Source organism: Zarconia sp. (assembly GCF_057467645.1).
The window spans coordinates 1-48,886 of record NZ_JBRJXU010000101.1 but is presented as its reverse complement, the minus strand read 5'-3'; the positions used below and the strand labels follow the sequence as shown (position 1 = coordinate 48,886).

Genomic DNA, 48,886 nt, shown 5'->3' with positions numbered 1-48,886 from the left:
TTAACGTCAGTTTTGGATAAGACTGTTTCCGGTGAGGGCGGGGAATGGGGAATGGGGAATGGGGAATCGGGATGAAGTACTTTGCTCCCCTGCAACCAGATGTAGCCAGTGCGATCGCTTCGCTCATCAAGAGGCTTGCCAACCGCCCGAATCTCACCCAGAGTCGGCATCCCGTCCACGTCACTTAAGCCAAACTGACGTTAGATTAGTGTTTCGGGTGAGGGTGGGGTGTAGGGATTCAAATCAGATGTTCGAGGGCAAATTCTTCCCGAGTTTTTCGAGTGCGAGCTCTAAAGCAAACCCATTTGAGCTCAACTACGCTAGGACACCCTGACCCCGCGTCTGGTGTTCGCCAAAACTGACGTTAATGAAAAGAGTGCGATCTGCGATATGAAAAAAAATATTTTCATCAGTACCGGTGAAGTCTCCGGCGATCTGCAAGGGGCATTATTGATTGAAGCATTGCAATCGGGTGCCCGAGACGCGGGAATTTCCTTGACGATTTCTGCTGTGGGGGGCGATCGCATGGCCGCGGCTGGGGCGAACTTACTCGGAAACACCAGTGCCATCGGTTCGGTGGGATTGCTCGAATCCCTGCCCTTTGTCTTACCCGCTTGGCAACTGCAGCGGCGCATCCGCAAGTTCGTGCGAGAAAACCCGCCAGATTTGGTCGTCCTCATCGATTATATGGGCCCCAACCTCAGCTTGGGAGCCTATCTGAAAGCGCAATTTCCCCAGGTACCCGTGGTTTACTACATTGCACCTCAAGCTTGGGTATGGTCTCTGAGCGATCGCAATACCCAAGACATCGTCCGCATTAGCGATCGCCTCCTCGCTATTTTTCCCGAAGAAGCTCGTTTTTTCGAGAAACGGGGGGCAACAGTAACCTGGGTGGGACATCCTCTCGTGGATTTACTCCAAAATGCCCCCAGCCGCCAACAGGCCCGAGAGCGGTTGGGTATTGACCCGGATAGCATTGCGATTGCCCTTCTCCCAGCTTCCCGCCACCAGGAACTCAAATATTTGATGCCCGCGATGTTCGAGGGGGCACGACAGTTACAAGGGCAGATTCCTCAAGTGCAGTTTTGGATTCCCCTATCGCTGGAAACCTATCGCGAATCCATTGAAAGTGCAATCGCAACCTATGGTTTGCGGGCCACTCTGACAACGGATCGCCCTCGGGAGGTTCTCGCCGCAGCGGATTTAGCGATCGCCAAGTCGGGGACGGTGAACCTGGAATTGGCACTACTCGATATTCCTCAAGTGGTTCTGTATCGCGTTCATCCAGTGACGGCTTGGATCGCGCGAAATTTGCTCAACTTCGAGATTCCCTTCATGTCTCCCCCCAATTTGCTGCTGATGAAGTCGATCGTCCCAGAATTCTTACAGGAAGAAGCATCCGCCGAAAATATCGTCGCCGAATCTTTAGAACTGCTCTTCAATGCCGATCGTCGATCGCTAATGCACGCCGATTACCAACAGATGCGACAAGCCGTTGGCGAAGTGGGTGCGTGCGATCGGGCGGCTAGGGAGATCCTGCAATTATCGATCGCAGATGGGGAAACGCCATGAGGGGGAGAGGAAGCCGGGACGGCAGGAACAACGTACGCCCAGTATTTCTGGCATCCTCATTAACGTCTTTCATTGTCAATTTTTCGTCATCCCTTAACTCCACCCCAGAGTTTCTGAAATCAGAGTCGCCAACTCTAGGGGATCGAAAGGCTTGGAAATGACTCCTTTTGCTCCGCGAGTCAAAGCTGTCGACTCTGAGGTTCGAGCTCTGGCAGTGAGTAGTAGCACGGGAATCGATTGAGTCGTTTCATCTGCTTGCAATATGGCTAGGGTTTCCGTTCCGTCTAAATCGGGCATCATGACATCCAAGAGAATAGCATCAGGTTGGTGAGATCGCGCTAATTCCAATCCCTCCGATCCCGATGCAGCGGTTAAGACTGTCCACTCGGCCATCATTTCTAATGTCATTTTGGTGACTTCCCGAAGGCGGTATTCATCGTCAATCAGTAAAATGATTTTCGTGGTCATTATCGATCGTTTACCAGAACAGTTTTCGTGGACTAGAAATGACAATATATCTATGAATTTTCACCCAAAAAAATTCAAGCTGAGCTTCAATTTACCTGAAAACTGACACAAAGTCTGAAGATGTAACAAGCATACACAGATGGAGACAGAGATCGCCCGTCTACCTGAAACTCCCGCAGACTCGTTCGCCCTCAACTCCCCCTCGTTTAGATTCTGGAATTGTTTACACTGGGATATCCTGGTGACTCAGAAGGATATAGTATCGAGGATCTGAGAATCGCTCAACTTTTACAAGAGTTCAGTTGGTTGATTTATCAAATCTCTGAGGCTATTTTGATGTTCTCCCTAAAAAGAATTAGATGAAATTTATGATTTTATTGACTTCACCTTCAATCTTGAATCAATGATTCTATCTCGAATCAAAAGTACGTGCTTTACTGTCATTTTCTCAAACCTAATCAGATGATGTGAAAAACTTGTGAATTTCAAGAGACATATATGGAATTAATATTCTTACCTTTTTAACCCTCGACTGAGAGCTTCAAAAGCGTCATAGGCATCAATTTGTATAGAATATTTCATATTCGTATATTGTCTTCACACAAAATACTCATTTCCTCGATCGATGCTAGCGGAAAATTCTCGATACTCGTCAATAAATTGTGACTTTAACTTGGACTGTAGTTTAGAAGCCACTTTGAGAAACAGGGCGATAACCGACGATGAGGCAAGGGTTTTGGGTTGTCGATTTAACTTCCTAGATTTAAACTCTAAAGTCTTTTCAGCATAAGGGGTTTACGGTTTTGGCTGTCAAATTTTTCTAAGCTCCAATGTTGAGATTAAAAAGCTATAATGCTATTCATTCAAAGCAAAGCGATGTCAGGATTTCGGAAATAGATAGCCCTGAGTAACCCATCGAAAGATGAGGCAGCTCGTCGAGCCGTCTACCCCGACAGAATCCGCTTATTTTGATGAGTGGAGTTCCAGAGTAAAGTAGAACGTACTCCCTTCTCCGAGCTTGCTTTCGACCCCAATCTCTCCGTCATGGCCTTCAATAATACTGCGACAGATTGCCAAGCCCAAACCCGTTCCTTCATGGGTACGAGAGTCAGAAGCATCGACTTGCGAAAAAGGTTCAAAAATTGTTTCTAACTTGTCCGCCGGAATCCCTCGACCGCGATCGCTCACGCTAACGTACAGTTGAGTATTTTGTTGAGAAACCCTCAGCCAAACCGTTTCTCCTTTCGCGGAAAATTTAATCGCATTGGCCAATAAATTCGTTAAAACTTGCACGATACTATCGGGATCGATGTGAGCGATCGCTACAATTGAATCGATCGATAGAGTTACCCCAGCATCTCGAGCAATGGGTTCAATGATGCCCACGGCTTGCTCGATCGGTCGTTCGATCGGACAGGCTTGAAGATTCAATGTCTGAGCGTCAAACTTCAAACACTGGAGATCGAGGATATCGTTGACCAGACGCACCAAACGCTCGGTATCGAGTTTGGCAAATTCCAGCAGTTGTTGTTGTTTGCCTGAATCGCCAATCTCGCCTAGTTTTCCCGTCGCTAGCAATCCCAGAGACGCCCGTAAAGAGGTCAGGGGGGTTCGCAGTTCGTGGCTGGCAATGGCAATAAACTCATCCTTCATCTGCTCGGTTTGTTTGCGCTCGGTAATATCGAGATAAGCGATCGCCACGCCGTAACCCTCTAGGGGAATTGGGGCGGCTGTCACGCTCAGCCAAGCGATCTCCCCATTACCCTTAGCAATTCCCTCTTCGCGATCTTCAATAATCCTGTTTTCCGTTAAAGCCGTGACGCTTGCCAGTTCCGAGGGCAACATTGGCGTTCGATCGGGTCGCAGCAATTTCCAGGGAGGACGATTGCAAGTGTATGGAGTTCGATCGCCGATGGATACCCCTAAAATGCGTTCTAAAGCGACGTTGGCCTCGATAAAGTTCCCCGTCTCATCGGTCATCCCCACACCGATGGGTAACGTCTCGAAGAGGGTTTGATATTTCTGTTGGCTGGTGCGGAGTTCCCGTTCCATGTACTTGCGAGCGCTAATATCTTCAAAAATCGCCACATCATATCGAGGATTGCTCTCTCGGGTGATGAGAATGGAAACGGTGAGGTGGACCCAAACCCGATGTCCTTCTTGATGAATCAGCCGTAACTCAATCGAAAAGGTATCAATTTCCCCTCGAAACAAGGCCTCGCTGCGATCGAGATAGACCTGACGATCTTGGGGGTCGACGATCTCGAGTCGGGTTTTCGTTCGCAGGTCGTCGGTGCTGTAGCCGACAATATCGCAGGTTTTTTGATTGATTTGGATAAACCGACCCTCCGCAGAACCGATATTAATCCCCACCGCAGCTTGCTCGAAAATCGTCCGGAAGCGCTCCTCAAAAAAACGCAGGGAGACTTCAATTTGCTGGCGTTCTCGGATTTCGTATTCGAGTTGTCGGTTTGTTTGCTTCAGTTGAGCCGTCCGTTCGTCTACTCTGGATTTGAGTTCGAGTTTGAGTTCGTGCAGGGTAAGTTCGGCATGTTTGCGATCGGTAATATCTTCCGCAATCCCCACCAAGCGCCACACTTGACCCGACTCATCGCGAATGGGAAAACCGCGATCGTGAATCCAGCGCCGTTCTCCGTCCGGTCGAACGATACGATACTCGACATCGGTATTTTCCCCTCGTCGCTGTTGGGCAAATGCTTCGAGGATTGTCGGTCGATCTTCGGGGTCGATGGTGTCCGTTAAACTGAACATATCCTTGAAAAGGTCTAGACTCGAACGACCCCACACTTGTTCGTAAGCCGGACTGAGGTAAAGGAGTCGATCTTCGATCGGATCGCACATCCAGAACACATCGCGGATTTGTTCTGCAAGCTGACGAAATTTGGCTTCGCTTTCGTATAAAGCCTTTGCGGTTTGCTGACACTCTTCGATCTGAGCTTGCAATCGTTCGTTGGTTTGTTCGAGTTCGAGATTGCGACGTTGCAGAGCTTGAATGCGTTCTGCTTCGAGTTGATGCACCTGTTTCTGTAATGCTTCGATGGTCTGATACAGTTGGGTCGGATTGAGCCGTTCGAGTACGCTCGTTTGGGTGAGAATCCCCTGTAATTCTCCTCGATCGCCAATCACCACCAAACGCCTCACCCCCAGCTGTTGCATTTTTTGCCGAGCCGTCCAAAGACTGTCTCGATGGTGAATGACAGCCAGGGGAGTACTCATCACTTCTGCGGCTTGCAGGCGATCGATTTCGAGTCCGAGCAATTGATACCGAACCCAATCCCGTTCGGTGACGATACCGATGGGTTTGGCCAAGGCGATCTCTTCGCCTTCTGGGTAAGTGTCTTCAGTAATGACAATACAACTGACTTGATGTTGGCTCATCTGCCGCGCCAACTCCAGTACCGGTGTGGTGGAGGATGCATTAACGATGCGATCGCTCATCGCCTCAGATACGGCATACATTTTGAGCAAATTTGCCGGGTGGAGTGCATCGTGTAGTTTTTCTTGAGAAACGACCCCGAGCAGTTCTCCTCGATCGTCGAGAATCGGCAGGTGGCGAATGCGATGCTCTCGAAATATCGATAACACGGTAAATATATCTCGATATTCCGTATCTTTGAGGACGATCGGTTCTCGGGTCATCCCTTCGGCAACAGTCATCTCCGCCAGATTTGCCCCGTCTGCGGTGAGTCGGGCAACATCTCGTTCGGTAAAGATTCCCAGAAGTTTCGTCCCTTCTGCGATCGGGGTATAGCTTCTGGGAGCATCGAAGGCGATCTCCCCCTCCCCGAGGCTTGGAGACACTCGACTCATTTGAGACAACACATCGAGTAGGGGAGTATCCGGGGGGACCGTAACGGGGGTGCGATCGAGAAGATCGTCGAGAGTGGGTAAGTATGCAGCAAGAAATGACACGATTTCGGATGAAACGCCTACAAATGCCGATCGTAGCTTAACTTAACTCCTAATTCTTCGTCTTAGGAGAGTATTGCGACGTGGCGAAAATATTTAAACCCCTAATCTATGTCTATCTCAATTTGTATAGCTAAGCGCATAGCAGTTAGGACGAATCAATCGGGACGCACTCAGTCGCTCGAAAACTTACGAACCCAACCCAAATGGGTCATACAAAAGTGGCCGCCAATTTAGTGTCAATAGCCCTGTGCCCTTAACTATATTTGTAATCTTTATTCTAAATCCCCTCGAGAGATCGTGAAATCTCTCGAGGAGGAGGAGCGATCGAGACAGTCATCTCTTTGCTTGTGCCAGGTAGACAATTGTGGCGATCGTATGAGTCTCGACCGATCGATTAAAATCCGCCATCGAGTGCCACTTTTCCAGAATCGATCGGCCTCAAACGAGTAGGATTCGAGAATTTCGAAAGGCGTACTATCCTACGGAAACAATGCCTTCAGAAAAAGCTTTGTATACCTCTTTAAGCACTTTTCCCGATTGATTGTCCAGCATCGAGTTACGATAGGCACACAGCAAAGAACAGCCTTCCTCGCAACCTTTATAGGTTTGAGACTGTTCCCGTAAATCCGCGAGGGTATATTCGGTAATCGGTTTATTCAAGCGATCGCGCTGGGAAGAACAGTATTGTACTAAACCGAATTCATCGATATAGAGAATGCGAGACCCCGCCCGACATTTCCATTTCGGCGATTCCCCTTTTAAGAGTTGTTGCCCGTATTCGCGATCGAGGCTGGTAAACGGCGCACCGCGATCGAAATGCTCGTTCCAAAGTTGAAGGTAATCGTCGCCGGTAACTTGAAGTTTGCCATTCCCATCGTGAAAGAGATCGATCGAAACGTGAAAGCCAAAATTGCGAATGCGATCGACGGTTTCTTTAAACGTCGCTTTCGTTGATTCGCACAGCACGACATTCGCATGAACGTCGAATTTGGCATGTTCTTTTAATAATTCCAGCTTGGATAATAGTTTGTTTAACGATTTTTGAATGTAGCGCGTGGAATCGGTTTCTAAAGTATCGATACTAATTTGTAAGTTACTCAGACCCGCATCGTTCAGCTGTTCGATGAGAGATTGGGTTAATAAAAAACCATTAGTGGTAATGGAAACTTGATTTTTTTGCGCGCAGTACTCGACAATTTTAATGATGTCGGGATGCATGAGCGGTTCGCCGCCGAGCAGGGTAATATTGAGCGCGTTTAAACGATGAATGGCATCAATGCGTTCTTCTAATACATCCAGAGGAATGGGTGGAGAATAATTGTCGTATTCCGTGCAGTAGCCGCAACTGAGGTTACAACGTCGCGTAATAATGAATTGGGCTTCTAAAGGTGTTTTTAAAAAAAACAAATTAGCCACTGCCTGAAGGGGACGTTTGACGCGCATAGATACATCCTCACGTACAGTTAGGAAAGGTTAGATCCTATCTTAATTGCGCGTTAACGTCTACTTAGAGACCATTTATAAAGTGAATGTTAAGCCCCAAAGCGCGGTGTATGACCGCAGATTTACGCTCGAATTAGGGGATAGACTCACACAATCACTGTCATTGCCTACCCGATCGGAGCTTAAGGTTTACTTTATAAATGACCTCTTAAATGAGCGATCGCCTAACCTCAACGGGTCTGAAACTCCAACTGTCCGTCGCGAATGGTTAAATCGTACTGTCCCAACAAATCTTGACCCAATAATCCGATATCGAGTTGTGAGGCAATGCCCACCGTGACATTTTGAATGCTCGCCCCTCCCACATCGATCGAATCAACGATTCCTAGAGGAAATTCCACATCTTTGCCGCTGGCGGTATCGATTTGCGCCGTTCCCACCGTCTCAACGCCGAGGGCTTTCGCCACACCCTCAGTAATGACCGTACCGCTGGCTCCCGTATCCACGAGCATCTCAAAAACTTGAGAATTGTTAAAGGTCACATCCACCACGGGGATACCGCCAAGGCGATATTTGATTGGAACCAGAAGCCCTCCAGACTCCAAATTCACCGAGGGGGTACCTGGGGGTGGCGGAAGTGCCCCTTCCCCATTGACCCCGGGGAGGACAAAATTTTGGTCGGGACAGAGTGAATCGAGTTCGATGAATCTATTTTTTTCATCGAGGAGAAAACAACCCTCGAATTCCTGAGCCAATGCCACTGTCGGGAACACCGATGTACTCAAGGATGTACTCAAAATTGAAAGAGTGAGTGCTAAATATTTCTTCATTAACTTTGCCTCGCAGCCGTCTGAATCTTTTGGCGATCGATACTAGGATTGCACGGGCTGAAGATACGCATATCTTTTCGAGATCGAGCGCCCTAAGTCTGGCTCGCCGCTTCAACTTTAACTTTATTTTAAGGGTATCGAGATTGAGAGCGATCGATATTCATGCAAGACGTTCCCCAGGATGGCTCTGGTTCCCGACTTGTAAAGTTCGATGTCGTTGGAGATCGAACCCGTTAACCCAACCACAACTAAGATAAAGTCCAGACCCAAAGATTAGATCGCGTCAGTTTTGCTGAAGCCGCCTTGTCGGGATGCCGACTCTCGATAATGTTCGGGCGGTCGACAAGCCTTGCGAAAGCGAGGGGACAACACTGGGTACAACACGTGGCTGGGGAGGAAAGTACTCCATTCCCGATTCCCCGTTCCGAATTCCGAATTCTCCCTTCCCCACCCTCATCGGACACAGTCTTATCCAAAACTGACGTTAAATAGAAAAAGATGGAGCGCTCGAACCTCTCGGATGAATCCTTTTTTCCTGGGATTCGTCGCTATAAGAGTATCTCTATCGGGTCAACGCACATCAAGCTCGTTGTCTCTCATTTTCTCTATAGTCCAAACGATGAGCGACCTATTTACTTCTACCTCACTGCATCGGCGATTCGTATTGTGGCGACCTGTTTTAGGGTTAGCCGCCGTTCAGGGAGCAATCACCATCTGTTGGGTCATCTATCGACTGTATCTCAAGGATTTGCTGGTTGAATTTAACTTTCCCGAGGAATTCGCCGCCACCGTTCTCGTCATCGATATCCTGTTGGGAATGGTTTGCGAACCGATTATGGGCAGTATTTCCGATCGCACCAAACAATGGATCGGCACCCAATTTCCCATCATCTCGATCGGTGCCATCCTCTCGTCGGTTCTGTTTATCGCCATTCCTGCCATCGTCATTTTCGGCAACTTCACCGGAGTCATGCGCTGGATACTACCGGGAGTCACCATCACCTGGGCCTTTGCCATGACCATCTTTCGAGCGCCCGCCATCGCCTTACTGGGACAGTACGCCTCGGTTTCAGAACTCCCCAAAGCCGCCAGTGCCCTGACGTTGGTTGGGGGTTTGGCGATTGCCGTTGCTCCGACCGCTAGTGGGTGGTTGCTCGGCCTGGGACCGGCTCTCACCTTTGGATTGGGTGCGATCGTCCTCCTAGCGGCTGTAGGGGTACTCAGAGCTGTTCATCCCCCCCAATCCCAAAGTCCGATCGCCCCAAGTCCCCTCGTCTCATCATCGATGGGAATGGCGATCGTCAGTGGAATTTTTATATTTGCCACTAGTATCGGTATCGGATTCGGATTCCGCTTCCTCTTTTCTACCCTTGCCGGTGCGATCGCATTGCAGTTTTCCGAAGCCAGTATCTCGCCGATGCTCTTGGCCTTTAGCGTCGCCGCAGCCGTTGCCGCACTGCCTCTGGGGAGAATTTCCAGTCGCTGGGAAACCCATCGCGGACTCTTAGTGGGACTTTTGATAACGATCGTTCTCCTGGTGGGGGTGGGGTTTGTACCGCGCCTGATAGTTCTCGCTCTCTTGGGGTTGGTTTTTGGGTTCAGTTTTATGACGAACGGTGGGGTTCCCTTCGTTCTGGGTTCGGTTCCCCCGCAACGCGCCGGATTAGCCGTGGGTTTGTATTTTGGTGGATTTGGAGCTGCGTTCAATCTCTTTGGCAATATTTTTGGTTCCCTGGAGGATACGGCACTGGGAATCATCGGTTTGATGGGGGCGCTTTCTTTTCTCGCGGCGGCAGTTTGCGTGATTCTCAGCAGTCGATTGTTGCCGAAGTATAGTTAACGTCAGTTTGGGATCGGACAGTTTCAGGTGAGGGTGGGGAAGGGAGAATTCGGAATTCGGAATTCGGAATTCGGAATGGAGTACTTTCCTCCCGAGCAACCAGATGTAGCCAGTGTTGTCGCTTCGCTTTCAATCGGCTTGCCGAGCACCCGAACGTCACCCCGAGTCGGTATCCCGGTGAGGTGGCTTCAGCAAAACGGGCGTTGTATTCAGGAAGTATTTTTGACTCAACTTGCATTGTGAATTCGATCGAGTATGGTCTTGTGCGATCCAAACTCGATCGAGGCAAAATCGTGCCCTAAATATTGACAGTATACTCTTCGATAATTTCGATAATTTTTAGCTGTGCGTTAGTCGGTTCGTCGATCGGATATGTCATTAAATAACAGTTATTTTACCTAGATTTTGTTTGCGTACTCCATTTCAAAAAGTATATTTACGGGATTAGATTCACAATTTATCGACATTTACATCTCTGATTTTTAGATAAAAATACCGATGTCAGTCTCAAGAGTTTGTCGTTATGCTATCTTTGTAATTTTTTAATCATATTATTGAAACTTACTCTCGCTGCTATATGAGACACCAAGATATCAAGCAAACTCTAATCGATCTTCCGGATGATGCACCTGAAGCACTGGTTGATAGTCTTTGTAGCCCTACTTTTTTAGAGTTGTTAGGATTTAGTATCCAGGAACGAGTGCCTCAATACTTCACAGGTGATGGAGCACAAAAAGTTGACTATGCACTTCGTCACAATACTGATAGAGATATATTTATCCAAACTCAAGCGAATCCCGAGATTTTAGTCGAATTAAAAGGGAAAGATATTAACCTGAGTGAAGGCTCAGCACAGTATAAATCAACAGTTAAACAAATCAAAAAATATTTACTATCTCCAAACTGCAAAAGTGTCCGATGGGGAATTATTACAAACTCATCTCATATTCAGCTCTTCCGAAAATATGGAAAAGTGATACACCCGGCAACTCCATGCTTAGAGATAACCCTCGATAACGTTCATGAAATTATTCGAGAAATTAAGACTAAAATTGAGCCTCCACTACAAGCCTTAACTGTGGCTGTTTACAACAATAAAGGTGGCGTTGGCAAAACAACAACCACTCTCAACTTAGCTGCAACTTTAACCTACCTAGGTAAGAAAGTACTGGTGGTAGATTTTGATGCCAACCAGCAAGACTTAACTAACTCGCTGAAAATCAAACCGGCTGCTCGAACTTTATATGCTTGCTTGAGCGATAAAACTGTAGATATTCGGGATGTTATTCAACCCTATACAGTTCATAACAAGACCAAAAATAAAGAGCGAACATTTGATATTGTTCCTGCCGATGATGAATTAGCTATAAAAGGAGAAGACCAGCTCAGACAATTATTTGACATCAAACGATTGAGAAAAGTCTTAGAATCCCTTCAATCTGAGTATGACTATATTTTAATTGACTCTCCTCCCAATTGGCGCTTGTTCAGTCAAAGTGCAATTTACGCGGCTGATGTGGTTCTCATTCCCACAAAGCATAATAATGTTTTTTCCTTAGATAATGCGGCATTAGCAATTTGCGATTTTATTCCCCAAATTCAGAAAGAGAGAAAAGATGGGGGTCCGATCGCCCTACCAATCTTCTTTAATGGAGAAAAAATAACGGAAGCGCAACGTAATACAGTCAACTCAACCTTAATAGATATTATTAAGCAAACGAAAAAAGAGTATGGTTTCAATTTGGAACCCTATTTTTACCCTCGCTGTACTAAATCTAAAAAGAATCATTATATTTTTGAACTCCCCAGCTATGCCAATATTGCCAATGCTGCTTTTTCTAGAACCCCAGCAGCCTACAAAGATAAAACTGCACATGGCTACTACAAAGATTTAGTGAACGAGTATTTTCTACAATGAGCAATCTCAATAATATCGGCAACCTCATGCATCTATATATGGATGAAATTGAGCCGGGATATCCCACAGATGCCTCTGATTTTTTGATTCAAGCAACGGCTAACACTCTCAACGCGACAGATGGACGAAATTGGATTCCTGTGATTGTGCGAGAAATTGGTGAAGATCGATATCAAGCGATCGGGAATGCCTTTGTTTACGCTGTTGCAGAAGAAGCTGGACTCGAAAGAGTTTGGTGTATTATTGCCGATGATGACGATAAAACTGCAGAATCAGCGAAAATTTTAGCGCGAGAATCTCTGCCGAAAATTAATCTTTCCTCTGCTACCCGAGATGAGATTAAAAATGCGCTGCAATATCTCATCGAAAAACCCGGTAGTCCCCTCAAAAGTGTCAAACTTTCTGTTGCTACAAACAAACTTGAAGCAGCACCGCGTCAGTACTGGAAAACCTTCGATCCCATTTCTAAGCTCAAATGTGGGATTACGAAAGGGAAAAAACTCAAGTCGTTAGAAGAAGTCTTTTACCTGACACCGCAACCGATGCCGGAGAAAGTGCAGGAATCCGACGATCTAGATCTAGAATTTTTGACGGTTACCGAACTCAAGAAAATTGCGAAGGAACGAGGATGCACCGGCTATTCTAAGAAAAAGAAAGCCGAACTAATTGAATTACTCAGTCAGTAAATTCAATTAGTTGAAGAGTATCGCGCTAATTTGAAGTCACGTTGGCTTGGCTGAAGGTATTACTAAACTTCACCCATTCTGCCACCCCCAAATCTTCCGCACGCGCTTGGGGATTAATACTCAGCGCATCCAAAATTTCTGAAATTCGATCGCGATCGAAACTTCCTTTGAGATTGTTCCGTAACATCTTCCGCTTGCTGGAAAATCCTTCGCGCACCAAACGATCGAGCATCTTGGGATTATCGGCGGGAATTTCGATTTCTCGAGGAAACAAGCGTACCACCGCCGATTCCACTTTGGGCGGGGGATAAAACGCTTTGGCTGGAACTGGACACACCAACTCGCAGGTGGCTAGATATTGTACCCGGACTGATAGGGCGCCGAAGGTTCTCGAACCGGGTTTAGCACACAGGCGATCGGCCACTTCTTTTTGCAACAGTAACACGATCGACTCGTAGGGTGTGGGGTTGGGCGCGGCGATCGTGCCGAGCAGCTTTTCTAAAATCGGACCGGTGATATTGTAGGGAATATTGGCCACCACTTTATTCGGTTGGTGAAAGATTTCCGGCGCGTTGCCAAGAATCTCCGGTAAATTTAGCTCCAAAAAATCCCCTTCCAGCAGGAGAAAATTCTCAGTTTCCCCCAACTTTTTCACCAGCTTGCGACACAAATCCCGATCGAGTTCTACCGAGACTAAAGAATTTACCCAAGGCAACAATTTGCGCGTCAGCACCCCCGTTCCCGGTCCAATTTCCAAAACCCGATCGCGATCGGATAATTGGGCAGCTGCAACAATGCGATCGAGAATTTTGTCGCTGCGCAGCCAATGTTGGGCAAATCGTTTTCGAGGACGAGGCATGGTTTATCGCTATAGCCAGTTGTATTGTGGACGGTGTTGGTGGGCAACGGGAGCTTCGGCGGCTTTGGGGGCAACGGGAGCTTCAGGAAGAGTCAATAGTACATAGTGGGAGCATCTTGCTCCCATTCCCCATTCCCCGTTCCCCATTCCCCATTCCCCGTTCCCCATTCCCCGTTCCCCATTTCCCATTCCCCATTCTCCCCCTCAAAGATTCATCGATCGCGAGTCCGTACGAGAATGACGGTACACTTGCAACCTTGGACGATCTCCCGAGCGATGTTACCGCGAACGACCCGCGAGAGCAAGCTTTGACGACTGGCACCGAGGAGAATCGTATCGCTGCGACGGGTGCGGGCAATGTCGAGAACGGTATCGGCAACGGAAAACCCGAGGACGGATGCGGTGGTAATCGGACAACCGAGTCGATCGAACAAAAACTGTTTGGCTTCGTGCAAGGGAGTGCGATCGGGTTGGGGTTTTGTGGGGTCTAAGACTTGAACCAGATGAATGCTCGGCGTTTTCCCCAAGCCAATCAACGCGGGGAGCAATTGCAGGGCTTCGCGAACGTTCGGGCCGCCCCCGACGGGAATCAACCAGCGCTCGAAGTGGGGAAGTCGATCGAGCGGTTTATCGGTTTGCCCCCATCGAATCGAGACCAGATCGCAACTCGCCTGCCGAATCAGGGTATCCACCACATCGCCAAAAATACGATCGGGGGTGAAACTGCCACCTTTCCAGCCCATTAACAGCAAATTGATATGGCGCTCCCGAATGGTTTCGAGGGTGGCTTCGGAAACGTCGTGAGCGACGCGAATTTGGGTGTGTACCGAAAGGTGACCCTGCTTGCCAACCCGCTCCCCGCAACGGAGCAAACGCCGCCCCAGGGTCGTGCGGACGGCGGTTTCCGAGGGAATTTGGTGGCGGGGAATCGAAATGATGTTGAGGCATTCCATTTCAAAGCGTCGCTCGCGGGCAATGGCAGCAGCCATCTGAAGTAGCATCGGTGCAGTGTGGGGGTTTGCCAAGGGAACGAGCAACCGTCCGCGACCGATTTCCGGGGCGCGGGTTTGATAGGCAATGTAGGAGGGGGTGCCGCGAACTCGTTCTTCTTGCCGACCCCCCAGTACGTCGGCTTCCACGCGAATAATATCGCTGCGGGTAATAATTCCCACCAAACGCCGCCCCTCCGTCACCGGTAATCGACTAATCTTATAGCGGTTGAGCTGGTACAGCACGTCGCTGAGGGTATTCGTCGGTTGAACGGTGACCGGTTGCGGGGTCATAATGTCCCGTAACAACGTCTCTTCAGACACTCGACGCTGATTCAAATCCGGCAGGTCGCTTTGGGAAATCGTCCCCACCAGCAAACCGTTTTCCACCACGGGAAAGCCGCGATGGTGAGAGCGCGAGAAGGCTTGACGCACCCGATCGAGGGTGAGGTGACTTTCGAAGGTTTCCACTTGGCGCTGCATGACATCGGCCGCACTTAGATGGGTTAACGTGGCGTTGCCGGAGTAGTCGCGTTTGAGATCGATGCCTTTTGCCGCTAGCAGCGCGTCGTAAAGAGACCCGCGCACCACCTTTCCGGAGATGATAAATGCCGTCACCGAGGTAATCATCAGGGGCAAAACGAGATTGAAGTCGGTGGTAATTTCAAAGACAATGGCGATCGCCGTAATTGGGACTTTCGCCACGCCGCTAAAAAATGCTCCCATTCCCGCCAAGGCATAGGTGGCCGGTTCGCCGATGCCGAACAGCGCTTGAGAGGATAACCCCACCAGAGACCCCAACGCGGAACCGAGAACCAGAGACGGGGCGAACAATCCCCCCGGCGCGCCGGAACCGTAGGCGATCGTCGTGAGGGCGAACTTCGTGACAAAGGCGATGGCGACGATGCCGATATTCGCTTCCCCGGTACTGAGAAATTCCCGCAGTCCGGTATTATCGCGAAAGGCAATGGGAAATAGGGCGATCGCCGCGCCGGATACTAACCCCGCCAATCCCATGCGCAGGGGCAAACTGAGTTGGATAAACCGACGGTTGAAATTGAGGCCGGCAACGATGCTGCGGCTGAATAGCCCGGAAAATAAGCCGGCGATCGCCCCAACGAGCAATAGAAAAGGAATATCCAGGGCTGAGAAATTGGCCCGCGATGCCACCAGTTCCAGGTTTAAATCCCAGTCACCCCCCCCCAGCAGCCGGGAAATCACTGCCCCGACGAAGGAAGCGAGAATGGCAGAACCTAGGGTGAAGCTGGAGACATCTTGCAAGAGTTCTTCAATCACAAACAACACCCCGGTAATGGGGGCGTTGAACCCAGCGGCTAATCCCGCAGCCGCCCCGGCAGCAATCATCTGACGGCGATAGTCGGGAGAGGTGGGAACCCACTGACTCATCCACGCCGCGAGGGATGCGCCGATTTGTACCGTCGGACCCTGTCGCCCCAGGGTTAACCCCGAACCCACGGCAAAAATCGTACTTACCATTTTGACGGCGGCTACCCGCAGGTTCATCGCTGTCGGCACCCCAGCCAGCATCGCTTTGACTTGAGCCAGTCCCGTTCCGGACGCTTCTGGGGCGAAGTATTCGACAAGACCTCCCGCCAGACATCCCCCCACCAATCCGATGGCAGGGAGTGCCAGGATAGCGGGAAATTCCTGAGATTGGGAGACGCGCCAAGCCCCCACATTTCCGACGCCTTGCTTGAGGGAGACTGCAGCCAATGCAGAAATCAGACCGATGGCGCAGGCTTCGAGAAACGCAAAGCGTTTGGGGGGTAGGAGAGATTCGATAAATCGGCGCGACAGCCACGGCGGACGGAAATATGACACGCGCAGTACCGATCGTATGAGGTTGAAATCGAAAGTCTTGGAATCGAACAGTTAGGATCTGACTTTATTCTCATCTTAGGACGATCGCGTCGCAATCTCTCCAAGGTTTTTAAAGGGAGTTGTCAAAGTTGGGTTCGATCTGCGAACATTAGCCATCGCAAGGGAACCGTCCTAGATCGTCTCAAAGTTGTCGGAGTCTAAATTGTTGAGATTTGGATCGATCTTCAAGATTTCTACCTCGTCACCGGTCTCATCTGTGGGATTATAGTAGACCAAACCCGTATTCGACTCATAAACGATCGCCGCATCTTGGACGCCGAGTTCGTCTATTTGGTTGATGGTTCCGAATTCTGCCCTCAAGGTATCATCGAGTGCTGGGAAAAGATCGGCATCTAACTGAATTCGATCTTCAGTCGGATTGAAGTCTGTGATGGTATCGACACCTAAAAACGGGTTATCTTTTGAGATCGCTGAAAGAGTATCTCCTGGTGAAATCGTCAAAAATTCTAACCGAAATGTATCTTCACCCAAACCTCCAGTTAGAAGGTCGTTTCCTTTATCTCCCGAGATCAGATCGTTCCCGTGACCGCCGTTTATAGTATCGTTTCCTTGACCGCCATAGAGTATATCTTCTCCCTGTCCGCCGTCGATTAGATCGCGACCTTGACCTCCAAAAGCCAAGTCGTTACCGTTCTCACCGTGAATACAATCATCTCCAGGACCGCCAAGTATTAGATCGTGACCTTGACCGCCATGGAGTATGTCGTTACCTTCACTACCTACAATTAAGTCGTTACCTTGATTACCAAAGATAATATCGTTTCCTCGATCTCCGAGTAGAAAATCTGAATTATTTCCTCCAAAGATTAAATCGTCACCTTGACCGGCGTAAATTGTATCTCGTCCGTCACCACCATCGGTCAAGTCGTTACCTTGATTACCAAAAATGAGATCGTTTCCTCGATCTCCCGAGATATAATCATTACCAGAATTTCCCCGCAACGAATCTTCATTTTTGCCACCATAGAGACGATCGTCTCCTTGGTGACCTGCAAGTGAATCGTTACCTTGTTTTCCAAAGATTAAGTTATTGCTTGCATCTCCAACTAGAATATCGTTTGCATTAGTTCCTTGAACACGTGAGTCCGCGTCACTTTCTGTTGAAGAAAAATGCTCCGAGATAGCATTTAAGAATGTCTCATATTTAATATCGCCTTCACTTGAATTGATGCCGGATTGCCCATCTGAATTATTTGCGGTTACGATATCAAATGGCAAATCGATTGCCTCATTGTGATTGTTGCGCTCTAAAATTACCGACATTTACCCCTCTAACAGGCATAATAAATAACAAAAAATTAGAATGGAGTTGAAATTAAATTTTTCAAGGTTTGACCTTGATTATTCATCGAAGAAAATAAATTGAAAGAATCTCGCGATTGTCTTTTTGTTTGTTTGTCTCTCCTGATTTGAACATTTTGGGAGAGATATAGCTGATTTTTTTGATTGATGCTTCCTTCAAACGCTCAGTCTCTTCGAAAAAAAAATTCTTCGTCGATCTCAATTATCAACATTGCCATTCCAGTGTAACTAACGAAAATATGTACGTGACCTGAGTGAAATTACGGATTTTCAATAAAGATTAGATAAAATTAGCTTGACTAAAAGTTTCTGGCGAATATAATCTCTACTTTGAAAAGTCTTCATAGATAGATTTTCTCGATCGTAGGATGGCTAAGGTTTTTTGCTCGGGGATATCACCTTGCCAAAAGAGATCGGACAGGTTCGAGGTTCTGTTAACATTTGATACTGGAAGTCTTTACCCGCAGTGTTTGCGAAGCATGTCGCTCGTACCGATAAAATTCAGCGATCGCATGGGGTTGAAAGCCAAATGTCAACACAGCCTAGTGCAGCGCGGCAGAAATAACTGACCAGCTCTCAACAACTGAAAGCTATGAACAATAAGCATTTTTAATGCGCGCATTTTTAATTCTGCGTAGCAGTACTAGTTCTACAAAATTCCTAGCATTCATGTCCGTATCTAAATTCGACGATCGCGACAAAGCTCTGAGTCGCGATCGAGATTGTCGGCGTACAGTTTACAATGAACCCTAACTCGATCCCCCATCTCAACGATCCCGTCATGTCTTTTTCTGGCGACCCCGGCTTGGCAAAATTGATGCAAAGCATGACCCAAAGCTTGACCCAAGACGCTTTAGTCGAGCGAGAAACCGATCGCCTGCGAACAACCCTTGAGGTCGATCGAGTGGTGCTGTACTATTTTTATCGGCAGTGGCAGGGGCAAGTCACCTTTGAATCTTTGAGCCACCATCGGTTTTCCATCCTCGGCACGACGGGTGCAGATGAGTGTTTTAACGATGAATATGCTGCCATGTATCGAGAGGGGAGAGTTCGGGCAATCGAAGATATTGACGTCGAACCCATTCACGGGTGCCATCGTGATTTCCTCTGCAGCATTGGGGTGCGCGCAAACCTAGTCGTTCCCATTCTCGCAGGAGAGAGTTTGTGGGGATTGCTGGTTGCCCATCACTGTCAGTCTCCTCGTTTGTGGTTGGCTTCTGAGATCGAAATGATGAAAACTAGCGCTCGTATCCTGGCACAGACCGTCTCAATTCGGTAATGTGAGGACAGCGATCGGCAACCCGTTCGAGAGAAGATGAAAACGACTTCATCTAATAGGGCGATCGGGAACCCCAGTACGCGACCTCGCAAGAGATCGATTCTGTCGCTACACCCGACATTAGAATGAACCATTTGCAAGATCGGCATATCTTATGACACAAGATCCACAGGCTTTGCTGCAACAACTCAATACGCTCCAGACACAAATCTTAGAGCTGGCAGCCGCCTCCAATTTATCTCCCATGCCCGCGATCGGGGAGAAGACAACCCTTGCAGACTTGAAATCCGTACTCCAACAGCTGGCATCGTCGAGTCCTGGAGTCGATCGCGACAATGCACTCGCCACCCTCGATCGATTTCTCAGTCTCACCCACCAAGATTTAGCGGACTTTCCCCCCTTAGAAAAATATAAAGACCAAGTTCGAGAATTTCGGCAAAAAATTGCCAGTGTTTCAGAAACTCAAGCGCAAGCCGACGTGCAAAGCTTGGCTGAGGGTCGCCATCCCATCGCCCTCCTCTTGAGACTGCTCGAACAACCCGATCGACTCGACGATCGAGAATGGGCGAAAATGACGGAAGTCGTCGCCAAATCCTTCGGTCAGACGATTGCCGTCGCCGTATCGAGAGGTAAACTCGTTCTCGGCAAAACCCCCGCAGTTGCAAGTACCCCCAGTCCGACGAGTCCGACGAGTCCGACGAGTCCGCCACCGAGTTCTAAAGCGGCCAGTTCTAAATCCGATGTCTTTATTTGGGGGGAAACCCAAAAAGCAGATCCAACCACCACAGCGGCAACGGCGAAATCTCCTGCCAAATCTCCCATCGTGTTCGGGGCAAAAAGTTTGGGTCTCCAAGAAAGCGCACCTCCGGCTAAAGCCACTCCCCCGGCACCGACGATTCCCCTCAAAGTTCTCGTTCACATTCAAGGCATCGGCGATCGAGAATTTGGGGCGCGGGAGTTTGCCGGAACGCGGGGTCAATCTAAGGGAATCGAAGGCTTCGGTGTCGAATTCATTCAACCGATTCCGGACGTGCAACTCGAATATATGGCACATTTAGCCGATGTGGGCGATACTCCCTGGGTTGCTAGCGGGAAATTCATCGGGACGCGGGGCGAGAATCGCCGGATGGAAGGCTTTGCTATTCGCCTCACGGGGTCGGCAGCCGATCGATATCAAGTTTGCTACGCCGCCCACATTCAAAATGTCGGCGATTCTCCAACCCTCAGCAACGGTCAGTACTGCGGCACCCGCCAAAAATCCCTCAAAATTGAAGCTCTGAAGGTTTGGATCGAGCCGAAGAGTTAAGGTCTCGGGAGCTTCAGGGGCATCGGAGGCTTGGGGAGCATCGGAGGCAACGCTAGCTCCCTTGTCCCCCTTGTCCCCTTGTCCCCTTGTCCCCTTGTCCCCTTGTCTCCCTTGTCCCCTTGTCCCTAAGCTTCGAGGGCTGTTAACAAGCACAACAACAACGCTTCCGTCCACTCGACGATCGCGCCGTAGGTATCTCCGGTATGACCGCCGAGTTTGTAGTTGAGCCACGCGCCGGTGAGGATGGCAATCGCGCTGCCCCCCAAAACCATTCCCACGGCAATTAACCAGCGATCGGGAGCGATCGGAATTTGCGTACCGCCGAGTATCAATAACAACACCAATCCCGGTATTAACTCTAAGGGCGATCGAGCTTCAGCTTTGTGGATTGCGCCTTTTCCCGTAGATTTCAGGTAGGGATAGCGGACGATCGCCACGAGTTGTCCCCAGCGCCCCCACCCAGCCACCGCCATCAGCGCCAGCCATCGGTACTGTTCGAGATCGGCCAAGGCTGCAGTTTTCAGCAAAATTACTGAGATGGCTGCCATTGCCCCAAAGGCACCCGTCACGCTATCGCTCATCACTTGTAACCGCCGTTGGGGGTCAGGCACTGCTAGCCCATCAGCCGTATCCATGACACCATCTAAATGAAGTCCCCCGGTAATGCCAATGCCGGCAACAACGACCAGGGCACTTCGCGTCAGAGCGGGCATTCCCAGCCACTGCAAGCCTAGATCGAGTAGCCCCATAAGACCGCCAACCAACAGGCCGATGAGGGGTGCAACCCGCGCGATTCCCCGAAATTCTAACGTCCAAGAGATGGGAACGGGCAAGCAAGTATAAAAGGCGATCGCCGCTGCGACAACCTGTCCTTGTTGCTGCCAAAACTGAAAACTCAGAGGAGATACCGATGGACGATCGCTCATAATATCTTTCTCCCAACTTCTATGTTCGGCCATTTGACCGATACCTCAAGGGACTGACCTGTGCCAAAATTGAATTGTACCGACTACATCTATCCATCGTCTTTTTTTCAGTAAAGATTCGCACTCACAAGTAAGCTTGCTCCCTACAGCACTTTCAGGTTTTGGTAAGATCCTATCTAAACACTTTGGAGATCTTTCAACCGGCGCTTAGGATTAAAGATGTAACACCAGAGGCTTGATTCCATGATTGAAGGTTCTTCAGATACTCGATCCCCGGCTCCGTGTATTATCGATACGGGAATTATCGTTAATAAACGCGATATGCAGAAGGTTTTAGCCGATCTCGATCGCGTTCGCTATCTCCACATTCAAGGTGGAAAACCCCTCAGTCGCGGTGAAGGGTACGTCGTCGAAGTATTTGCCGACCCCCATCATGCCACGATCGTCACTAATCATTCCCTGTACTTGAACGTTAACAGTTTTGACTGCTTGGAACTCAAGCAAGGGGTTAAATCCCAGACCTACTTCGATTTAGTTCAAGAAGGACGTATCCTGCGTTTGGTTCCCCTCACCAGCCCCCTCAAAGACGAATCCGCCGACCCGAATATGAATTCGGCAACCTTAGAAGCGGCTTTGGCACAAGTGATTGCAGCGAAGCTCGACGCTCAGTTGGATGAAGGTGGCGATATGGTTGAAGATTGGGGATTGGGAAATAGCGATTGGTAATTGAAGGGATTTCGACTCCCCTGCTCGCGTTTGTCCGGATTTTTGTCTGCCTGTGGTATCGATTGAAGTTTCTATGTGAGTCATCTCTCTTACCCAGAGACAAGTTAATTTCGAGTCGATTCTACCCTCTCCATTGCAACGAACTCAAAATTCGCATACCCGAAAGCACGGTCAATGAGACTGTTATTTTTTCGACGATATCGATGTGAGATTTAACTGGCTTCTCGCTCCAGAAATAAAGTCACAGGCCCATCATTTTCGATCGAGACCTCCATCATTGCTCCAAACTTGCCGGTTTCGACACGCAACCCACTCTGACGTAACTCGCTGACGAACTGTTCGTACAATTGTCGGGCCGGTTCGGGACTCGCAGAACGATCGAAGGACGGACGACGACCCTTACGACAGTCTCCGTACAGCGTAAATTGACTGACGACTAATAATTCACCCCCAAGATCGAGTACGGATTTGTCCCAACGACTAGCGTCTGTGGTGGGGTCGGGAAAGAGTCGCAAGTCCAAGCACTTTCGAGCCATCCAGCTCAGTTCGGCTGGGGTATCGGTACTGGCAATCCCCACCAGTAGGTTCAACCCTCGATCGATTTGACCGACGATTTCGCCGGCAACCGTGACTTGAGAGGATTTGACTCGCTGAAGAATAACGCGCATAAACGATTTTAGATTTTGGATTTTGGATTTTAGATGGAATTCTTCCATTCAACCCTAAAACCCTGACTCATCTGTAATTTTTTCTAACGTTTCTTTATTCTCCATGCTCTAAGTGTAGATTCGATCGCAGTCGCCACTGTAGGCGCGGACATTGGGGGATTATGATGATTTATTTATAGCGCGAGCAAGATGCTCGCACTAGTGCAGCACGGTAGAAATAAGTACCTAGCCTTTAACCCGCGAACGCTATGCGTACTGGGCATTTTGCATTTTTGACTTTGCACTTTTAATTCCGCGTAGCGGCACTAGTGCAATGCGGCACAAATAACAAGCTCGTTCTCAACCGGTGAAAGCTATGTACAGTAAGCATTTGTAATTTTTAATTTTGCGTGCATCGCGAGCGGTGTCGGTTTGAGTCCCGTTCAACTTTTCAAGACGCATTTTTAATTCTGCGTAGCAGCACTCGGTGTTAATTGAGACTGAGGAACGTGAAGTGGTTACCATTGTTGAGATCTAAACCCGTGACGCCTCGAACGATGCCGATGAGTTCGGTGCCGCCGAACAAAATTTGGGTATTTCCAGCTCGTTCTTGTAACGTATAATTAGCCGGCGAACCGTGAAGTTGAATTCTGTCTGAGTCTGCCTCCACGTGAAAATCGCGAATGAGAGCGAAGTCATCATTCCCCGCTGCGGTGTAGTAAGGCTGGGTAAAATCTCCGAGAACATAGGTGTCGCTATCGCCGCCACCCGTGAGAATATCTCGTTCTCCCGCCCCTCGATTGATGCCATCCGAACCACTAAGCGTATCATCAAACGAGCCACCGAATAAAGTATCGTCACCTTCGTTGCCAATTAGATAGTCAAATCCTCCATGCCCGTTCAGGAAATCGTTATCGGTCTCAACAATTTCGCGACTTCCATTCCCGGTGAGCGTATCGTCTCCGTTCCCGCCGAGGAGCCGATCGCCCTCCGTTCCCCCTGTTAAACTATCGTCTCCATTCCCACCCACAACGGTATCGGCTCCAGCACCGCCAAAAAGATTGTCGCGTCCGTTACGTCCTCGCAGATTATCGTCCGTTTCCGCACCCGTCAGGCGAATATCCCAAATGCCGTTATTAATCACCGAACTGGAGAGAATTGAGGTTCGACGGCCGCCGCGAATGCCTTCGTTGGCGTTCCCGAAAATGCGGCTGCGGGAAATGGCAACGGTTCCCAAACCGAGGTTATCGATTGCACCCCCCCCGAAACTGGCCGTATTGTCGCGAATCGTTGCGTTGGCGATCGCAATCTCTCCAAGGCTGTTGTAAATACCGCCGCCACTGAATCCAGCTTGGTTATTGGCAAAGGTACTCGCCTCAATCGTCGCATCACCGCTATTGTAGATGCCACCACCATTTTGCTGGCTATTATTGTTCGCAATTGAAGAGTTATTCTCGAGCGTGAGTTGGCTATCGCGGTCATTCCAAATGCCACCGCCATCTCGATCGGCTGTATTGCCATCGATAGTAACGTTGCTGAGGTTAACGCTGGTTATATAAGAAGCATCACCGCTATTGTAGATGCCACCACCATTCCCCGTTGCTGTATTACCGCTAATGGTACTGTCGGTGACGCTGAGGGTACTAGCCGTTTCGATTTCATCGTCGCTCAAATTGGCAATCCCGCCACCGTGGCTTCCAGAGGTATTATCCCTGACAGTACTACTTGCGATCGTCACATCACCGTAGCTGGAAATCCCGCCGCCTTGTGAGTTAGCTGTATTGTTGGCAATCTGGGAGTTGTTATTAACAGCCAGTGTCGAGTCATAAGCGTTAAAAATTCCACCACCTTGAGATCTCTTCGATAGATTGCCGCTAATGGTGCTGCTGCTGACGGTGAGACGATCTCGGTTGTAGATGCCACCACCGGTAGAACCAGCAGTATTGTCCCGAACCGTACTATCGACAATAGTTGCGTCACCGTTATTGAAAAGACCCGCACCATTAAAATCAGCGGTATTATCAACAATTTGGGTGTTATTTTCGATCGTTAGGGTGGATGCAGAACCGCTCCAAATGCCGCCACCGCGTTCGGCATCGTTGTTACCGATCGTTGTATTGCTAATGCTTGCCGTTCCCTCCGAATTCAGGACTGCTCCACCATTGCGATCGGCTCGGTTACCGGTTAAGGTGCTATCCTCGATCGTGAGATCTCCTTGGTTGAAAATTCCCCCTCCATCAGAGAGATCGTCGCAAGAGCTATTCCGATTATTGCTAATCGTACTGCCGCTTACCATCAAAGTTCCGTCGCTGAAAATCCCCCCACCATGTCCTTCGCCGGAAATGTTGCCATCTAGGGTGCTGTTATTGAAGGTTGCCGTTCCTCCCAAATTCGCAACCGCTCCGCCACTGTTACCCGCTCGGTTGTTATTAAGATTGCTATTGTTAATAATGAGATTTCCCGTACTGGCAACCGCTCCACCATTGTTCCTGGCAAAGCTATTTTCAACGGTACTGTTTTCGAGGGTTAAGTTTTCCGTATTGAAAATCGCGCCTCCATCGAAGGCATGACCATCGACCATTCGCAGTTGTCGAATCGTGACATCGACATCGGCGATGCCATCCCCATCGTCAACGATAAAAATTCCCGAATCATCGTTGCCGCTCAGAGTCAGTCGGTTGCCAAATCCAACAATTGTCAGGTCGTCTTCGATCGCAATTTCTCCTAAGGTTAAATTCAGAGTTTGTCCGTCGAGGGCACCGTTGAAGCGAATGGTATCTCGTCCGGGATTATTGTTGGCAACTTCGATCGCATCCCGTAGGGAAACGTCACCATCAAAAATATTGCCGTCTCTTTCGTCGGTGAGGGTATTGACAACATAAGTAGCCATTGTTGGTAATTCCTATTTTTGAAGTAAACGTAAGTCTGCGGCTGGCGAACTGCGATCGAACGCGATCGATTTTTACTTAGGTGACGTTCGGGCGGTCGGCAAGCCTCCTGAAAGCGAGGCAACAATACTGGGTAAATCTCCTGGCTGGGGAGAACAGGACTCTGTTCCCCATTCCCCATTCCCCACCCTCACCTGAAACAGTCTTATCCAAAACTGACGTTAATCGATAGTTGAATCGGGTAGAAGATCGATCCATTCCCGGACGAGATCGACCATCGTTAACCCTTGAAGTTTGGCAGCGCGATCGAGCTTTCGTCGGCGTGCATCGCTCAGTTGAATTTTTAGAGTGAAATTGGGTTCCGAACTTAACTCGGGAACGAGCAAGCTATATAAAAAATGGCTTCGATCGAGGCCAGGCATTTTTGTCGACATACCAAGTCATCTCCCCATGTAAAAACACGAAAAAACCTTCAAGTTACAGCTAAATTCAATTCAATCGTGTAACTTAAAGGCTTCTCGCAAAATTCGAGGCAAAATTCTGCAACGCCGAGAATATTTTTACAAAGGTTTACATTATGCCTGCGAACGCAAGACTCAAAATTCCCCATTCTGCGTTTCGGACGATTCATCTTCTACGGGGAGAACCGATCCGACGATCGTGACTTCTGCCAAATTTCCCGCATCGATCGCATCTAACAAATTGCGCCAGGCTTGCTGAAGTTGGGGGTCTTGCGGTGATGCTTGCAAACGCTCTGCGGCTAGGTAAAAGGCATCGTACCAAATATCGGGGAGAGCCGCCTGGATACTGCGATCGCGTTCTGGGGTTCGTGCCACTCGCTGCACCCAACCGTGTACTTCCAAATTCGGTTCGGGGATGGTGCTGTCTCGACAGTAGAGTTGGAAATACCAGTGGTAGTACTGTTCTTGAGCCAGAGCGTATTCTGGCGTGGCGGGGAGAGTGATGCTGACGATACCGGGTTGTTCGGGTAGTGCGAATCGAGTTTTGTAGAGGCGCTCTTGCTCTCCAGGCCACAGGAGAACTGAAAATTCGCCATATTTGACCTCATCGGCACTGAAAGGCACGTAGAAGAAAAACGTTGGATGTTCGGACACCGTCAAGACCGGATTTTCCATGGGAATCAGGGCTTTGAGGGTATCGTCAGTACTGTTGCACGAAGAGGCAAAGGGGTTGAGCGCGCCACCGGGTTCCGTTTGATTCGGCGGTGGGGTGGATGGGGGGTTGGGCGGACTTTCGCGGCGTTCTTGTTGGAAGTGCGATGTTGAATTGGGGGAGATGCGATCGAGGTTCGAGGCCGGTGCGGGTAGCCCGAATCCGAGCGTCCCCAGGGCGATCGCGCCAACAAAAAGTCGTTGCCAGATAACTGATTTGAAATTGGGATCGTTCATGAATTGTTTGTCAAACTCGAAAATAAGCCATGCGATCGACGGCTTCTAATATGGCAGAAGTCGATGCATTAGATCGTCGTGATGAAGAGACTGCTGGTGAAAACTCAGTTTTCGTGTGGACGCTATCGGAGTTTGAAGTGCATTTTCTCAGATGTCGAATAGACTTCTCCAGAAATCAAAACTCAAATCAATTTCAATAGTTCAGTCATGAATTGATTCTCCCTTTCCCCCTTAACCCTTCCCCCTTAACCCTTTTTCTCCAGATGTCTAATGGCAATACGCAGATAATCCAGAAGTGGATTCATCGAATTCGATCGGTCTGCCGCTTGCATCCGATGAGCGATCGAGTTTCTGCATTCTCCACAAACTAGGTACGTCTCGATGAGGGGAAGTTATGCATATACAGCCACCGCTATATGAACTAGGATACTCGTGAGGGTGTGCTTCGGAGGCTTCGGGAGCGAAGGGGGCAGGGGGGGAAAGACCTCGGGTGAATTACACAATGGTTCGATGTTGTCTTCAGTAGAGTGGCGACTGCCGTAGCACGACGGAAACGGATGAGGGTAGGGAGGCACAGATGCAAAACTCGGGGGCGATGCTTACTTCCGTCGTCGATCGCCCAAATAGATCGCCAGTAACAAGGTATCTTCAAGATTAGCCGTTATGTAAGGATTTATGAGATGCTCGTACAGCAATCATTATCCCCTCAGTAACGATATGGACTGGCTGCTAGACCCCTTGAATTACGAGTTTATGCGGCAAGCGTTAACGGCAGGTGTGCTGATGGGCATTTTGTGTCCGATTGTTGGCACTTATCTGCTTGTGCAGCGGATGGCGCTGTTGGGTGATGTGGTGGCCCATGCGGTGCTGCCAGGGCTAGCGATCGCCAACTTCCTTAATATTCCTTTGCTCGCCGGAGCCTTTGTCTCTGGTATGTTGGGAACCTTTGTCACGGGCTGGATTCGCTCGCACTCTAAAGTCAAGGTCGATGCGGCCATGGCCATCACCTTCTCCAGCTTTTTCTCACTCGGCATCGCCCTGCTCACTAGCCTGCGCAGCCGCTTAGATCTTGAAGAGCTGCTTTTTGGCGATATCCTCAGCATTGCCCCAGCAGATGTGTGGGAAATTGGGTTTGTAACGCTTGCGGTGTCGATCGGCGTGAAGGTGTTCTATAAGGAGCTGTTGTTTTTTACGTTTGACCCGTTAGGTGCAGAAGCAGTTGGTCTGCCGGTAGCTGCGATGAATGTTGGGTTAATGGCTGCAATTACGCTGACGATTGTCGCCAGCATCAAGGCTGTGGGCGTAATTTTGGTAGTGGCGCTGATGGTTAGCCCGGCGGCGGCGGCCTATTTGCTCACCAAAGAACTGCACTGGATGATGGTGGTAGGCGCAGGGTTAGGTGTGTTTTCTTCCCTGGCGGGGATGTACATTAGCTACTATCTCAATACGCCGTCTGGGCCGGCGATCGCGCTAACGCTTTTTGCCTGCTTTCTATTGGCGTTGCTGTTTAGTCCGAGTCAAGGGATTTTGACCCGCAGCCGAGGGGGATTCAAAGCTTGATGGCGAGGGTCTAATTTCAGGGACTTAATTCAGGGGCTTAATCGTATTATCCAGAATTTCGATCGGTCAACAGCTAGCAGGTAAACGGAATGGAGTTCCGATCGTGCACAGCTGCTTGGATATTTGCACCGTAGGCTTGTTGAATATTTTCCATCGTCATAACGGCTTGCGGCGTATCGTTGGCTAGCACGCGGCGATTGAGCAACAGCAGACGATGATAGCGATTGAGCGTCTCACCCCACTCATGAGAGCAAACCAGCAGCGTTTTACCCTGCTCGCTGAGGTCGGCGAAAATGCTCAGCATGATGGCTTCTGTTTTTTTATCGATGCCGCTAAAAGGCTCGTCTAGCAAAAACAAATGGGCCTGCTGGGCTAAGGCGCGAGCTAGAAAAATTCGCTGCTGCTGACCGCCCGAGAGCTGACCGATCGGACGGTTTTTGAGGGGTAACATTTCCACTCGATCGAGCGCTGCACTCACTAATTTTTTTGCTTTGGCATTGGGAGAGCGCCCCCAGCCCAGGGCTTTTGTCTGCGCCATCATCACCACATTCCAGGCCGTGATGGGATAGTCCCAATCAATTTGCGATCGCTGCGGCACATAGGCGACCTGCCGTCGCTGCTGCTTGAGCGAAGCCCCGTTCAATAAAATCTGCCCCCGATAGGGCGTTAGACCCAGAATCGCTTTGAATAGGGTGCTTTTTCCCGCGCCGTTAGGACCAATGAGCCCGACCCATTCGCCTGGGTGCAACGTCAGCGAAACTGCCGTGAGTGCTTCGATGTCTCGATAGTTAACCGATAGGTTCTCGACCGTTAGCATACTAAAAAGTAATAATCATTATCGATTTGCAAGTGTATATCGACCGCTTTTAGGGTTCAAGCTCCGGCAAAGACTCGCTGAGCAGGAGAACACTGCCTTCACCTTCCCTAAGCTTCACGACGATCAGGTAGCGAGGCATTTCGCCTTGTAAAAGTCGGTACGCCAATCCGGCAGAAAAGTTTTTTTGGGGCTGGGGAGCAAAACCTGTATTGCTGCTAAGTTCGGGCATGACCACGTCTCGAAAAACCTGTTCTGGTGTTTGCTCTGGAAAGTGAGAAAAGGAGGAAACGTCAAGCTTGCGCTGCTTGTTTTCATCGAAGAATCGATCGATCTGCCCTGGTTCTCCGAAGTGATCGAAGATTTCGAATAGAGTGAATCCAAATCCATCATCCTGGTCCTTAAGATTGCCAACCAAGTTCTTCCAGTCCGCTGCGATTCTGACCTCATCGGGAGGCGTGACTGGTGTGGGAGTTGAAGGGACTGGTGACGGCTTGGGCGCAGGAGCGGGATCTGGATCGGGAGTTGCCTTGGGCGCAGGCTTATCGATGGGGCGATCGCTCGTCTCAATGATGGGGTCATCTAGTGTCAAGTCTGCATCGGGGTCTGCCTCGGGCACAGGCTCGTCGATGGGGCGATCGCTCGTCTCGGTTATGGGGTCATCTAGTGTCCAGTCTGCATAGGGGGTTGCCTCGGGCACAGGCTCGTCGATGGGGCGATCGCTCGTCTCGGCGATCGGGTCATCTAGTGTCCAGTCTGCCGGTGTGGGCTGAGACTCGGATGCCCGCAGCGTTGGCAGCTGGCTTGCGTCAACTAGAGAAATTGAGCTTATGGGGATTGGGATTGGGGTTGAGGATACTGCCGAAGGGCGAGGCTTTTCTTGCAATGGGAAGAGGGCTAACACACTGTGGAGCAGTATGGAGAGGAAAAGTGCTACACCGCGATCGCTCTTTTTGTCCATGGCTGTGCAGGCTAAACAATCCTAAAATCTAGTTGTTGACAGGCGAAACGACTAGATTTATAATACCGAGCGATATGATAATGATAATCGTTACTAGTATTATGTCATTGTTACCGCCTGTCAAACAATAGCCCATGAAACGTTCTTTTCACCTATTCACTGCGCTTGCTGTCCTTGGCGGAGCATCCACTCTCTTTCTCAACGATCGGGCCGCCCACAGCCAAGCCAATCCTCAAGTGGTAGCCAGCTATAGCGTACTGTGCGATCTCACCGAGCAAATCGCTCAAGACACCCTAGACGTAACCTGCCTGATAGAAGCGGGTGAAGATCCCCACATCTACAACGCCACCCCTGCCGACAGGCGTGCCATTGAATCCGCCGATTTGGTTCTGTACGGGGGCTACGGGTTCGAGCCAGACATTATTCAAATGGTTGAGGCGACAGATGGCGATGCTCCTCAAATTGCCGTTTCCGAAGTTGCCATTCCCGAGCCGCTTTTAGGGGCAGCTCACGACCACGGTAGCCATGACGAACATGACGAACACGGTCATGATGAGCATGGCCATGACGAACACGGCCATGACGAACACGGCCATGATGAGCACGGCCATGATGAGCACGGCCACGATGAACACGGCCATGACGAACATGATAAACATGGTGAAGAAGATAGTGAACCCGATCCCCATGTCTGGCACGATGCAGAAAATGGCATTGCGATGGTACGTACGATCCAAACGCAGCTCAGTGAAGTTTTTCCTGACAATGCCGACCTTTACCAAGCCAATGCACAGAGCTTAATCGCTCGGCTTACTCAGCTCGATACTTGGATCGAGCAACAGGTAGACACGGTTCCCGAATCGCAGCGAGTACTCGTGAGTACCCACGATGCACTGGGCTACTACGCCGAGGCTTATGGCATTCGCATTGAGGCTGCTTTAGCGAGTTTTAGTACTGAAGCTCGTCCGTCAGCGGCCGACTTAAGAGAACTGATCGATGTTGTTGAAGGCAGCAACATACCGGCTATCTTTATCGAGTCAACTAGCAACCCTGGACTGATTGAAGCGGTTTCTAGAGAAACAGATATCGGGATTTCAGAAGAGCCTCTTTACGCCGACAGCTTAGGAGAAGCTGGTCCCGCATCGACCTATACAGGCATGCTGATGACCAATACCTGCACAATTGTCAGCGGTCTGGGTGGCAGATGCAACGAAGCTGCTGCACAGGCATTTCTCGAGTGACATACTCCCGGTGCTAACATAAGGGCGCGTAAGGCGCGCCCCATGTAGAGCGCGGGGCGAAGCGTCGCGGAGGGTGCTGGCAGGGTAGCTCAGATGTCTAATAGATATCTCCAGAAATAAAATCAATTTCGATGCCGAATTCATACATTTTTTATCCCTTTCCCCCTTAACCCTTCCCCCTTAACCCTTTTTCTCCAGATGTCTAATGGCAATACGCAGATAACTCAGAAATGGATTTATCGAATTCGATCGGTCTGCCGCTTGCATCCGATAAGCGATCGAGTTTCTGCATTCTCCACAAACTAGGTACGTCTCGATGAGGGGAAGTTATGCATATCGCATGACGGAAATAGATGAGGGTAGGAGAGGTGGGATGCAAAACTCGGGAGCTATGCTTAACCTCGTCGTTGCTGGATTTGGGCGATCGGTAATAACAACGTCTCTTCAATTTCCTGTCGTACCTCTCGACTAAGGTAGCAATCGTTATTCAAACAATTGGCGAGCAGTTTGTTCGCTTCGTGATACTGCTCTAAGAATTCTTTTTGTTCCGCGCTGAATTGCCAGTCGTGTCCGATATTGCGATACTGAATCATTGCTGCTCTCAACTGCTCTCTCCATGCTTCACTATTGGCCTGCCACCAAGATTTAAATTCTTCTGGATCTCCTTTCGGATCGGGACGGTGTGCCATTAGATCTTGCAGAACCTGTGTCAGCTCTGGATATAGGGTTCGGGAGAGGTCGAGGTTGAGCTTGAGGGAGAGGTCGAGGTTGAGCTTGAGGGAGAGGTTGAGCTTGAGGGAGAGGTAGACGTAAAGGTAGAAGTCGAGGTTGAGGTTGAGAGAGAGGTCGAGACCAAGAGAGAGGGATCGGGAGAGTTTGAGGTTGAGGGAGAGGTCGAGGGTTTGGGAGAGGTCGAGACCAAGAGAGAGGGAGAGGTAAAAAGCTCGAATGGCAACCAGTTTATAAGGAGCATCAACCGATCGCGCTTTCTCATCCAACCACATCAAAAACTGCTGTAACTTTTCATCTCCCGCCAACAACCCATCGATCCGTTCCTTCATTAACTGCAACAACACATCGGCACTATCCAACATCCCCACCGCCAGCAAAAATACCTCTCGCCAGCTTTTATCGGTAACGTGACTGACTAACTCCAGCAAGCTCGGATCGTCCATCGCGTCTGGATTGCAACGGGTGACGATTTTCTGGGCGGTGAAATATTCGTGAAACGTCAGGTGAGAGAACGAATAAATCTTTCTTGCTCGTTCCACAAATAAACCGTGCTGGGCTTCAATAGATTTCAAAACCGCCGCACTGTCGCATTCCAACGCTTCCGGGTCGGTGCTGGCACCCGGTAAGTTTTCGATGTACTGGCTGATGTAGCATTCCACCTGCCGTTGTTTGAAGAAATAGTTCCCCGCTTTAAAAGTTGTATGAGCAACGTTCCCGAGTAAATCTTGCTTGCGTTTGAGGGAAAGCTTTTGGTACACTTCATCCCGTTCGATGTTGCGCGTGGCATCCCATTTTTTCAGCAACACATCCACTCCCGTCTGGTACAACTCAGCGCGATTGCCCGGAAAGCTGCCGGAGTCTTCAAACACCAGACACAACAGCGTCAGCAATAAGGGACTCGTCGCCAGTTCGCGGATGGGTTCGTCTTCTTCCAGCTTTTGGGTAAACCGTTCGGCTTTGATGGGATCGTTTTTGCACTCAAACCACTTGCTGGAAAAATCGGCAATTTGCGTGTCGTCGAAGTCGGCAATTTCTACCTCGCTAAAAGACTCGAATCGATATTCCTGGGCGGCAATCCGGCAGGTAATGATGTATGGATTTTGGGGAAATTGCTGGGAAATCTCCTCGATTTGCCGCAAAACCCGACGGCTATCATCATCTCGAACTTCATCCAATCCATCTAACAACAACAATGCCCGACCCCCGCGCACCATCTCTGCAAGGGGAACTCCTTTTTTAAAATAGGCATTGAGATAGGTCAGTAAATCCGGTTTTCCCGGTTTGTCGGCAAAATCCTTCAGCGTTACGAATATCGGAACCCGCGCGGCTTGGAATTTTCCACCCATGCACAGCATTGCCAAATGCTTGAGAAACGTGGTTTTTCCCGAACCTGGTTTTCCCAGCACTATCAATTTCGTGTACTTGTCAACGGCTTCCAATCCCGGAACCCGCTCTTCTCGCACGTTTCCCAGACAAACCCGATCGAACTGTTCGCGATCGACTTTTCCGTTTAAATCTGCCAGTTCTCGCCCGATGCGCCCGGTAATTCTCTCCAGAATATTAACGCGGGTATAAATCTGACCTAATCCGATGGGTTGGTTCATATCCAAGACTCGCATTGTGCCGCACTTTTCCTGGATATAGGGTTGAATGGCGTTTCGCACTTTCTGTACTCGCGCGTCGATATCAGGTTCGGCATCCTCTGCGACTATTGAATTTTGAGGCTGCCAACATCGATATCGCTGCTCAAGATACTCTCTCAAGCGGATTTCTTTCCGTCCGCGAACCGTTTTCAAGTGAAATTTCGAGTAAATCTCCGTCAAACGTTTTTTTAGCGCCCCTTCGGAAATATTCAGAGCCTCATCAATTTTGGCTCGACTCATATCATCCCCAAATAGATGCAGAAATACATCGATCTGCTCCTGACTTAATTCTTTCTCGCCTGCAATCTTTTTTAAAAAGGGTTTGGGGAATGACATGAACTCAGCTTGCAAAGGTCTCAAGGTCAGTTTAGCTAAGTTTTTAGTCGATTGCAGTTTACCCAAAAATTAGAAGGTAGACAGTGGGGGAACAGGTATAAGATTTGCACTTTCGATCGCATAACTACTTACCCTACGATTCTGAATCTCGGAGGGCGAAGCATTTGGATTGTAGACTTTTGGTTTTACTCATGACATATCGCTCAAATGCTTTGCCCCTACAGGTGGGAAATCATCAAAAAAATGCCGAATTCTGGCAAAGTCTGGGTAAGTCCGTTAAAGTCCGGCTAAGTCCGAGAGATAAGTACCAAAAGGAATTGCGATAGTGAATTCAGTCAATCAACTGAGGCAAAAAAATGAATCCCAACAAAGTCACTCCCGCATTCCACCAAGTCTTTTTCACTGTTGTCTGCTTCACTCTTCTTTCCGGTGGCGGTTCTTTCTGGCTAGCGGGAAAAGATAACCTTTCCCCCGAGCAAACCCGCATTTTTGAAACTTGCAATACCACCTGGAATATGGGGATTGGGGCGATATTTGGATTGCTTGGAGTTCGGGCGATAAATCCCTTAAACTCACAAGAAGAGGAGGAGTAATCTTGAGGTAATAGAGCGTAGGGGTCAAGCGCGTCGCCATGTGCGAAGAGATATACGACTGTTGACTCCTACAAGCTTGCTCTCGATGGCATTTCTTGAATCGATGAGGTGCAGACGATCTCCCTAAATCCCCCTGAATAAGGGGGACTTAAGGTTCAAAATTAGTCTTCACAGACTTGAGAATGTCTACAAATCAAAGAGGAATTTAATCAATCTAAACTGTGATTTATTTCGCTCCGACCGGCATACCCAAAATCTCTTCAATCTTCGGCATTTCTTCCAACGGAATTACCCGTCCTTCATCTTCAAATCCATCAATTTCATTGAAGTTGAGATAGCGGTACAAATCCGAAGCAAAGGGGTCGATTTTCTCTTTGACAATCTCCAGGTATTCTTCCACCGTGGGAATGCGTCCTAAGAGGGCACAAACCGCCGCCAACTCCGCAGAACCTAGATAGACGCGCGCCCCCTTACCCATGCGGTTGTTGAAGTTGCGGGTGGAGGTAGAAAACACCGTTGCCCCATCTTCTACGCGGGCTTGGTTGCCCATGCACAGAGAACATCCGGGCATTTCCGTACGCGCCCCGGCGGCGGCAAAAATACCGTAGACCCCTTCCTCGCGCAATTGCTTTTCGTCCATCCGGGTGGGGGGGCAAATCCAGAGGCGACCTTTGACCGTTCCCGCCCCTTCCAAAATCTTGGCGGCAGCGCGATAATGACCGATATTAGTCATGCAAGAACCGATGAACACTTCATCGATTTGGTCGCCCACACATTCGGACATTAACTTAACATTATCCGGGTCGTTGGGAGCGGCGACAATTGGCTCTTTTATTTCGCTTAAATTCACCTCAACGGTATCGGCATATTCGGCATTTTCATCCCCTTGCATTAACTCGGGATTTGCCAACCATTGCTCCATTTTCGCCACCCGACGCATAATCGTCCGAGCATCGCTATAACCCCGCGCGACCATATTTTTGAGTAGGGCAACATTCGATCGCAAATACTCGGCAACGGTATCTTCGCTGAGTTTAATCGTCGAACCGGAACAAGACCGTTCCGCCGTCGCATCGGTCAATTCAAACGCCTGTTCCAGCTTCAAATCCGGCAGACCTTCCATCTCCATAATCCGCCCGGAGAAGACATTTTTCTTATTCTGTTTCTCCACCGTCAGCAATCCTTTTTGGATGGCAACGTAGGGAATGGCATTCACAATATCGCGCAGGGTAATTCCCGGTTGCAACTCGCCGGTAAACTTAACCAAGACCGACTCGGGCATATCCAAGGGCATCACCCCCAAAGCTGCCGCAAACGCCACCAACCCGGAACCGGCCGGGAAGGAAATCCCTAAGGGGAAGCGAGTGTGGGAGTCGCCGCCGGTTCCCACGGTATCGGGCATCAGCATCCGGTTCAGCCAGGAGTGGATGATGCCATCTCCCGGACGCAGGGCAACCCCAGCCCGTTGGGCGAAGAAGTCGGGGAGGTTTTGATGGGTTTTGATGTCTACGGGTTTGGGGTAGGCGGCGGTGTGGCAGAAACTCTGAATCACCAAATCGGCGCTAAACCCGAGGCAGGCCAGTTCCTTGAGTTCGTCGCGGGTCATCGGACCGGTGGTATCTTGGGAACCGACGGTGGTCATCACCGGTTCGCAGGAGGTTCCGGGACGCACGCCGGGAAGTCCGCAGGCTTTGCCCACCATTTTCTGGGCGAGAGTGAAGCCTTTGCCCGTATCGGCCGGCATTTGGGGGCGGGTAAAGATGGGGCTGATTCCGAGTCCGAGGGCTTCGCGGGTTTTGTCCGTGAGGCTGCGCCCGATGAGGAGGGGAATCCGGCCGCCAGCGCGCACTTCATCAACGATGGTATCGGGTTTGAGGCTGAAGGTGGAAATGACATCCCCGGCAGCGTTGGTGACTTCGCCTTTGTAGGGATGGATGGTGATGACATCGCCAGTTTCCATCTTCGTCACGTCGCATTCGATGGGCAGGGCACCGGAGTCTTCGGCGGTGTTGAAGAAAATCGGGGCGATCGCACCTCCTAAAATATACCCCCCAGCGCGTTTGTTGGGAATGAAGGGAATATCATCGCCAATGTGCCACAGCAGGGAGTTAATCGCCGATTTGCGCGAAGAACCGGTTCCCACCACGTCGCCGATGTAGGCTACGGGATGTCCTTTTTCTTTGAGTTGGGCGATGGTATCCAAGCCTTCAGGCATCCGCGACTCCAGCATTGCTAAGCCGTGGAGGGGAATATCCGGGCGAGTGGTGGCGTGGGGGGCCGGAGAGAGGTCGTCGGTGTTGGTTTCGCCGGGAACTTTGAAGACAGTGACGGTGATGGTTTCGGGAAGTTCGGGACGACTGGTGAACCAATCTGCATTCGCCCAGGCATCGATGACTTGTTTGGCGTGGGGATTGCCCTCGGCGAGTTCGAGGACGTCGTGGAAGGCATCGAAAACGAGGAGTGTTTTACTCAATGCCGTCGCCGCAGTCGCAGCAATCTTGCTATCTTCAGATTTGAGCAGTTCGACTAAAGACTGGACGTTGTAGCCACCGACCATGGTTCCGAGGAGGAAAACGGCTTCTTCAGAGGAAATGAGGGGGCATGGGATATCTCCTTTGGCGACACCGGTGAGAAATCCGGCTTTGACGTAGGCCGCTTCATCGACACCGGGCGGAACCCGATCGCGCAGCAATTCTAGCAAAAATTCTTTATCCGCATCGGGGGGATTTTTGAGCAACTCGCACAAGTCGGAGGTTTGGGCGGCATCGAGGGGTAAGGCGGGAATTCCGAGGGCGGCGCGTTCTGCGGCGTGTTTGCGGTATGCTTCCAACATTCGGGTCTTCTCCATAAACAGTATCGGTGTATTAAGAATGTTAAATCTTTATCCATGTTTACGGATACTCCCGCACCATAAGTTCGATGCAAGGTGCGATCGCATTTTGGCCGGTTGAGTGATGCGATCGCCATTCATCGGTCAGAAACCCCCGCACGTTCTTTGGACACAAATTCCCCTGGGGTAGATCCCCCTCCCGTCCACGGCAGTCCGGTCTTGGGGTCTCCCCAAGACCGGACTGCCTCCCCTTCAAAAGGGGGAAGCCAGAGGATGCGCGCGCAGTTAGTTGGTCCGGGAAGCCATAGGATGCTTCGCGGTGTGTGGGTTGGCAACTGTTTCTAGTACCGCTACAGGTCATTAAAAATGCGTCTTGAAAAGTTGAACGGGGCTCAAACCGACACCCCCTGCGCCCGCGATGCACGCAAAATTAAAAATGCTTACTGTACATAGCTTTCAACGGTTGAGAACAAGCTGGTTATTTCTGCAGTGCTACACTAGTTTCCCCCTTAAAAAGGGGGGTTAGGAGGGATCTCGGATCTCAATTGATTAGACCGGAATCCTGGCTTTTATAGCGGTTTTCATAATGGTAGACCCCAGGCAATTGAAACGGGGTCGGCACGGGGGCACGACCCCTACATTACCGATGTCTTTTCACATTTTTTGAGTGAACTCGCGTTCGGGGTCAATATTTTTGAAAACGGCTGTAATTGCATTTCAATACGGTTTTGTCAAGTGAAAAATATGAGTTCGATCGAATGAAGAATACGATCGCATCCTCAACCCCGACTCTGCATATTTCTTGTTCTTTTCACCTATAACTAAGACAACAACACCCATTTTTGCCTTTGCCGAGAGTGAATTTAGGGATTGAATACAGCAAATAACGGTTTGTGCTGATGATTTGGAGAAGCCAACGAAATCAATGAAAACTCGATCGCCCAATTTTGGAGATGCACAGATCGCAGCATCCTCCTCACGGGCGCATCTACAGGCGATCGAGTTTTATATCGGCAAAGTAAAAACCCGATCGCTCTTGGGTAGAAAAAGGCTCAGACAGACCGTAAAGCGATCGCAGTGAAGACATAAAACGCGCGAGGGATGCAACTCATTGCAACCAAACGCGCAAATTTCGATTTAACAAAGCAGATTTCTTGCCCCTCAGCGGCAAGAACGCTCGTTGCAGTCGAGCGCATGCTTGGGCATGGAGACATAGATTAATGAGTAAAGTAGTGACCCTGAAGTTCGTAAACGGGAGTCTCGAACAGGGATTTTCAGTGATTTTGCAAATTGCCAACGAAGGCGAGCGAGCATCGTTTCAAACGATCGCCCAGTTACCACCAGCACCGGAGATTCCCCGGTTCTACCACCAGTGGCAAACAATTTATCGCTCTTTAGGAGAACCCATCCGGCGGGTGGCAACCCCCCATCGAATCGAATTTATGCCGGAGGAAGCCACCCACGTTTCGAGCGAAGATTGCGATCGCATTGCCGAGCAACTCTCCAAGCGGATGAATTCCTGGCTGCGGGCAGAATCCTTTCGGGCAGTGCGCGAAGGACTGTTGGAAAACCTGAAACGCACCGATGCCATTCGGCTGCTGCTGCAAACGGAAGACGTGCAACTGAAGCGGTTACCCTGGCATCTTTGGGATTTCTTCGATCGCTATCCCAAAGCCGAAATCGCCCTCAGCCTTTCCAAGTACAAACGCAGCCACCCCGCCGCATCCACAAGCCCCAAGGTGAAGATTTTGGCGGTTTTGGGGAATAGTTCCGGCATCAACATCGAAGCCGATCGGATTCTACTGGGAAAACTGCCCAATGCCAAAGTCCGATTCTGCGTTAAACCCCAACGCCAGCACATTAACGATCGCTTGTGGGATGAGGGATGGGACGTGTTGTTTTTCGCCGGACACAGTTCCAGTAACGCCAACGGCGAAACCGGACGAATTCAGATTAACGACAAAGAAAGTATTTCCCTCAACCGCCTCAAATACGGACTCTCCCGCGCGGTGAAAAACGGTCTCAAGCTGGCGATTTTCAACTCCTGCGACGGATTGGGACTGGCGAAGGAACTGGCGCAATTGCAGATTCCTCAAATTATCGTCATGCGCGAACCGGTTCCCGACATGGTGGCGCAAGCGTTTCTCAAATCCTTCCTCAAAGCCTTCTCTCGCGGCGTTCCCTTTTATCTGGCGGTGCGAGAAGCGCGGGAACGGTTACAAGGTATTGAAGATCGATTTCCTTGCGCCACTTGGTTGCCGATTATTTGCCAGCATCCCGCAGAACGACCGCCGACTTGGGCGAGTTTGGGGGCGAGTATGGGGGTGAGTTCGACTCCCATCGCCTCGGCAGAAGATAGCGATTTGAGAACCACCCAGGTTCTCGATAATACTCATATGAGCGGGGAGATTGGCATCGATGTCGTCAAAGTCCGCATTCCCGTCCCACCCGCGAAAACTCCGAAGAGAACTCAGAACACGACTAAAACCCATAAAAACCCTCGTTCCGCACCGCTACGGCATAAACCCTCTCCCACAAAACCATCTGTTAGGAAACACCGCCCGAAATCTAGCAAAAAATCGTTCCTAGCCCGAGTCAAAGAAGCAGCCAATAGCGTGGCAACGGCAGCCGGGAAACTCTATGAATTCCTGTCCTGGGTGCAGCAAGTCAGTATCGAGATTCTGCAACTGATGGTGTTTGCCGGGATTGGCAGTGGATTGGGGGCGGCTGTGGGATTTTTCCTCACCTACCATTCTCCCTTTTCCAAGGGCATCAAAATGCTTCTGTCTCGATCGGGATTTTCCCTTCCCCTAGGCATTACCCTCGATCTCGAACCATCGCTGTTGGTGTTTCTATGTGCCGGATTGGGGGTGGCTTGGGGACTGAGCAAAGTGACCCATCTCGAGCGAGAACCAGCAGTCTTCGCACCCATGGGGATTGCGGCGGTTGGTTACGGAGTCGCCTGGTGCGTCTGGCAATTCGATACGGCCGATACCACGGCGGCGACGATTTCCCATTTTGGAGCGATCGTCGTTCTCTTTCTCTTCCTGGGGATGAGATTTACCGAACACCCCGTCATGCATACGTTAATTGGGTTTTTCGGAACGGCGATCGTTTTGCCTTGGTTTGTGGGCGGCAGTGACTTTCAAACGTTTACCCGATTGATGCTGGTGAGTCAAAGCGCACCGGTGAGTTCCAAAGCCCTGCTGATGGTGGCTCACATCAAACCCCTATTCTGGCAAAGCATTCAGTTTTTTACCGTTCTGGGTTTGGTGGCTAGTTTTTGGTTGGGAGTGAGTTACTATCTCGTTCTACCCCGTTGGAGTTGGCGTTAGGGGGATGGGGAGGAGGGGTGTGGGGTGTAGGTGTAGGGTGTGGGGGAAGACAAGGGAGATACCAACAACCCACCTATTGTCCATTCACTCCCTCACCTGGTTGTCAGGAGGGCAAAGCATTTGGATATGTCAGGTTTCGTTTTGCCCATCATTTATCGCCCAAATGCTTGTGCCCCTACAGTACCCCCTCTCCCTAAACCCAATCCTTCGCCCGATCGACGGCCTTCTTCCACAGGCTAAAATTCTCTTGGGCGGCGGCGGCACCGGCACCAGGTTCGAAGACGCGATCGATTTTTCGGTTGCCCACCAAGGTTTTGTAGGAATCCCAGAATCCCACGGCTAACCCGGCTGCAAAGGCCGCACCCTGGGCGGTGGCATCGAGAATGGCGGGACGTTCGACGGGGATGCCGAGGACATCGGCTTGGAATTGCATCAGGAAGTCATTTTGACAGGCCCCGCCATCGACTTTCAGGGTTTGAATGGGAGTACCGCTATCTTCGTTGACGGCTTCGACGACTTCTTTGACTTGATAGGCGATCGCTTCTAAAACTGCCCGTACCATCTGTTCCCGCTGCACCCCTCGGGTAATCCCCAAAAAGGCACCTCGGGCGCTCATATCCCAGTGGGGCGCACCTAAACCGCTCAGGGCGGGGACGAAATAAACGCCGCCGTTATCTTCTGCTTGGCTTGCCAGAGCTTCGGTTTCGGCGGCCGTCGAAATTAGTTTCAACCCGTCTCGCAACCACTGAATGCAGGCCCCAGCGGTGAACATACTCCCTTCGATCGCATATCCGATTTCCGGGGCAATTTCTGGGGAATCCCCGGCACCGGATTGACTCCAGCCGACGGTGGAGAGTAAATAATTCTTCGATCTCGCAATCTCGTCCCCGGTATGGGCAACTAAAAACGCGCCGGTTCCGTAGGTGCATTTGAGGGAACCGGGACGGTTGCAGCCGTGGGCGAATAAGGCGGCTTGCTGGTCTCCGAAAATGGCGGCGATCGGAATTTCGACTCCCAAAATACTGGCATCGGTGCACCCGAATTCTCCCAAACTGGTCTGAATCTGGGGCATAATCCCCTCGGGAATGCCAAATCGATCGAGCAGGGTGTCATCCCAGGTGCAAGTTTTCAGGTTCAGCAGCATCGTCCGGCTGGCGTTGCTGTGGTCTGTGGCGTGGACTTTGCCCCCAGTTAAATTCCACAACGCCCAGGTATCGATCGTACCGGCGAGGACGTTGTCCCAATCCACGGATTCGTGGGTGTTCGCCCAATCGATGAGCCAGTTCAGTTTGGTGGCACTGAAGTAGGCATCAAGGACGAGTCCGGTGCGATCGTAAATATCTTCAACGAACCCCTGTTCTCGAAGTTGGTTGCAAAGGGGGGCCGTTCGGCGATCTTGCCAGACGATCGCGTTATGCAGGGGTTTGCCGGTGGTTTTATCCCACAGCAGGCAGGTTTCTCGCTGCACGGTAAGACCGATGGCGGCAATCTCCCCCGCATCGATTCCGGCCTCTTTGACGGCGTTTTGCATCGCCCAGGTCAAATCCTGCCAGATTTCCGTCGCGTCGTGTTCCACCCATCCCGGTTGGGGATAGTATTGAGTCAGTTCCTTATAAGCTTGAGCGACGATTTGACCGTCTGCATTGAAGAGAATGGCTCGATTGCCGGTGGTGCCCAGATCGAGAGCCATGATGTAGGCCCGATTTTGACTCGTCATGAGTAAGTGTCCTGTAAGAAGTGGTCGAAAAATCGATCGGCATGGGGGAAATAAGGTTTCGAGAGGGCGATCGAACCCATTCTCTCGATTTACATTTCCTCGGTTCCCAGTTCGCGAGCGATCGATTCGTCCAAAACCTCATTGAGACAATTTACCTCCCTCTATCGCGCGCGCTCGATCGTCAATGCGAGGAGGATGGGAGTTGCTGCTCCTGAGCGACTGTAACTCAAATATTTGCTCCGTGCAATCCGATCGAAGACAATCGTTACGTTCCGATACTTTTGAGCGGTCAGATCCTACGCTTTTTGATGCAAGAATTGCTTGAATTGGTGAACCTGTCGTGTCAAGAACTCGAAAAGGAAAACCAAGAGCGTAATTGATGGCAATGCCGGAAGAATTGATTGAAGTAGCTTGCCACGATTTTTGAGTAAAAGTGCTTATTCAATCGAGAAAATGATGGCGATCGCAAGGTTAGATTCTCAGGGTTGCCAGAGTCGATGGATCGAACATGTTATCAAAAAAGGAGATTTTAATGTTAGGATATCAGTATTTATTTTAAATAATCGCAAATTAGATTCTCTATATTGTGATTTAACCAACTATTAACGTCAGATTGAAGAAAATTTAGATTTTTCTAGTGTTGATGTTAAAACTTGATGTTTTTTATCGAGTTCAAATTCGATCGAATTTCGCGTCAGTCCGTCAACATCGAATCCTGGAGGTTTTTGAAGCCACCTATGTCTCTGAAGGCGTAGCCAAATCGATCGTCTTCGCTGGCTCGAATGTCTCTCTTCGAGGATAAATCTCGTTGTCAGCATTCAGACATCAGCCGTCAGTCGTCAGCGAAAAACTCCGATGCAGCTGATAACTTTAACGTGTTCCAAGCTAAAACTCCGAGAATTTTGGCGTTCCCGAAGAGTCGATAGCCGAACGCCGAACGCTGACCGCATGAATGCTGACATATCTTGAAAATTTGACGTTCCCCGATGCCTGATTTCAAACCGTTTTTATAACGTCTGAGGCGATGGCAAACCTATAGACAAAATGACGGTTTATGTTTACTGTAAATGTTGATTCGATCGTCGAAAAAGTGGAGAAAAAGACGAACTCCATGGCGTTAGTATCCGGTGGCGATCAAAATCTATTTACCCTTGAACCGCATTGAATCAGATTGAGGTATTCCATGAAATCATCCCTTGTCATTCTTTACCACCGCGAACCCTACGATGAAGTGCGTGAAAACGGTAAAGTCTTCTATCGGGAAAAGAAAAGTCCCAACGGCATCCTCCCCACCCTCAAAAGCTTCTTCGCCAATGCCGAACGTAGTACTTGGGTGGCTTGGAAACAAGTGACAGAGGACGAAAAATCCGACTTTCAAGAATGCATGACCTTCGAGGGGTTAAACGAAAATTGCGTCGTGCGTCGCATTCCCCTCGCACCGGAACAGGTCAGCAATTTCTACTACATTACCTCCAAAGAAGCCTTCTGGCCGATTCTGCACTCCTTCCCCTGGCAGTTTACCTACGACTCCACGGATTGGGAAAACTTCAAGCACATCAACCAACTCTTTGCCAAAGCCGCCTGCGAAGATGCCGCCGAGGACGCGCTGATTTGGGTACACGACTATAACCTGTGGCTGGCCCCCTATTACATTCGCCAGCAAATGCCCAACGTCAACATCGCCTTCTTCCACCACACTCCCTTCCCCTCCGCCGATATCTTCAATATTTTGCCCTGGCGGGAAGCGATCGTCGATAGTTTGCTCGCCTGCGATTTGTGCGGGTTCCACATTCCCCGCTACGTCGAGAACTTTGTCGATGTGGCTCAAAGTCTGCGTGAAGTGGAAGTCCTCAAGCGCATCCCCGTCGACCCTTCTTTTACTCCCAGGGGAACGGCACTGGCTGACCCGGAAATCACCTCTCAACTGCGCTATAAAGACCGCATCATCGAACTCGATGCCTTTCCCGTGGGAACTAACCCCGCCTACATTCGCAGCATCGTTGAGAAAGAGAGTGTCGCGCAGCGGGTGCAGGAGATTCGCGCGGATTTAGGGGAAAACAGCAAGCTGATCGTGTCTGCCGGTCGGATCGATTACGTCAAGGGTACCAAAGAAATGCTCTTGTGTTACGAGCGCCTGCTCGATCGCAAACCGGAGTTGAAAGGTCAGGTGAATTTAATCGTCACCGCCGCCGCACCGGCTAAAGGAATGCGGGTGTACGAAGAGGCGCAAAGCGAAATCGAGCAATTGGTGGGTAAGATTAACGGTCGCTTCGCCAAACTCAATTGGACTCCCATCTTACTCTTTACCGCCCCCTTGCAGTTTGAGGAATTGATGGCCGTCTATCGGGCCGCTGATGTGGCCTGGATTACCCCGTTGCGAGATGGTTTGAACCTGGTGGCTAAAGAGTTCGTCGTTACCCATGCCGAAGAAGGTGGGGTGCTGATTCTTTCGGAATTTGCCGGGTCGGCGGTGGAGTTACCCAGCGCGCTGCTGACGAATCCCTATTCGTTCCACGATATGGATGAGGCCATCGAACGGGCGTTGGTGATGCCCGAAGAGGAACAGAAACAGCGCATGAGCCAGATGTACCAGGCGATTTGCCGCTACGACGTTCAGCAATGGGCCAACCATATGTTCCGCGAAGCCAAAGCCGCAGCAGCCAATGCCACATCTCAAGAAAACCTGACATTAGCTTAAAATCGTGCGAGATTTTTCTGTCATCGAACGTTCGGATTACGATCTCATCGTCATTGGCGGCGGGATTAACGGTGCGGGAGTTGCCCGAGACGGGGCGCTACGCGGGTTAAAAACGCTGCTGTTGGAGAAGAATGATTTTGCCAGCGGTACCACCAGTTGGTCGACCCGCCTGATTCACGGCGGGTTGCGCTACTTGGAGTATTTCGAGTTCAACCTGGTGCGAGAGTCCTTGCGCGAGCGAGAAATTCTCCTCAAAGTCGCACCGCATTTGGTACAGCCGATTCAGATGACAATTCCCATCTACCGGGGGGCTGCCCGGAGTTATTGGGAAATTCAAGCAGGAATGGTGCTTTACGACCTGCTTAGCTTCGACAAGACGTTGCCCAACCATCGGATGCTACCGGCACCGAAGATGCGGCAACTCTTTCGAGGCGTCAATTCAGAGGGATTGAACGGGGCGGCGCAGTATTACGATGCCCAGGTGGTGCGTGCCGAACGGTTGTGTTGGGAGGTGATTCTTTCGGCACAACGGGCTGGGGCGGATGTGTTTAACTACGCCGCCGTTACCCAAATCGATCGTCAGGGCGATCGCGCGTCAGCCATCACCGTTCGCGACGAGCTAACTCAAAAAGAGTATACCGTTGCCGTCGGGTCGCAAACGGTTATTATCAATACCTCCGGTCCCTGGGTGGATAAGGTCTGCGGTTCGGGGCGGGCAGGAGAAGAACCCGCTCCCATCGGCGATCGCAAAATGGGCGGTACCAAAGGCTCTCATATCTTGGTGCCGCCGTTCCCCGGCGCGCCGGATACCGCCCTGTACGTGGAAGCCCAAGCCGACGGTCGCCCTTATTTTATCGTGCCCTGGCTGAACCTGTATCTGATCGGCACCACCGATCGCCACTACGAGGGCGATCTCGATCGGGTCAAAGCCGATGACGATGAAATTGACTACCTGATTGCCGAAACCAATCGCGTTATCCCCACGGCGCAACTCTCCCGCCAGGACGTGCTGTTTACCTATTCTGGCGTGCGTCCCCTGCCCTATGCCAAAGGAGCCAAACCCAGCAGCATCACCCGCTCTCACATTCTGCACGACCACGCCGCCGAAGGGGTAAACAATCTCATCTCTTTAATCGGCGGCAAACTCACGACCTATCGCCAGGTGGGAGAAGAAATGGTGGATGCGGTGTATCGGAAGCGGGGAGAACCGAAGGTGTCCTGTAAGACCGATAGCGCGCCCCTCCCCGGTGCGATCGCCCCAGAGGATCCCCGGATCGCCCAGGCGATTTCCCACTGGGAGGGAACCCTATCTCGGGAGGAGATCGCCCATTTATTTGCCCTGTACGGAGAGGGGGCGACAGAGGTGCTTGCCTTAGCCGAAGGGGATGGGCAACTGGCCGAACCCATCGTTCCCGGCTTACCGGATATCAAAGCCCAAGCCGTCTGGGCCGTGCAGCGGGAAATGGCTCACACCCTGGTGGATATCTTCCACCGTCGCACCACCGTCGCCTTGCAAGCCAACTACGGATTGGATGCGATCGCCTCTGTTCTCCCCTGTTTGCAAAAACACTGCAACTGGGATGCAGATTGGTGCGATCGGGTAGTTGCCGATTACCAAGCCTATCTCAAGGACAATAACTTACCCGACTACCTGGGAGATAAATAACCGCTGGCAACTCTCGGTAATTTTGACGCCAGAGCAGATCCCTTCACCGTCCGCCTCTGGGTGTAACTGATACTCGACCAGATCCCTTCACGATTCTGAATCTCCTCGCCATCTTCGCATCTACCCATCGACAGCGCGATCGCGGTTTTCACTCAACACATTAAAATTTATAGCAGTCGCCATTCGAGTTAAGACAACACCAGCTCATTGTGTAATCTGTTCGAAGTCTTCCCCCCATGCTCCTGATGCCCCCGAAGCCTACCTTCATGAGTGTCCGCGCTTGCTCTGGCGACGGCTATAGATTTATAGGGTGGGCAGTTTTCCTAGGAGAATTTCTCTTCTACAGCGAACATCGAACGACCAACCCATCCCGATCGAACCTCCGGTAGAAATTAAAAAACACATCAATTTCTAGCAGATTTGTAGGGTGAGCAGTTTTGCCGGCGGGATTTCACCTTGACGCAGATCGTCGAACTACCCACCCACGCCGATTCAGCGATCGAAGTGCCCCAACCTTCCCGATCCGCCTCATGTGACATACTCCCGACGCTAACATGACTGGAGGCGCCGTGCGCGTCCCATGTATAGCGCGGGCTTCTTACCAACACCACCCAAGGGTTCGGTTGCTCGGTAAGCTTTATCTTTGACGGGATGCCCCACCGCCAGCTTGAGAATATTTCGTGCCGCGTTCACATCTCTGTCCGCCGTATATCCACATTTAGGGCAGGTGTGAATGCGGTCGTTCAGTGTTTTAGGAACTTTTGTTCCACAGTTAGAACAATTCTGGGATGTGTTTCTGGGATTCACCGCAACCGTTAACAAACCAGCATTTTCAGCTTTGCTTGCAAGGATAGACAGGAATTGCCCCCAGCCCGCATCGAGAATTCCCAACGCACATCGAGTACGGGCTAAACCTTTGATATTCAGCTTCTCGTGAGCCACCAGGTCGTGAGAGTCCAGTAAGCTCTTGGTCGTCTTAAAATGAAAGTCTTTGCGGGTGTCCGCAACTTTTTTATGCGCGATGCCAAGCCTTGTGATTGCCTTTTGACGATTGACACTGCCTTTTTTCTTCCGACTGACTGACTTCTGAGCTTTCTTGAGTTTCTTTTGAGCCTTTCGGTAGTACTGAGGTATGGCAACTTCAGAACCATCAGACTTGACGAGGAACGCTTTTAGCCCCATGTCGATCCCCACAGCGGCGATCGCATCGTCTTTGGGGATGACGTTCGGCACGGTGTCGTCTTGAATCGCAAGGGTCACGTACCAACCGTCAGCTTTTCGAGAAATGATGGCCGTCTTGATTTTGAACCCATCAGGAATATCTCGATGTAAGACCAGCTTGACATTGCCAAACTTGGGCAGTGTTAGACAATTCCCTTCCAAGGGAGACTTGCCCAGTGAGGGGAAGGTGAAAGACCGATAGCGACCCCTGCCCTTAAACCGTGGTTTCCCGCTGCGTTTTCCGTTGCAGTCACCTTTTAGATAGCGCTTGAAGGCCAGGTCTACTCGCTTAACGCAGTCTTGGAGAACGTGGGCGTGTAACTCTCCGTACCAGGGACGATCTTTCTTGAGTTGTACCAGCGACCGTTTCTGAGAATAGTAATCCGGTCGTTCCCGCAGTTTCGGTAAATGACAGACCAACGGACAGGAATTAACAGACGTGCGGTTTTGCTCATACCAGTTGAACCGATCCGCTAACAGGTAGTTGTCGGGTAGGAAGGCATACGTCGCCGTATCCTTCCCCCCATAGAACCGGACTTGACAGTTTCCCATCATCCGGCTCAGACTCCTTTTCCAGAGTGAATGTCTGCGTGGCAGCTTCGATGTATGAGAGATA

The 48,886-nt window shown here is 50.3% G+C and carries 33 protein-coding genes; 14 read left to right on the top strand and 19 right to left on the bottom strand.

Going from position 1 to position 48,886, the window contains the following annotated elements; genetic code table 11:
* The first annotated feature begins 390 nt into the window (after positions 1 to 390).
* Entirely contained in the window at positions 391 to 1,572 is a 1,182-nt protein-coding gene (gene lpxB / locus AC2215_RS15150; RefSeq protein WP_486810852.1) for a lipid-A-disaccharide synthase, read from the top strand.
* 93 nt (positions 1,573 to 1,665) lie between these two features.
* Here lpxB and AC2215_RS15145 read toward each other — a convergent pair whose 3' ends face one another.
* The 4 genes from AC2215_RS15145 to AC2215_RS15130 form a co-directional block, all read right to left on the bottom strand.
* Positions 1,666 to 2,040, bottom strand: coding sequence for a response regulator (locus tag AC2215_RS15145; RefSeq protein ID WP_486810851.1), 375 nt, complete (start codon positions 2,038 to 2,040; stop codon positions 1,666 to 1,668).
* 963 nt (positions 2,041 to 3,003) lie between these two features.
* Complete coding sequence (locus AC2215_RS15140) at positions 3,004 to 5,973, bottom strand: PAS domain S-box protein (RefSeq protein ID WP_486810850.1); 2,970 nt, start codon at positions 5,971 to 5,973, stop codon at positions 3,004 to 3,006.
* A 474-nt stretch (positions 5,974 to 6,447) separates the two neighbouring features.
* Positions 6,448 to 7,416: a radical SAM protein gene (locus AC2215_RS15135; RefSeq protein WP_486810849.1), complete on the bottom strand. Its 969-nt coding sequence runs from the start codon at positions 7,414 to 7,416 to the stop codon at positions 6,448 to 6,450.
* A gap of 230 nt (positions 7,417 to 7,646) precedes the next feature.
* Entirely contained in the window at positions 7,647 to 8,246 is a 600-nt protein-coding gene (locus tag AC2215_RS15130) for a retropepsin-like aspartic protease family protein (RefSeq protein ID WP_486810848.1), read from the bottom strand.
* Between the two features lie 619 nt (positions 8,247 to 8,865).
* Between AC2215_RS15130 and AC2215_RS15125 the strand changes: the two genes are divergently transcribed.
* The 3 genes from AC2215_RS15125 to AC2215_RS15115 all read left to right on the top strand — a co-directional run bounded on the left by AC2215_RS15125 (position 8,866) and on the right by AC2215_RS15115 (position 12,690).
* Positions 8,866 to 10,086 carry an MFS transporter gene (locus AC2215_RS15125; protein WP_486810847.1) on the top strand — a complete coding sequence of 407 codons (1,221 nt, stop codon included), beginning with the start codon at positions 8,866 to 8,868 and terminating at the stop codon, positions 10,084 to 10,086.
* A gap of 577 nt (positions 10,087 to 10,663) precedes the next feature.
* On the top strand, positions 10,664 to 12,004 hold the full coding sequence (locus AC2215_RS15120; protein ID WP_486810846.1) for a ParA family protein: 1,341 nt from the start codon (positions 10,664 to 10,666) through the stop codon (positions 12,002 to 12,004).
* Positions 12,001 to 12,690 carry a Rho termination factor N-terminal domain-containing protein gene (locus AC2215_RS15115; RefSeq protein ID WP_486810845.1) on the top strand — a complete coding sequence of 230 codons (690 nt, stop codon included), beginning with the start codon at positions 12,001 to 12,003 and terminating at the stop codon, positions 12,688 to 12,690. Before AC2215_RS15120 ends, AC2215_RS15115 begins: the two co-directional genes overlap by 4 nt.
* A 25-nt stretch (positions 12,691 to 12,715) precedes the next feature.
* Here the strand turns inward: AC2215_RS15115 and rsmA are convergent, their stop codons facing one another.
* The 4 genes from rsmA to AC2215_RS15095 form a co-directional block, all read right to left on the bottom strand.
* Complete coding sequence (gene rsmA / locus AC2215_RS15110) at positions 12,716 to 13,549, bottom strand: 16S rRNA (adenine(1518)-N(6)/adenine(1519)-N(6))-dimethyltransferase RsmA (RefSeq protein ID WP_486810844.1); 834 nt, start codon at positions 13,547 to 13,549, stop codon at positions 12,716 to 12,718.
* 9 nt (positions 13,550 to 13,558) lie between these two features.
* Positions 13,559 to 13,738, bottom strand: a complete 180-nt coding sequence (locus tag AC2215_RS15105) for a hypothetical protein (protein ID WP_486810843.1) — start codon at positions 13,736 to 13,738, stop codon at positions 13,559 to 13,561.
* Positions 13,739 to 13,761: 23 nt separating this feature from the next.
* Positions 13,762 to 16,380 (bottom strand): chloride channel protein, encoded by a 2,619-nt coding sequence (locus AC2215_RS15100; protein WP_486810842.1) that lies wholly within the window; start codon positions 16,378 to 16,380, stop codon positions 13,762 to 13,764.
* Between the two features lie 171 nt (positions 16,381 to 16,551).
* Positions 16,552 to 17,658: a calcium-binding protein gene (locus AC2215_RS15095; RefSeq protein ID WP_486810841.1), complete on the bottom strand. Its 1,107-nt coding sequence runs from the start codon at positions 17,656 to 17,658 to the stop codon at positions 16,552 to 16,554.
* 826 nt (positions 17,659 to 18,484) lie between these two features.
* Here AC2215_RS15095 and AC2215_RS15090 point away from each other — a divergent pair.
* Positions 18,485 to 19,021, top strand: a complete 537-nt coding sequence (locus tag AC2215_RS15090; RefSeq protein WP_486810840.1) for a GAF domain-containing protein — start codon at positions 18,485 to 18,487, stop codon at positions 19,019 to 19,021.
* Between the two features lie 154 nt (positions 19,022 to 19,175).
* Positions 19,176 to 20,327, top strand: coding sequence for a hypothetical protein (locus AC2215_RS15085; protein ID WP_486810839.1), 1,152 nt, complete (start codon positions 19,176 to 19,178; stop codon positions 20,325 to 20,327).
* 125 nt (positions 20,328 to 20,452) lie between these two features.
* Here AC2215_RS15085 and cobS read toward each other — a convergent pair whose 3' ends face one another.
* Positions 20,453 to 21,253 (bottom strand): adenosylcobinamide-GDP ribazoletransferase, encoded by an 801-nt coding sequence (gene cobS / locus AC2215_RS15080; RefSeq protein ID WP_486810854.1) that lies wholly within the window; start codon positions 21,251 to 21,253, stop codon positions 20,453 to 20,455.
* A gap of 321 nt (positions 21,254 to 21,574) precedes the next feature.
* Here cobS and AC2215_RS15075 point away from each other — a divergent pair, with 321 nt between their 5' ends.
* A complete protein-coding gene (locus tag AC2215_RS15075; protein WP_486810838.1) occupies positions 21,575 to 21,979 on the top strand; it encodes a hypothetical protein in 405 nt (134 codons plus the stop codon).
* A 212-nt stretch (positions 21,980 to 22,191) separates the two neighbouring features.
* On the opposite strand, the gene dtd is transcribed toward AC2215_RS15075, so the two are convergent.
* From dtd to AC2215_RS15055, 4 genes are all read right to left on the bottom strand, one after another.
* Entirely contained in the window at positions 22,192 to 22,647 is a 456-nt protein-coding gene (gene dtd, locus AC2215_RS15070; protein WP_486810837.1) for a D-aminoacyl-tRNA deacylase, read from the bottom strand.
* Positions 22,648 to 23,116: 469 nt separating this feature from the next.
* Positions 23,117 to 25,516: a beta strand repeat-containing protein gene (locus tag AC2215_RS15065; RefSeq protein WP_486810836.1), complete on the bottom strand. Its 2,400-nt coding sequence runs from the start codon at positions 25,514 to 25,516 to the stop codon at positions 23,117 to 23,119.
* A gap of 219 nt (positions 25,517 to 25,735) precedes the next feature.
* Complete coding sequence (locus AC2215_RS15060; RefSeq protein ID WP_486810835.1) at positions 25,736 to 25,948, bottom strand: hypothetical protein; 213 nt, start codon at positions 25,946 to 25,948, stop codon at positions 25,736 to 25,738.
* A gap of 162 nt (positions 25,949 to 26,110) precedes the next feature.
* Positions 26,111 to 26,923, bottom strand: a complete 813-nt coding sequence (locus AC2215_RS15055) for a DUF928 domain-containing protein (RefSeq protein ID WP_486810834.1) — start codon at positions 26,921 to 26,923, stop codon at positions 26,111 to 26,113.
* 717 nt (positions 26,924 to 27,640) lie between these two features.
* On the opposite strand from AC2215_RS15055, the gene AC2215_RS15050 reads away from it, so the two are divergent.
* Entirely contained in the window at positions 27,641 to 28,483 is an 843-nt protein-coding gene (locus AC2215_RS15050; protein ID WP_486810833.1) for a metal ABC transporter permease, read from the top strand.
* A gap of 73 nt (positions 28,484 to 28,556) precedes the next feature.
* Here the strand turns inward: AC2215_RS15050 and AC2215_RS15045 are convergent, their stop codons facing one another.
* Entirely contained in the window at positions 28,557 to 29,300 is a 744-nt protein-coding gene (locus AC2215_RS15045; protein WP_486810832.1) for a metal ABC transporter ATP-binding protein, read from the bottom strand.
* Positions 29,301 to 29,349: 49 nt separating this feature from the next.
* Complete coding sequence (locus AC2215_RS15040; protein ID WP_486810831.1) at positions 29,350 to 30,258, bottom strand: hypothetical protein; 909 nt, start codon at positions 30,256 to 30,258, stop codon at positions 29,350 to 29,352.
* A 134-nt stretch (positions 30,259 to 30,392) separates the two neighbouring features.
* On the opposite strand from AC2215_RS15040, the gene AC2215_RS15035 reads away from it, so the two are divergent.
* Positions 30,393 to 31,499 carry a metal ABC transporter solute-binding protein, Zn/Mn family gene (locus AC2215_RS15035; RefSeq protein WP_486810830.1) on the top strand — a complete coding sequence of 369 codons (1,107 nt, stop codon included), beginning with the start codon at positions 30,393 to 30,395 and terminating at the stop codon, positions 31,497 to 31,499.
* Positions 31,500 to 31,894: 395 nt separating this feature from the next.
* On the opposite strand, the gene AC2215_RS15030 is transcribed toward AC2215_RS15035, so the two are convergent.
* Positions 31,895 to 34,210, bottom strand: coding sequence for an NACHT domain-containing protein (locus AC2215_RS15030; protein ID WP_486810829.1), 2,316 nt, complete (start codon positions 34,208 to 34,210; stop codon positions 31,895 to 31,897).
* Between the two features lie 191 nt (positions 34,211 to 34,401).
* Between AC2215_RS15030 and AC2215_RS15025 the strand changes: the two genes are divergently transcribed.
* Together AC2215_RS15025 and AC2215_RS15020 are read left to right on the top strand one after the other, a co-directional pair.
* The gene (locus AC2215_RS15025) at positions 34,402 to 34,536 is read left to right on the top strand and encodes a hypothetical protein (protein WP_486810828.1); all 135 of its coding nucleotides are present in this window, start codon (positions 34,402 to 34,404) and stop codon (positions 34,534 to 34,536) included.
* A gap of 30 nt (positions 34,537 to 34,566) precedes the next feature.
* Positions 34,567 to 34,803: a hypothetical protein gene (locus AC2215_RS15020; RefSeq protein ID WP_486810827.1), complete on the top strand. Its 237-nt coding sequence runs from the start codon at positions 34,567 to 34,569 to the stop codon at positions 34,801 to 34,803.
* 226 nt (positions 34,804 to 35,029) lie between these two features.
* Here the strand turns inward: AC2215_RS15020 and acnB are convergent, their stop codons facing one another.
* A complete protein-coding gene (acnB, locus tag AC2215_RS15015; protein ID WP_486810853.1) occupies positions 35,030 to 37,636 on the bottom strand; it encodes a bifunctional aconitate hydratase 2/2-methylisocitrate dehydratase in 2,607 nt (868 codons plus the stop codon).
* Between the two features lie 1,217 nt (positions 37,637 to 38,853).
* On the opposite strand from acnB, the gene AC2215_RS15010 reads away from it, so the two are divergent.
* Positions 38,854 to 40,968: a CHAT domain-containing protein gene (locus tag AC2215_RS15010; RefSeq protein WP_486810826.1), complete on the top strand. Its 2,115-nt coding sequence runs from the start codon at positions 38,854 to 38,856 to the stop codon at positions 40,966 to 40,968.
* Positions 40,969 to 41,161: 193 nt separating this feature from the next.
* Here AC2215_RS15010 and glpK read toward each other — a convergent pair whose 3' ends face one another.
* Positions 41,162 to 42,685 carry a glycerol kinase GlpK gene (gene glpK, locus AC2215_RS15005; protein ID WP_486810825.1) on the bottom strand — a complete coding sequence of 508 codons (1,524 nt, stop codon included), beginning with the start codon at positions 42,683 to 42,685 and terminating at the stop codon, positions 41,162 to 41,164.
* Between the two features lie 1,183 nt (positions 42,686 to 43,868).
* Between glpK and ggpS the strand changes: the two genes are divergently transcribed.
* Both ggpS and glpD read left to right on the top strand, forming a co-directional pair.
* Positions 43,869 to 45,383: a glucosylglycerol-phosphate synthase gene (gene ggpS / locus AC2215_RS15000; RefSeq protein WP_486810824.1), complete on the top strand. Its 1,515-nt coding sequence runs from the start codon at positions 43,869 to 43,871 to the stop codon at positions 45,381 to 45,383.
* A 4-nt stretch (positions 45,384 to 45,387) separates the two neighbouring features.
* Positions 45,388 to 47,049: a glycerol-3-phosphate dehydrogenase gene (gene glpD / locus AC2215_RS14995; protein ID WP_486810823.1), complete on the top strand. Its 1,662-nt coding sequence runs from the start codon at positions 45,388 to 45,390 to the stop codon at positions 47,047 to 47,049.
* 549 nt (positions 47,050 to 47,598) lie between these two features.
* Here glpD and AC2215_RS14990 read toward each other — a convergent pair.
* Positions 47,599 to 48,886, bottom strand: a 1,288-nt coding sequence (locus tag AC2215_RS14990; RefSeq protein ID WP_486810822.1) for an RNA-guided endonuclease InsQ/TnpB family protein, incomplete at its 5' end; no start/stop codon positions are given.

Bases quoted from the DNA above. Each gene is read 5' to 3' on its own strand.
- AC2215_RS15105 (WP_486810843.1), bottom strand. From the start codon at position 13,738: ATGGGAAATGGGGAACGGGGAATGGGGAACGGGGAATGGGGAATGGGG.
- AC2215_RS15030 (WP_486810829.1), bottom strand. From the start codon at position 34,210: ATGTCATTCCCCAAACCCTTTTTAAAAAAGATTGCAGGCGAGAAAGAA.
- AC2215_RS15090 (WP_486810840.1), top strand. From the start codon at position 18,485: ATGAACCCTAACTCGATCCCCCATCTCAACGATCCCGTCATGTCTTTT.
- AC2215_RS15025 (WP_486810828.1), top strand. From the start codon at position 34,402: ATGACATATCGCTCAAATGCTTTGCCCCTACAGGTGGGAAATCATCAA.
- AC2215_RS15035 (WP_486810830.1), top strand. From the start codon at position 30,393: ATGAAACGTTCTTTTCACCTATTCACTGCGCTTGCTGTCCTTGGCGGA.
- AC2215_RS15040 (WP_486810831.1), bottom strand. From the start codon at position 30,258: ATGGACAAAAAGAGCGATCGCGGTGTAGCACTTTTCCTCTCCATACTG.
- acnB (WP_486810853.1), bottom strand. From the start codon at position 37,636: ATGTTGGAAGCATACCGCAAACACGCCGCAGAACGCGCCGCCCTCGGA.
- AC2215_RS15125 (WP_486810847.1), top strand. From the start codon at position 8,866: ATGAGCGACCTATTTACTTCTACCTCACTGCATCGGCGATTCGTATTG.
- AC2215_RS15050 (WP_486810833.1), top strand. From the start codon at position 27,641: ATGGACTGGCTGCTAGACCCCTTGAATTACGAGTTTATGCGGCAAGCG.
- AC2215_RS15020 (WP_486810827.1), top strand. From the start codon at position 34,567: ATGAATCCCAACAAAGTCACTCCCGCATTCCACCAAGTCTTTTTCACT.
- ggpS (WP_486810824.1), top strand. From the start codon at position 43,869: ATGAAATCATCCCTTGTCATTCTTTACCACCGCGAACCCTACGATGAA.
- AC2215_RS15010 (WP_486810826.1), top strand. From the start codon at position 38,854: ATGAGTAAAGTAGTGACCCTGAAGTTCGTAAACGGGAGTCTCGAACAG.
- cobS (WP_486810854.1), bottom strand. From the start codon at position 21,253: ATGAGCGATCGTCCATCGGTATCTCCTCTGAGTTTTCAGTTTTGGCAG.
- AC2215_RS15145 (WP_486810851.1), bottom strand. From the start codon at position 2,040: ATGACCACGAAAATCATTTTACTGATTGACGATGAATACCGCCTTCGG.
- AC2215_RS15120 (WP_486810846.1), top strand. From the start codon at position 10,664: ATGAGACACCAAGATATCAAGCAAACTCTAATCGATCTTCCGGATGAT.
- AC2215_RS15055 (WP_486810834.1), bottom strand. From the start codon at position 26,923: ATGAACGATCCCAATTTCAAATCAGTTATCTGGCAACGACTTTTTGTT.
- AC2215_RS15060 (WP_486810835.1), bottom strand. From the start codon at position 25,948: ATGTCGACAAAAATGCCTGGCCTCGATCGAAGCCATTTTTTATATAGC.
- dtd (WP_486810837.1), bottom strand. From the start codon at position 22,647: ATGCGCGTTATTCTTCAGCGAGTCAAATCCTCTCAAGTCACGGTTGCC.
- lpxB (WP_486810852.1), top strand. From the start codon at position 391: ATGAAAAAAAATATTTTCATCAGTACCGGTGAAGTCTCCGGCGATCTG.
- rsmA (WP_486810844.1), bottom strand. From the start codon at position 13,549: ATGCCTCGTCCTCGAAAACGATTTGCCCAACATTGGCTGCGCAGCGAC.
- AC2215_RS15065 (WP_486810836.1), bottom strand. From the start codon at position 25,516: ATGGCTACTTATGTTGTCAATACCCTCACCGACGAAAGAGACGGCAAT.
- AC2215_RS15045 (WP_486810832.1), bottom strand. From the start codon at position 29,300: ATGCTAACGGTCGAGAACCTATCGGTTAACTATCGAGACATCGAAGCA.
- AC2215_RS15130 (WP_486810848.1), bottom strand. From the start codon at position 8,246: ATGAAGAAATATTTAGCACTCACTCTTTCAATTTTGAGTACATCCTTG.
- AC2215_RS15075 (WP_486810838.1), top strand. From the start codon at position 21,575: ATGCAGAAGGTTTTAGCCGATCTCGATCGCGTTCGCTATCTCCACATT.
- AC2215_RS15135 (WP_486810849.1), bottom strand. From the start codon at position 7,416: ATGCGCGTCAAACGTCCCCTTCAGGCAGTGGCTAATTTGTTTTTTTTA.
- AC2215_RS15085 (WP_486810839.1), top strand. From the start codon at position 19,176: ATGACACAAGATCCACAGGCTTTGCTGCAACAACTCAATACGCTCCAG.
- AC2215_RS15115 (WP_486810845.1), top strand. From the start codon at position 12,001: ATGAGCAATCTCAATAATATCGGCAACCTCATGCATCTATATATGGAT.
- glpK (WP_486810825.1), bottom strand. From the start codon at position 42,685: ATGACGAGTCAAAATCGGGCCTACATCATGGCTCTCGATCTGGGCACC.